Below are 55203 nucleotides of genomic sequence, written 5' to 3'. Positions count from 1 at the left end.
TGAACCCGTTCATCCTCGCGGAGGCGATCCAGATCCCGGGATACGAGTTCATCGAGGTGGTCCAGATGATCGCCATCGCGACGATCCTCGCGTCCGCGGCCGGGACGCTGGTGATGGCCGTCTACGCCAACCGGCCGTTCGGGCTCGCGCCCGGAATGGGACTCAACGCGTTCTTCGCGTTCACCGTGGTGATCGGTCTGGGCATCCCGTGGCAGACGGCGCTCGCCGCCGTCTTCGTCGAGGGGCTGTTGTTCATCGCGTTGACCGCGGTCGGCGCACGCAAGTACGTGATCCGGCTGTTCCCCGAGCCCGTCAAGCGTTCGGTCGGCGCGGGTATCGGACTGTTCCTCCTGTTCATCGGGCTTCAGGAGCTCCGGCTCGTCGTTCCCGACGACGCGACGCTCGTCACGCTCGGCGCGGTGTTCGGAAACCCGTGGTCGATCCTCGGGATCCTCGGGCTGGGGTTGACCTTCGCGCTGTGGGCCCGCGGGATCACGGGCGCGGTCATCCTCGGCATCCTGACCACCGCGCTCTCCGGCTGGCTGCTCACGCTCGGCGGGGTCTTCGAGCGCGGCGTCGTCACGCCCGAGTCGCTGCCGGCCGCCCAGTACGACATCACCCCGCTCGCGGGCGCGTTCCTCGAGGGGCTCGCCGACATCGAACCGCTCACCTTCACGCTCGTCGTCTTCACGTTCTTCTTCGTCGACTTCTTCGACACCGCCGGGACGCTCATCGGCGTCTCGCAGTTCGGCGACTTCCTCGACGAGGACGGCGACCTCCCGGAGATGGACGAGCCGCTGATGGCCGACGCGGTCGGCACCACCGTCGGCGCGATGCTCGGCACCTCCACGGTGACGACGTACATCGAGTCGTCGGCCGGGGTCGAGGAGGGCGGTCGCACCGGTCTCACCGCGCTCGTCGTCGCCGCCGGCTTCCTCCTCTCGCTTCTCGCGGTACCCGTCGTCGCGGCCATCCCCGCGTACGCCTCCTTCATCGCCGTCATCGTCGTCGGCGTGATGATGCTCCAGGGGGTCACCGAGGTCGATTGGTCCGACCCGGCGTGGGCGGTGTCCGCCGGACTCACCGTCACCGTGATGCCGTTCGCCTACTCGATCGCCGACGGCCTGGCGGCCGGGATCGTCGCGTACCCGCTGATCAAGGTCGCGACCGGCGAGTACGACGACGTCGACCTCGGCCAGTACGCCATCGCGGCGCTGCTCGTCGTCTACTACGTGCTCCAGACTCGCGACGTGATCCTGTAGCGCCTCCATCGAGCGGCGCGTAGTCCCCGACCGCCGCGGTCGACGGCGGCCACGATCCGCCCGTGCGCGTCCCTCCACCGACCGCGGAGGTTCTTTACCTGCCGAGCCCCTATCCTCGGGCGATGACGGACCTGAAACTCTACGAACTGGAGGGTTGCCCGTACTGTGCGAAGGTCAAGGAGACGCTCGCCGAGCTCGACCTCGAGTACGAGTCGATCATGGTCCCGCGCCCGCACGGAGAGCGGACCGAGGTCGAGGAGGTAAGCGGCCAGACGGGCGTGCCCGTCCTCGTCGACGAGGCGAACGGGATCGACGCGATGCCCGAGAGCGACGACATCGTCGAATACCTCGAGGAGACGTACGGCAACGCGAGCTAGACGCACCGGGACGAACGGTCGTCGTTTCCGAAGGCCAACGTTGATACGTTCCGAGACGGATCCGTCGGCATGGATCTCCCTCGCCTCCCGAAACAGCGATGGGCGAGGGCGACGCTCGGGCTCTCGCTGCTCTTTGCGGCCGCCGCGTTCGCGTACTTCGCGTCCGACGGCGCGCTGTTTCAGGGCGTCGTGTTCGCCGCTCTCATCCTCGGTGCCGGGTACTGGGAGTACAGAAAGAAGCTCCAAGAGAAACGAGTGGCGAGGCAGTACGAGGCGGAAGCGGAGGAACAACGCCGGAGAAACGAACGCTGATCCGCACGACGCCTCGAGTTCACGGATCGCCGAACAGTCCTTCCGGAAGTCACGGGTTTCATGTGTGAGAGCGGCGATCACACCGTTATGACCGACGAACGCGAGGACGTGTTGGACGCGATGGACTGGTTGCTCGACAGCTTGGAGGCGAACGACGCGGTGTCGTACGCGGAGGTCGGCGGCGTCTACCAGGAGAAGACGGACGCGGTCGTCACGGGCGATGGCCCGCGGAGCGCGACCGAGTTCACCGAGACCGGCGTCTGGCTCCGGGTCTTCGCGAACGGCGCGGCCGACTACCGGTACACCAACTCGATCGACGAGGAGAGTCTCACCGACGTCGCCGACCGCGCGATCCGCAGCGGCGAGGTGCTCGCCCAGGACCAGCCCGGCCGCTTCGACGCCTACACCACCCACCGAGCGACCCACGGCGGCTGGTCCGAGGAGGGGATCGAGTCGGTCGACGTCGACGAGAAGGTCGCGGCCGTCGAGGCGGGCTTCGCGGCCGCCGCCGACCTCGATCTCGACCGCCGGTGGGCGAACTACGTCGACGCCCATATCGAGGAGGCCGTCGGAACCACCACCGGAAGCGTCATCCAAACGACGCTCGACCGGGCGAGAGTGGAGTTCAGCCTCACGCTCGCCGACGGGGCGAAAGTGAGACGTCACGCGGGCTCGACCGAGGGAGCGGCCTTCCTCGAGGAGATTCCGGACGCCATCGAATCCGCTGCGGCGGACGCGCGCACGCTCGCCGATGCCGATCCCGTCGACGTCCCGTCCGGCGAGACGACGGTCGCGTTGAGCCCGCAGGCGGCCGGCCAGCTCTTCCACTTCGTGTCTCACTACCTCGAGGCCGACGCCGACTACATGGGAATGAGCCCCTACGAGGTCGGCGACCGGATCGGCCCGGAGACGCTTTCGATCGAGGACACGGTTCACGCCGGGTCCTTCGCGGCTCGTGCGTACGACGCCGAGGTGAAACCGACCGCGCCGACGCGACTGGTCTCCGACGGCCGGGTCCGGCGTCGCCTCCACAACACGACCACCGCCGCCGAGGAGGACACGTATCCGAGCGGAAACAGCGTTCCCAGCCTCGGGTTCACCGAACCGCCCCGGATCCACGCCCGGCACCTGGACGTTGACGCCAGCGACGCGACGGCGGCGGAGCTCGAAGCCGACGCCGACGTGTACGTCGAGCGGTTCAAGAAGCCGTGGCTCCGCGACGAGTTCGAGCGCGTCCAGCGGGCGGGCGTCTTTCCGGCGAGCGCCCTATATGCGAAGGACATCGACGACATGACCGAGGATCGGCCGGAGTGCGGGTCCGCGGAGTTCCCGATCGCCGAGGCCTACCGTCTCGACGACGGGGAACGGAACGGCCGCGTCGACGGGATGTTCCTAGAGTACACGCCGGACGTGCTCCGTAGCGTCTCGCGGATCGGCGATGCTCGCGGGACGGTGACGGGCGTCTGTGAGAAGCACAAATCACAGATCCCGTTCGCGGTGACCGCGCCGGGGCTCCTGCTGGAAGCACCTATCGAGAAGGGAACCTAGCCCTTATCGACGGAGACGAGCCGTCGACGGGACACGGAAATCAGTCGTCCGCGGGCGTGGATTCGGGCTCGTCGCCCGTCTCTGCCGCGCTCGGACTCCCGGTCATCTCCTGATAGGGGTCGTACCCCTCCGCGCTGTCGTAGAGGTGACAGGCGACGTCCTGTTCGAAGTCCGTCTTCGCCTCCAGCGGCGGGACGACCTGGTCACAGACGTCGCCGATGTACTCCGAACACCGGTTCTTGAACCGACACCCGGTCGGGATGTCGATGACGTCGCCGACCTCTCCCTGAAGCTCGACCCGCTCGCGACCCACGGCGGGGTCGGGAACGGGAACGGCGTTGATGAGCGCCTGCGTGTACGGGTGTTGCGGGTTCTCGATGATCTGGTCGGTCGGTCCCTTCTCGACGATCTTGCCCATGTACATGATCGCCAGCCGGTCACACATGTGCCGGAGCAGCGAGAGGTCGTGACTGATGTAGACCACCGAGAGGCCGAACTCGTCGGTCATCCGGTCGAGAAGCGAGAGCACCCCCGCACGGAGACTCACGTCGAGCATCGACACCGGCTCGTCCGCGACGATGAAGTCGGGGTCGAGCACGAGCGCCCGCGCGATCGCGACCCGCTGTCGCTGCCCGCCGGACAGCTCGTGGGGGTACTGATCGAAGTAGTGTTCGGCGGGAAGCAGCTCCGCGAACTCCAGCGCGCGCTGGACCCGCGCCGTCTCGTTGCGGATGTCGTGGATCCGAAGCGGCTCGGCGACGGTGTCGTACACCGTCATCCGCGGGTTCAGGCTCTCGAAGGGGTCCTGGAAGATCATCTGTGCGTTCTGGCGGAACTGCTTGATCTCCGCGTCGCTCGCCTCCGAGAGTCGCGTGTCGTCGTAGACGATGTCGCCGGCGGTCGGGTCGTGAAGCTTCACCAGCGACATCCCGGTGGTCGTCTTCCCGCAGCCGGACTCGCCGGCGAGCCCGAGGGTCTCACCCTCGCGAAGCTCGAAGCTGACGCCGTCGACCGCGTGGACGTAGTCGGGTTCCCCCCTGCCGAAGGACTCCACCAGGCTGGCGATCCAGCCCTGATTGACCTTGAAGTGTTTCTTCAGGTCGTCGACCTCGAGGAGGACCTCGTTGCCGCTCATTCCTCGACACCTCCGTCGGTCGCGGCGGCCGCTTGATCCCACGTCCCCGGATCGTCGGCGTACGGCCGGAGCTCGGTGTCGATCTCGTCGGCGTAGTGGCAGTACGAGCGGAGCCCGTTCTCGTAGTGCGCCTCCGGCTCCTCCTCGCGGCACCTGTCGGTCGCCATCGGACATCGCTCGGCGAACCGGCACCCCTGTGGCGGATCGATGAGTTCGGGCGGGTATCCCGAGATCGAGAGCAGGTCCTGGCTGCTCTTCCTGATGTTCGGGAACGCACGCTTCAATCCGATCGTGTACGGGTGATACGGCTGGTTGAAGATCTCTTCGACGGGACCTTCCTCCGCGATCTTTCCCGCGTACATCACGATGACGCGGTCGCAGGTCTCGGCCACGACGCTCACGTCGTGGGTGATCACGAGCATCGAGGAGTTGATCTCCTCCTGGATCGAGCTCATCCGCTTGAGGATCTGGTCCTGCATGATCACGTCGAGCGCCGTGGTCGGCTCGTCGGCCAGCATCAGCGACGGCTCGAGCGCGAGCGCCATCGCGATCATGGCCCGTTGACGCATCCCGCCGGAGAACTGGTGTGGGTAGTCGTCGGCGCGCTCCGGGTCGAGTCCGACGAGTTCGAACATCTGGGTCACGATCTCGCCGGACTCGACGCGACCGGTCCCAGGACGATGCGTCTCGATGGCTTCGACGATCTGCTCCCGGATGGTGTACACCGGGTCCAGCGAGTTCATCGCCGACTGGGCGATCATGGAGATCTCCTCCCACTTGAGGCGACGCCGTTGGGCGTTGGTCATCTCCGTCAGGTCGTCGCCCTTGAAGTTGATGCTCCCGTTGTTGATGTAGCCGGCGTCGGGAAGGATCCCGATGATCGCCTTCGCGAGCGTGGTCTTCCCACAGCCGGACTCGCCAACGATGCCGATGTTCTCGCCCTCTTCGACTTCGAAGGAGACGCCGTCGACCGCCTGTGCCGGCCCTTCTTCCGTTTCGTAGTAGACTTCGAGGTCTTCGACTTCCAGTTGACTCATTGTATCTTGGGGTTAGTGATCTCTTCGTAGCCACGGCCGATGAGGAAGCCGCTGATGACGAGCAGGCCGATACAGATCCCCGGCGGCACGAACCACCACCAGGCGCCGAACGAGAGCGCCGAGTAGGCCCGGGAGGCCTGCAGCATCGTTCCCCACGAGACCGTGTTGGGGTCGCCGAGTCCGATGAACGAGATGCCCGCCTCGGCGAGGATGGCCCACGCGATCCCGAACGAACCGTAGAGGAACGTCATCGGGAGCACGTTGGGCGCGAGGTGTCTGCTGATGATGTGCCAGTCGCCCGCCCCGGCGACCTCCGCGGCCTTCACGAACGGTCGCTCGCGTAACGACAGCGACTGCGAGCGGATGACGCGGGCGGTCGAGCGCCACTGGAGAATGATCAGCGCGAGGATGATGTTCCAGAGGTCGGGTCCGAGCACCGCGACCAGGACGATGACCGTCGGCAGGAGCGGCATCCCGTACAGGAAGTCGACGATCCGCATCAGCGCGTCGTCGACCTTGCCGCCGTAGTAGCCCGCGACGAGCCCGACGAGCGTCCCGATACCCGCGGTGAAGAACGCGGCGATGAGCCCGACCAACAGCGCGGCGCGCGTGCCGTACACGAGCTGGCTGAAGATGTCGAACCCCTCCGCGGTCGTTCCGAGTAGATACTCGGTGTCCCCGCCGAGCAGTGAGGGTTCCGCCCACTTGTCCTGTATGATCCCGGCGTCGCCCTGGAACTGGCGCTGGAGCGGCTGGTGGGTCGCGATGAACGGCGCGAAGATCGCGATGAGCATGAATCCCGCAACGGTGAGCATCGAGAGCTTGACCGACAGCTCGTCGGTCAGCATACCCCAGTGTTCCTTCAGCGTCTCCCGCCAGAGACGGAACGTCCGCTCCCACTTGTTGATCTCCTCGTCGGTGCTGTCGTCGAGATCGGTGTATATCGACCGAGTTGATTGTTCTTCTTGGGCCATTGGTCTAGTCGTAAGTCACCCGGGGATCGAGGTAGCCGTACGCGAGGTCGGCCACGAAGTTCAGGAAGATGATGGTGGACGCGAGCACGATGAACGTGCCTTGCGCGACCGGGAAGTCCCGCCGAAGGACTGCACGGACCATCTCTCGGCCGATACCCGGCCACGCGAACACCGTCTCGATGAGGACGCTCCCGCCCACGGCGTAACCGAGGGCGATCGCGGCCGCCGTGATGATCGGCAAGAGCGCGTTGCGGGCGGCGTGTTTGAACATGATCGTCCGCTCCTTGAGCCCCTTGGCGCGGCAGACGTCGATGAAGTCCTCGGAGAGGACCTCGAGCATGCTGGTCCGCATGATCAGCAGTGGGTATCCCATGTAGTAGAACCCCAGAACGGCCGCCGGTGCGATGAGGTGACGGAGGAAGTCAAGCGTAAAGACCATATCGAGGAATCCCGTGCTCTGTCCCCCCGTCCCCAAACTGGTCATCCCGCTCATCGGGATGACGCCCAGTTCGGCGCCGAAGATCCACAGAACGATGAGCCCGACGTAGAAGGTCGGCACGCTCCGGGCGGTCAACGCGGTGATGACCGTGCTCCGCTCGAACCGGGACCCGCGGTACCACCCCGACAACACGCCGAGCGTGATGCCGAGGGCGTACGCGACGATGAACGCCGTCAACATCAACACGAGCGTGTTCGGCATGTACGTCGCGATGATGTCGGTGACGGGTTGGTTCGAGTGGAACGACTGACCGAAGTTCAACACGACGAGGTTCTCGAGGAACCGGATGTACTGGACGTGTAACGCGTCGTTGAGGCCGTAGCTCTCGATGAGCTGTTGGCGGGCCTCCTGTGTCATCTGTGAGGAGACGACGTACGACGTCGGGTCGCCGGGCATGAGCCTGAACAGCCCGAACAACACCGTTCCGACCGCCCACAACGTCACGACGAGTTGGAGCGTGCGTCTGACAACGAAGCTAGCTTTTCCCATGTTACTTAGTCACTAATATCCTTGTGGTTGTTTTAAATATTGCGCCGCAGGGTGGCTGATACACCCGTTCGCGTTTTATTCGGGTGCCTGGAGCGCGCCGGCGTCGGTGTAGCTGTAGCCGGCCTCCTCGAGGCGGCTACGCGCCGCTTCGACGCTCTCTTCGTACTCCGTCACGTCCTCCGTGTGGAGCGGACCGAACGCGGGCGACATGATGTTGAAGCCCTTCTCCGGGAAGCCGAACAGGATCTGGTCGACGATCGGCGTCCGCGGGATGGACTCGTACAGCGCCCGCCGGAGCACGGGATCGTCGAGTCCCTCCTCTCGCTCGTTCGCGGTGAAGTGCCAGAACGTCGGGGCGAGCTCGGAGTTGACGCTGATGTTGTCCTCGTCCTGGTTCTCGTTGAGCTGGCGGTCGAGCCGACCGAACGGCTCGTAGTTGAGGTCGCCGCTGAGGAGGTTCGACCACACCGTCGACGCCTCGGGAATGACGCGCCAGAACCGGCGCTCGAAGTCGACGGGAGCGAAGTGGTCGTCGAACCGAGTCATGCCGAACTCGCTGCCCTGCTCCCAGTAGTCGAACATCATCGGACCGCTGCCGACGGGTTCCTCGATGTTCTGTTGGCTCGGGTTGTCGCGGTCGGCCCACTTGTGCTCGGGGATGATCGGGATGATGCTCGCGATACCGAGATTGAAGGGCCCGTACGTCTCGGACATGTTGATCCGGACCGTCTCCTCGTCGACGACCTCGGCTCCCTCGAGGAACCGCGTCTGGGGCGAGTAGTACGGCACCTCGTTGTCGACGATGTAGTTGTACGAGAAGGCGACGTCCTCGGCGGTGACGTCCTCGCCGTCGTGCCACGAGTGGTCCGTCCGGATGGTGTACTCCATCGTGGTCTCGTCGACGCGCTCGAAGTCCGTCGCGAGGCTGACGTCCGTAGCCACCTCGGCGTTGTTGTCGAGCTGGACCAGATAGTCGTACATCATGTTGAACTGGTAGACGTGCTTGTTCTCGCCGTTGTGACCGAGCACGTTCATCGTCGAGAGCGTCTCCGGCCAGTACCCCTTCAGGACGGTCTCGCCGCCCTGCATCTCCAGGTTGACCATCGTCCAGTAGGAGTTGAACCCGTTCGCGAGGTCCGCCTCCAGGTTGTCGACCTGGTTGTTGTTGTAGACGCCGAGCATGGGCATGTGGGTGATCGGCATCATCGGCACGTCGTCCACGACCGTCCGCTGGATGTCGTGTGCCAGGTCGATCCGGGTGTCGTCGTCCGGCTCGCCCAAGTAGTCGGCCATCATCCCGTCGAGGTCCTCGTTCTCGTAGCCGGAGTAGTTCCCCTGGCCCGGGTCCGTGTTGCCGGAGTTGAGTAGGTTGTTCAGCTCGGTGACCGGCTCCGTCACGAAGAACGTGTGCCACGTCGCGAAGCTGTAGTCGTACTCCTCGGAGACCCGACTGAAGAGCGTCCCCCACTCGAGCACGTCGACCTCGATGTCGAGACCGAGCTCCTCGTCGAACTGGCTCGCGATGAGGTTGATCGCGTCGTGTCGCGGCGGGTTGTAGCTCTGCGCGTTGTTGACGTAGGTGTACGTCGGGAGGTTGCTGCCGCCGCCGCTGGAGCCGTCGTCGTCGCCGGAGCCGCCGTCGTCGCCGGAGCCGTCGCCGCTGGACCCGTCGTCACCGGATCCGTCGTCGCCGCCACCGCCACCGCCACCGCCGCCGGAACACCCGGCGAGGGCCGTGATGCCGACCGTTCCGCCGGCGGTAGTCGCTTTCAGGAAGTCGCGCCGTTTCATGTCCGCTTCTGACCTAACCATGGATCAACCCATCGTTTCGCAAGGAAGTATATAAATATGTGGTTCATCCACTCCGTCAGTCGTCCATTACCGGATCATGAAGGAGGACGGTAATGATCTGTGCGTATATCCGTCTCGATGACCTATTACTACCGATTTTCTTTCCATCATGGTCGTTACTGATCTATGATCGCGAATCCCGCGCCCGCGTTCGATCGTCGATCGTGATTCGTTTGCGGAGGGATCCCGGCCGAAACGCGCGACCGATCCGGCCGGTCACGAACGTGTCGGATAGCTGACTCCCCCGTCCTCGTCAGTCCCAGAACGACTGCGTTCGCGCGTACTCGCGCTCCTGGCGCAACACGTCCCGGTAGAACTCGTCCTCGTCCTCGCGCAGCCTGTTGATGATCCTGGCGGCGTTGTGCGGGCCGACGCCGCGCGCGGCCATCGCGATCACCGCGCGCTTCCCGTGGGTCTGGACCAGACTCGCCGCCCGATGTGCCCGCTCGGTGCGGCGCTCCTCCTCGTCGTCCTTGTCGGTCGCGCGGACGGCCGCGACGGTCTCCTCGTCCCACGGGTTCAGCGACGCGACCCGCGTCGAGCCGCACTCGGGACACTCCGGTCGTTCCCCGACCCGCCTGACCTTCGTGGTCCGCTCCCAGTCCGTACAGTGGAGACAGAACAGCCGTACCCGGTCGTTCCGGATCCGTTCGCGGATCGTCTCGATCACGTCGGCGTCGGCGTTCTCCGGCACGAGGAACTCCGTTCCGGCCGACCGCCCGGCGGTGCCGATCGGGGTCCGCTCGCGGGCGGTCTCGAGGCCGATCCGTCCCGACCGGACTCCCTCGAGAACGTCGGCCGTCTCCGCGACCGCGAGGTCGGCGTGGAACACCTCCCGGAGCGCCTCGTCGTAGACGGGCGTTCCCTCCAGGGCCGCGAGCAGGCGGTCGCCGCCGAACTTCCCGCGACCCTCGCGATAGCGTTTGACCGACCCGAACTTCGCCGCGACCTGCGCGAGCGTGAACTTCAGCGCGTCGGAGTTCTTCACGGCGATCTCGAGGTACGCCTCCAGGCCCGCCGGGTCGGTCGTCTCGAGGACCTCCCGGAACGTCCCGGGACCGACCCCGCCCGGCACCTCGAACTCGACACGGTAGGGGTCGACGTCCATCCCGACGGACGACCCCGCGCGCTGGCCGACGAGCGCGGCGAGCAGGCGCGCGAGCGTCTCGTTGACCTCGTGGCCGAACGTCGCGTTGACCGCGACGGTCCGCGCGCTCCCCTCGATGGCGATCCGCTCGTCGGTCGGCACGGGGTGGCCCGCGTCGACGTGGTCCGCGATCGTCCCGATCGCCTCGCGAACCGTCCGCTCGTCGGTCGGGTACCGTTCGGCCAGATCGCCCGCGACCGCCGCCGGCGTCGAGCCTGCCTCGAGCGCGCTCGCGACCTCCCCGCGGATCCGTCCGACCTCCTCGGCGACCGGCTTCGGCACGGGGATCTCCCGGCCGACCCACGAGGGAACCTCCCCGGCGGGGTCGGCGATCGGCGTGACCTCGACGCGCTCCTCCTCCTCGTCGACCTCCGTTATCCGCCACATCTCGCCGCGCTGGACGAACGTCTCGCCCGGCCCGGCGAAGTTCACGACGAAGCGCTCGTCGAGCGTCCCGATCCCGCGTCTCGAGGACATGTCGTACACCTCGTAGGTGGACTCGTCGGGGATCATCGAGAGGTTCGCGTAGAAGTACTGCCAGGTGCCGCCGGACTTCTCGAGGGTGTCGGTTTCCTCGTCGAGCCACAGCAGGCGGTTCCCGTCGAGTTCGCGAACGACCTCCTGAAACGTCGGCTCCGACAGGTCGCTGAAGGGATACGCGCTCGTGATCGTCTCGTAGACCGCCCGGGCGTGGACCTCGCTCTCGTCCATCACCACGCCGACGACCTGGTTGGCGACCGTGTCGAGGCTGCCGTGGTGGATGCTCGCGGGCTCGACGAGCCCCTCGCCGGCCCGCCGGGCGATCGCCATCGCCTCCAGGGTGTCGTCGCCCCCCTGTGTCACCACGGTCCCCTCGGAGACCAGGTCCCGCCGGTGGCCCGCCCGCCCGACCCGCTGGAGCAGCCGGGCGACCTCGCGGGGACTCCCGTACTGGACCACGTGGTCGACGCGGCCCACGTCGATGCCGAGCTCCATCGAGGACGTACAGACGAGCCCGTCGACCTCGCCCGCCTTGAACCGGTCCTCGACGTCGACGCGGACCTCCTTCGAGAGCGAGCCGTGGTGGACCTCGATCGTCGCCGCCCCCTCGTCCGGGTCGCCCTCGGGGTCGCCGTCCCGGTCGTCCGCCGCGAGCGTCTTGAACCGCGACCCGAGCGCCTCCGCGGTCTGTCGCGTGTTGACGAAGATCAGCGTCGACTCGTGGTCGGCGACGATCCCGCGGATCGTCCTGACGTGGCTCGCGGTCGTCTCGTCGGTCGCGAGCTCGCCGGCCAGCCGCGAGTCGCGGTCGGTGATCTCGGGGTCGAGCACCCGCACGTCGGTCCGGGTCCCGGCCGCGACCTCGACCGTCTCGAACTCGCGGTCGCCCTCACGGTCCGGGTCCCGACGGCCGCACCCGACGAGGAACCGCCCGACCTCCTCGGGCGACCCGACGGTCGCGCTCAACCCGATACGCTGGAACGGGCCGGCCACGCGCCGGAGACGCTCGAGGCCGACGGTGAGCTGGGCGCCGCGTTTGGCCGACGCCAGCTCGTGGATCTCGTCGATCACGACGTGTTCCACGTCGTCCAGGGCGACCCGCATCCTCGACCCCGTGAGGATCGCCTGGAGGGTCTCGGGCGTCGTGATCAACACGTCCGGCGGGTCGTCGGCCTGTTTCGACCGCTCGTATCGGGTCGTGTCGCCGTGACGGACCGCGACCTCGACGTCCAGCCGGTCGCCCCACCACTCCAGCCGGTCCATCATGTCGCGGTTGAGCGCGCGGAGCGGGGTGACGTACAGCGCCGAGATCCCCTCGCGCGGCTCCTCGCCGGGGGCGTCGCGAGCGCGATGGATCGCGTCGAGCACGGGCAACATCGCGGTCTCGGTCTTTCCGGTGCCCGTGGGGGCCAACACGAGGGCGTTCCGCCCCGCGGACAGCGGCGGGATCGCCTTCCGCTGCGGCTCCGTCGGCGTCGAGAAGCCCCGCTCGGAGAGTGCCTCCCGAACGTCGCCTCCGAGACGGGCGAACGCCTCCATGCCCGACGGTTCCGACATCACCGGTCGTTGGGGGCTCGCCCGATTAAGCTCGTCGCCACGGACCCCGGTCGTGGAGCGCCGTTCGGTCGCCGAGCGACCTCGGTCGTCGCACCCCCGCCGTCTCACAGTTCGAGCGTCGCCGCGACCTCGCGGAACTCGGGGTCGTACAGGTCCAACGCGTGGACCCGCCAGCGGATCGGCTCGAACTCGACGCCGGCGTCGACGAGGCGGCTCGCGGCCGCCGTCTCCCCGCCGCGCGCAAGCGTGACGTGGGGGACGTACGCCTCGCCCTCGATCCCCTCGATCGCGCCGTACTCCGCGCACAGCCGGCGGTGAAGTCGGACGAGCCCGTCGCTCTCGACGACGAGGTAGACGACGGGCCCGGAGCCGGACGCGGGCGTCTCGAACGCGTCGACCCCGACGACCGCGACCGCGAAGGGATCGACCGACGCGACCGATCGCCGAAGCCGGTCGCGGAGCCGGTCGAGGGCGATCGGCCGCGATGGCGGGTCGCCGACCGTGCCCGAGGCCACGTCCTCGCTGGCGCTCACGTCCGCGACGCCGAACCGCTTACACACGAGCGTGTGTCGGTCGCGGACCCGATCGAACCCCGAGAGTTTCGGCTGGAGATCGGCGGCGAGCCGCCCCACAGCGGGCGGGATCGGGACGTTGAGGCTGAACACGGCTCGGACGCGCGATCAGATCCGATCGGCGAGCCGTAAGACGATCAGCACGACGATGACGAGGACGATAAGCGTCGGCAGGGCGTCGAGCAGCGCGAAGGTCAGGTCCAACACGGTCCCGAGGATCTCCAGGAGAAGCCACACGATCGCGAGCCCGAGAAGGACCTTCAGGAGGTCGTCGACGTCGATCTCGGCACGGTTCATGTCGGCGAGGACGTCCGGAGCGGGCAAAAGCCCACCGGAGCGGGCGGCATCGATCGAGTTCGGCTTCGACCGCCGATCAGGCGGTTAAAGACCCTTGCCGGACCAACGACGGGCATGAGCCTGATCGCGTTCGACTTCGACGGCACGCTCTCCGACTCCGAGATGACGGTGTTGCTCGCGGAGCGGGCGGGCGTCGCCGACGAGGTCGCCGAGATCACGGAACGCGCGATGAACGACGAGATAAGCTACGCGGAGAGCCTCTACAGCCGCGCTGAGCTGCTCGGCGGCCTCGACGAGACGGCCGCGAACCAGGCGTTCGACGCGGTTCGGCTCCGGCCGGGGGCGGCGCGACTGATGAAACGGCTCCGCGCGGACGGCCACCACGTCGCGGTGCTCACCGGGGGCTTCGAGCGCGGGGTCGAGCGCGCGCTCGAACGCGAGGGCGCCGAGGCCGACACGATCGTCGCCAACCGGCTGCCGATCGCGAACGGGAAGCTCACCGGCGAGGCGGAGGGGCCGTTGATCGAGGGCACCAAGGACGACGCGTTGGAGGAGCTCGCCGCGGAACTCGGCGTCCCGATGGCGTCGACGGTCGCGGTCGGCGACGGCGCGAACGACCTCCCGATGCTCGAGGTCGCGGGCCTCTCCGTCGGGTTCGTCCCGAAGCCGGCGGTCAGGCCGGTCTGTGACGCGGTGGTCGCCTCGATGTACCGTCTCGGGAAGGTGCTCGAGGCCCACGGCGTGCTCTCGGAAGCGGAATGAACGGCAGCCGCCCACGGCCCCTGCCGTGATACCCTGGACCGATCGTTGATGAGGGCCTCTGGACCGATCGTTAATGGGGACCGCCGCCGGCGTCACCACATGGGCGTTCCCGTTCGGGTGGTGCGGTGATCCGTTCCCCGACGTCTCTCCGGTTCCACCGCGTCTTCACCCTCCCCGTGCTCGCAGTGCCGTGGATGCTCGGTCGGAACGAGAATAGAGGGACTGCGGCGGGGGAGCGACGCGTCGACGCGGCCGATCGACCCGACGACGCGGTCCACCGAACCGTCACGCCGATCGAACCGGGCGTCGACCCCGATCCCGTCGATGACTGACGTCGGAAGCGGCGACCGCGCCGCGCGCTCGATCGTCGACCGCTGGTTCGCACGGTACCCCGCGATCGCGATGGGAGTGTTGGTTCCGTTCGGGGCCGTTACCCCCCTGTTTTCGGTCGAACTCGGCGTCGCGACGTTCGCGGTCGGCACGCTGGTCGTCGGGATGGCTCACGGCGCGGTCGATCACTTGGTTCCGCTGCGGGCGACCGGAGGGGACGGAACGTCGCTCCCGCGATCGGTGGCGATCGTCTCGGTCGCGTACGCGGTTCTCGGCGGCGCGGTCGTCGTCGCGTTCTTCGTCGCACCCGTCGTCGCGTTCGTCGGGTTCGTCGGGCTCACCTGGCTTCACTGGGGACAGGGCGACGTGGCGGCGCTCGTCCTCGCCGGCGTCGACCACCTCCCGACCCCCGGCGAACGGGCGCTGACGCTCCTCGTCCGCGGCGGGCTTCCGATGGGCGTCCCGCTCGTGAGTCACCCCGGGGAGTACCGGCTGGTGGCCGAGTGGGTGGTCGGGCTGTTCGTCGCCGACGCGGCCGCCGCCGTCGCGCCGCTCTTCGTCCCGCCGACGCGGCTGGCGGTCGGTGCGGCCATGGTGGGCGCGACGCTGCTGTCGATGGGACTCGGATACCGCCGCGTGCGGGCCGGCGCGGACCGCGGGGGATGGCTCCGGGATGCCGGCGAGACGGGCGTGCTGTGGGCGTGGTTCCTGCTCTCCGCGCCCGTCCTCGCGATCGGCGTCTACTTCGCGGCCTGGCACTCGCTCCGGCACGTCGGGCGGCTGACGCTCGTCGACGCGGCCGCGACGGAGCGGCTCGCCAAGGGAGACGTCCGCGGCGCGCTCTTCCGGTTCGCTCGCGACGCCGCGCCGCTCACGCTCGGCGGGTTCCTCGTCGTGGGCGGCGTGGGTCTGGCGGTCCCGTCGGGGGTCGCCGCTCCCGGTGACGTCCTCGCCGTCTCGCTCGTCGCCATCGCGGCCCTGACGCTCCCGCACGTCGCCGTCGTCGCGTGGCTCGACGGGAGACAGCGGGTGTGGCGGCCGGGCGAACTCGGTTGACTCGACCGACGTGGGATCACGGATCGATGCCGTTCCAGCCCGGATTACGAACCGATGTCGTCCCACCCCGGCGTCCCCGGTGCGCCGGCGTCGTCCTCCAGCTCGCGAACCAGCCGCTCGCGGGCGTCGTCGTCGAGGCCGACGGTCCGCCCGTCGGCTCCCGATCGGTCGTGCCAGCCGCGGATCGCGTCACCCGCCCACGAGTCGCCCTCACGGGTTCGAGCCCGCGCGTCGGCCATGCGGTCGCGGTCCACGGAGAGCGATCCGGGCCGGGAGCCGGCGGCGGCCCCGACGAACCGGGCGCGATCGTCGGCGGTCGCCCCGCCGTCGCGGAGCCGTGCGACCACGCCATCGAGGTCGTCCGGGTCGGGATACGCGAAGACGGTCGATCCGAGCGCCTGCGGGCCGAACGCCGGCGCGGGGAGGTCGTCGGGCGGTTCGTCGTCGAGGAGGCGCTCGCCGCCGCCGGCGGCCTCGACGCGCTCGCACTCGGTCTCCGCGTCGAGCACGAGGTTGTGACCGGGGTACGCCGAGCAGGTCCGGGGATAGACGTCGTCGCCGTGGATCCGACACTGGAGGGTAATCGGGTCGAGGAAGACGCACGCGTCGAGCCAGCGGACGGTGTCGGTCCCGATCGGCGCGACCGGCTTCGGCGGCTTTCGGAGGCCGATCACGAAGACCGGACGGTCGTCGACGGCCGCGAGGTCGGTCCCGTCGACCCGGACGCGGTCGTCCCCTTCGGCGGGCTCGAAGAGACGGGGCACCATGGCGTCGCCGAGCCCGCGGTCGAGGAAGCCGACCACCTCGTCGCGGATGAGCGGCACGAGGTCGTAGACGTCGTCGAGCGGGGGGCGGCGCCCGACACGGTCGGACCCGGCGGCCGCCGGATCGAGCGGTCGCCAGTCGACACAGCAGCCGGCACACCCCTCACAGCGGAGCTCCATGGATCGTGCTTGGGAACGACTCGCACGAATAAAAGGGATCGGTCGGGGGGCCTCGGCTCGGGATCGATCGGTCGGCGGATCTAGTGGATCCCTTCGGAGATCCGTACCGACCCGTTGATGACCTCGACGACGATCGTCTGCTCCGGTTCGTCGGAGACGCACACCGTCGCCGTCTCCGTCTCGCCGTCGTCGACGGCGGCCGTGACGGCGTACGCTCCGGGTTGGAGGAGGTTCACCGAGCTCCCTGACTGGTCGGGAAGCAGATGATACTCCGCGTGGTGGCGTCGCTCGTCGTCCCGGCGGATCGTCAGCCGGACGTCGTGTGCGGTTTCGGGGTCGTGGTTGCGGACGTGGAGGTCCTCGCTCTCGAGTCGCCAGCGGGTACTGTCGTCGGTCGTCGAGGACGTCCGGAGGAGGTCGGACGGGGACAATCGGACCATACTCCGTGGTCCCGCCGAGGGGATATGGCTGCCACGGAGGGTCAAACTCGCGTTTGAGGTTTCAGGCGGCACGTGAGGACGCGCTCGGTACAACGCGATCGACCCTGCCGGGACTGCTCCCGAAGCCCGCTCCACCCCGCCCCGCACCTCACGCCTCCCCAGCCTCGGCCGGCGGCGGCCGCCGTTCGGTTCGGCGGCCGCCGCCGACCTCCCTCGCACGGTGCTGGCTCGCGGCCGCCGTGGCGGCCGCTCGCAGGCGCGCGCCGCCGCAGGATCGACGAACGTTACAGTTCGCCCTTCGTGCTCGGCGTGTCGCTGCGTCGCTCGTCGATCCGCGTCGCGTCGTCGAGGGCGCGCGCGAGCGCCTTGAACAGCGCCTCGACCTCGTGGTGGGCGTTGTCGCCCGTCTCGACCGCGGCGTGGAGCGTGAGTCCGGCGTTGTGCGCGAGCGACAGCGCGAAGTGGTCGGCCATGACGCTCGTGAACCCGCCGACGTGCTCTTGAGAGAACTCGCCGGAGAAGTCGTAGTACGGCCGTCCCGCCACGTCGACGACGACGCTCGCGACCGCCTCGTCGAGCGGGACCTGCCGGTCGGCGTACCGCCGGATGCCGCGCTTGCCGCCGAGCGCCTCCTCGAACGCCTCCCCGAGACAGATCGCCACGTCCTCGACGGTGTGGTGGTCGTCGATGTGGGTGTCGCCGTCACAGCGGACGGTGAGGTCGAAGAGGCCGTGTTTCGCGAACGACTCGAGCATGTGGTCGTAAAAGCCGATCCCGGTGTCGACCTCGCTCTCCCCGTCGCCGTCGAGCGCGAGGGTGAGGTCGATGGCGGTCTCCGACGTCTCGCGGGAGACGGCCGCGGTCCGGTCGTGATCGCTCATACTCCTCCGTCGGCGGGGGCTCTTAAGGCGGTTGCGGGTGGGACGGCCGTTTCGGATGTGACGACCGTTTCGAGCGGAACGGCGATGGCTATTTGCCGCGCGCGGCTGTCGTTCCTCGCGGCATGGACGATCCAGACGGTTCGGGAGACCCCGACGGTTCCGGCGACTCCGTGGACTCCGACGCCTCCGGACCGGGGATCGTCGGTCCGGCCGCCGATGTCGACGTTCCGGACGCGCTCGCCGACGTCGTCGACGCCGACACCGGCGAGGGGGAGCTCGAACGGACGATCGGACTCACCGGGGGGCTCGCGATCGGGATCGGGACGATGATCGGCGCGGGTATCTTCGTGTTCCCCGGGCTCGCGGCCGAGAACGCCGGCCCGGCCGCGTCGCTGTCGTTCGCCATCGGTGCCGTCGTCGCGCTGCTCGTGGCCCTGCCGACCTCCGAGCTCGCGACGGCGATGCCTCGAAGCGGCGGCGGCTACTTCTTCATCTCGCGGGGGCTCGGCACCGCTCCCGGCGCGATCGTCGGTCTCGGGCTCTGGCTCGGGCTCGTGTTCGCGTCGGCGTTCTACCTCGTCGGCCTCGGGAGCTACGCCGGACAGGTGTTCCTGGAGGCGGGGATCGCGCTCCCGGTGGATCCGGCGGTCCCCCTCGGAGTGGCCTTCGGGGTGGGGCTCACGGCGCTCAGCCTCTTCGGGACCGAGAACACCGCGTCGCTCCAGAACGGGATCGTGACGGTCCTGCTCGTCATCCTCACGCTGTTTCTGAGCTACGGAAGCCTCGACGCGCTCGGCGTGTTCGGGACGGAGAGCACGCCGGAGCGCTTCTTCCCGCCCGGCGGACTGTTGCCGGTGCTCCAGACGGCGGCGCTCGTGTTCACCTCGTATCTCGGCTTCGCACAGGTGGCGACCGTCGCCGGCGACATCAAGGACCCGTCGCGAAACCTCCCGCTGGCCATGGTGGCGTCCGTCCTCGTCGTCGGCGTGTTCTACGTCGTCACGGTCTTCGTCGCGACGAGCGCGTTCGGTAGCGCCCGCCTCGGCGAGTTCGGCGAGACCGCCATGGTCGAGGTCGCGCGTGAGTTCATCGGGTTTCCCGGAGCGATCGCCATCGTGATCGCCGGCCTGTTGGCGACGTTCTCGAGCGCGAACGCGTCGATCCTCAGCGCGTCGCGCGCCGTGTACGCGGTGAGCCGCGACGACCTCATTCCCGCGGCCGCGAGCCGTATCAACCTCCGGTACGGGACGCCACACGTCGCCCTGGGGCTCGCCGGCGGGCCGATCGTCGTCCTCGCCGCGACCGGGCAGGTGGAGCTGCTCGCGGAGGTCGCCTCGTTCCTCCATCTCGTGATGTACGGGCTGATCTGCGTCGCGCTGATCCGGCTTCGGCGCGAGCGACCCGACTGGTACACGCCGTCGTTCCGCTGTCCGGCCGGGCTCGTGGTCGCCGGCGTCGGCGCGTTCGCGAGCTTCGCGCTCATCGCGTTCATGCAGCCGGCCTCGATCGCGATCGGATCCGTGGTGATGACGCTGAGTTACGTGTGGTACCGCTACTACGCGATCGACGTCGACCTCGAAGGTGACTTCTGATGACCGAGACACCCACCGAAGACGGCGGGGCACAGCCCGAGACTGAAGACCCGACGGAGAGCGGCCGACCGTCGGTGTTGGTCCCGCTGGCGGTACTGGAGGGAGAGTCGCTTCCGAACGGCACGCCCGAACTGCTCGCGAGCGCGCACGTCGTACTGCTCGGGTATCACGTGATACCCGAGCAGACGGCGGCCGAACAGGCGCGCGAGCAGTTCGGCGAGACGGCGATGTCGAAGCTGGGTGAGTTCGCCGACCGCCTCGCCGCGGCCGGGAGTGACGTCGAGACACGCCTCGTGTTCACCCACGACGAGGGAACGACCGTGGACCGGCTCATCTACGAGCACGACTGTCTGGCGGTGCTCGTTCCGAACAGCACCGAGCGCGTCGAGTCCGTCCTCGTCGCGCTCCGGGGAACGGTCGGCGTCGGGCGGAACACGCGGCTCGTCGCCGGTCTGTTCTCCGAGTCGGACGTCGAGGTGACGCTGTACCACGCCCTCAACGAGGGCGAGTCGATCGCGGACGGCGAGTCGTTCCTGAACGGCGTGAGAGCCGATCTCGTCGAGCGCGGGATGGCTCCCGACCGGATCGAGGTCGTCGTCGAGGACGCGGATGCGGCGGTCGACGCGATCGCCGGTCACGGCGAGTCCCACGACGCGGTGGTCATGGGCGAGACGGACCCGTCGGTCACCACCTTCGTCTTCGGGATGCCCTCCGAACAGGTGGCGGAGCGATTCCTCGGTCCGGTGTTGGTCGTCCAGCGGGAGCGTCCCGAGGAGTAGCCGGCGACGGGACCGGTTCGCGGTGACCCTCCGCCTCATAGTGATTACTGCGAGTTCGTACCGCCGTAACGATCCGGATCGATGATGAACGGTACCGAATCGGCGTTTTTCGACACCCTTCACGAAACTATTCGCAGTAATCACTATCAGACCGCGTCGGCGGCCGCCTGCGCCTCCCGCAGCGTGAACTCTCCCTCGTACAGCGCGGTTCCCACCACGACCGCCGCCGCGCCCGCCTCCTTCAGCGCGACCACGTCGTCGACGCTTGCCACGCCGCCCGAGGCGATCACGGGGATCTCGACCGCGTCGACCACGCTCGAGACCGCCTCGCGGTCGATCCCCGACAATTGGCCCTCGACGTCGACGTTCGTGAAGAGGACCGCGCCCGTGCCCAGGTCCTCGTAGCGCGCGGCGGCCTCGGCGGGATCGAGGCCGGTCCCCTCGGTCCAGCCCGAGACGACGACCTCTCCCTCCTTCGCGTCGAGTCCCACGACGACGCTCCCCGGGTGCGTCCCGCTTATCTCCTCGACGATATCCGGGTTCTCGACCGCGGCGGTACCGAGGATCACGCGATCGATGCCCGCGTCCAGCAGCCCGCGGGCGTCGTCCGCGGTCCGGATCCCCCCGCCGAGCTGGAGGCCGATCCCCTCGTCGACGGCGTCGACGACCGCCTCGATCGCGTCGGCGTTGGCGCGCTCGCCCTCGAACGCGCCGTCGAGGTCGACCAGGTGGAGCGTTCGTGCGCCCGCGTCGACCCAGTTCGACGCCGCCTCGACCGGGTCGCCGTAGCGTTTGCCCGTGCCGCGCTCGCCGCCGACGAGCTGGACGACCTCGCCGTCCTGGACGTCGACCGCGGGGATCACCTCGAACTCGGAGAAACGGGTTCGACTCATATCGAATGCCAGTCGCGGCCGCCGATTAAACGGGTCGGTTCGGCGGGCTCCGAACGCGCCTCTCGATCGGGCGGGTCACTCCACCGAGACGAGCAGCGCGTCGATCTCCTCGTCGAAGGTCTCGGGCTCGGTCGAGAGCGCCGCCGCGGTCTCCTCGTCGGTCGTCGCGTCGAGCACCGTCTCGGCGTCGATCGCGTCGGGGAGCGCCTCGTCTATCGCGTCCGAGAGCGGCTCCGTCGGGTACGCCCCGCCGGCGACGAGCACGTCGGTCCCGTCGTGCCAGACGCCGAGTCGAGCCTCGATCTCCGCGGTCTCGTCGATCGTCGTCGTCGACCCGTCCGGCAGGGGGAGCTCGCCCTCGAAGGCGAACTCGCCCGTCAGCCGCCACGCCGTCGCGGTGTGGCCGGTCTCGACCGTCGTCGTTCCCTCCTCGACGACCTCGATCCCCTCGATCCCGCTCGACCGCAACTGCCCCCGGAACGCGTCGAGCGCGGCGGTCTCGACCTCCCCCATCAGCCGATCGCGGCCGACGCCGCCCGGGAGCGTGTCGATCGCGGGTCGGAGGTCGATCCGGGTCGAGAAGAAGACGACCGGCGAGCCGCCGGCGTCGAACGTCCCCGAGAGCGCGTCGGCGACGGAGACGTACTCGTACGCGCGGGTGTGCTCGATCGCCCGCACGGTGACCGGACCGAACGCCTCCTCGAAGACCGTGCTCTCGGACTCCTCGAGCAGCCGCCACCCGTCGTCGATGCGGTCGCTCGTCACCGTCGGTGCCGGCACCGGCCCGTCGCGGGTGCCGAGACAGCCGGCGAGCCCGACCGCCGCGGCGCTCGCGCCCCCGGCGAGGAACCGTCGCCGCGTGACCCCGTCAGTTCGTTCCGCCCGTTCGTCGGTCATACGAGTCCGGAGGTCGCGTCGGGGGAAAGCGGTGTCGGCAACGGTATCAGATCCGATACCGCCGTCGACACGGATCCCTTATGTAACCACCCAGTACAACAACCAGGTAATGACACACGACGCGACCGAGACCGACCGATCGGCGGACCGACACACGCGGCGACGGTTCCTCGCGCTCGGGGGTGCGGCGGGCGTGGCGGGGTTGGCGGGCTGTAGCGCGGAGCGGACGGCGGACGACGGGGAAACCGACGGCGACGGTAGCGACGACGGGGGAAGCGACGACGGGGGAAGCGGCGGGGGCGCGGACGACGACGGCGAAAGCGAGACGCCGACGCTGACGGTCGCGACCTACGGGGCGTTCATCGACGCGCCCTCCGTGAGCCCGGGCGAGTGGCTGAAAGAGGAGTTCGAGTCGCGCGTCGACGCCGAGTTGGAGTGGGCGACGCCCGACAACGAGGTGAACTACTACGTCGAGCGTGCCGCCTCCGGCGCGTCTATCGACGCCGACCTCTACGTCGGGCTCACCGCCGAGGACCTGGTCCGGGTCGACGAGGAGGTCGACGACGACCTCTTCGCGTCCGCCGGCGAGGTCGAGGGAAGCGACGCGGTCCGGGAGGGGCTCCGGTTCGACCCCTTCGAGCGGGCGGTCCCGTTCGACACCGGCTACGTCAGCCTCGTGTACGACGGCACCGAGACGGAGGCTCCCGAGACGTTCGAGGGGCTGCTCGCGGAGGAGCACCGCGGCGACCTGATCGCCCAGAACCCCGGCGGCTCCTCGACCGGCCGGGCGTTCATGCTGCACACGGTCGCCCGGTTCGGCGACGGGGGGGTCGCCGGCGACGGGGAGGGCGAGGCCGTCGAGGGCGACGACGGCGACCCCGACTACGACTACCTCGACTACTGGGCGGAGCTCCAGGACAACGACGTCCGCGTGCTCGGTTCCTGGGACGACGCGTACACCTCGTGGTCGGAGGGGGAGGCACCGATCGTCGTCTCCTACTCCACCGACCAGGTGTTCGCGGACATGGAGGGCGCAAATCTCGAGGAACACCGGATTCAATTCCTGAACGACCAGGCGTACGCGACCCCGGAAGGGATGGCGGTCTTCGCCGACGCCGACGAGCCCGACCTCGCGCGGGAGTTCATGTCGTTCATGCTCGAACCCGACGTACAGGGGGAGATAGCCCAGCGCAACGTGGCGTTCCCCGCGACCGACACCGCGGAACTCCCCGAGGACTACGCCGAGCTGGCCCAGGAGCCCGCCGAACCGGTCACGTTCACGTACGACCAGCTCCAAGGGTCGCTCGACGGATGGATCTCCGAGTGGGAACGGCAGTTCGCGGGCAACTGAACCCGGAACCGTGAGCGACGGATCCGGCGGTCTCGAAAGCGGCCGAAAACGGGCGACGCGGCTCCGCGACCGGGTCGAACGACACGCGCTGGCCGGCCTGACGGTCGCGACGGTCGCGGTGTTGGCCGTGGTCTTCTACTACCCGGTGGGAACCGTGCTCGTCGAGTCCGTCGTCGTCGACGGCGCGGTCACGCTCGGCGTGTTCGCCGACCTCCTGCGGGACCCCTTCTACTTCGGCGAGCTCGCCCGGCTGTTCGCGGGCGAGGACCCGGTCGCGGTCGTGCGGGCGCTCGTCGCTCCCGACCGCCGGCTCGGGATCGTCGGGTTCACCGCCTACCAGGCCGCGCTCTCGACGCTCGCGAGCGTCGCGCTCGGCCTCCCGGCCGCCTACCTGCTCGCGCGCTTCGAGTTCCCCGGCCGGCGGACGCTGCGCTCGCTCACCATCGTCCCCTTCGTGCTCCCGTCGATCATGGTCGCGGTGGGGTTCGTCGCCACCTTCGGCCGGAACGGGACGCTGAACGCCCTCCTCGCCGCTGTCGGGCTCGGTCCCGTCGAGCTCATGTTCTCGCTGGAGGCGATCGTGATCGCCCACGCCTTCTACAACGCGCCGCTCGTCGCGCGAGTGACGACGGCCGCCTGGGAGTCGGTCGACGCCGGCGCGGTCGAGACCGCCCGGAGCCTCGGCGCGGGGCCGCTCCGGTCGTTCCTCGACGTCGTCGCCCCGCAGGTGTACCCCGCGGTGTTGATGGGGGCGGCGCTGACGTTCGTGTTCACCTTCGGGACGTTCCCGATCGTGTTGGCGCTCGGCGGGTTCGAGCTGGCGACCGTCGAGGTGTTCGTCTTCCGACTCGCGCGCGACCTGAACTACGCGGAGGCGGCGGCGCTCGCGGTCGTCGAGCTCGTCATCTCGCTGGCAGTGCTCGGCGCGTACCTCCGGTACGAGGCGAGACACACGGTGACCTCGCGGGGCGTGCGGCCGCTCCCGCGGCGACCGCTCGTCCCGTCCGCGCCGACCGCGGGAGCGCTCCTCTCGCGTCTCGGGCTCGGCGTCTACGGCGTCGTCGCGGCGCTGGTCTTCCTCGCGCCCATCGCCTCCATGGTCCTCGCGAGCGTCACCGGGGGCGACGGGGCGCTCACGCTCGACCACTACCGGTTCCTCGTAGAGCGCCAGCGCACGGGCGCGGCGTTCCAGGTTCGGCCGTGGCCCGCCGTCCGCAACTCGCTCGTCTTCGCGGCGGCGTCGGCGCTCGTCGCGCTCCCGATGGGAGTCGTCGTCGCGGTCGTGACCACGCGCCGGTACCGCGGCCGGAAGCTCGTCGACGCGGTCGCGATGGCCCCCTTCGCCGTCTCGGGGATCCTCGTCGGGCTCGGGCTGCTCCGCGGCCTCGTCTTCGGCGTCGAGGTCGCCGGCTGGCGGATCGCGGTCGCCGGCTCGGCGGCGATCGTCGCCGCCCACGCCGTGGCGGGCTACCCGTTCGTCGTCCGCACGGTCGCGCCCGGCCTGGATTCGCTCGACCGGTCGCTGATCGAGTCGGCGCGAGCGCTCGGCGCATCTCGGGCGCGCGTGCTCCGGGACGTCGAGCTTCCCCTGGTCTGGCCGGGCGTCGTCGCCGGCGCGGCGTTCGCGGTCGCCATCTCGATGGGCGAGTTCACGGCGACGGTGGTGCTCGCGACCGGCGCGGACGCCTACACGATGCCGGTCGCGATCGAACGGTTCATCGGGCGGCGGCTCGGACCCGCGACCGCGATGGGCTGCGTCCTCCTCGTCGTGACCGGACTGAGCTTCGTCGTGATCGAGCGGCTCGGGGGTGAGTACGATGGGATCTGAGCGAGACGAACGGAGAGGCGAAGGCGAACCTCCGATCGCCGTCGAACTCGAGGGCGTGGGAAAACGCTACGACGGGGCGGTCGCCGTCGAGGACGTCGACCTCGCGATCCGGGAGGGTGAGTTCTTCACGCTGGTCGGTCCCTCCGGCTGCGGGAAGACGACGACGCTCCGGCTGATCGCGGGCTTCGAGGAGCCCACCGCGGGAACGGTCCGCTTCGGCGGGCGCGACGTCTCCGGCGTGCCGCCGGAGGGGCGAAACGTGGGCGTGGTGTTCCAGAACTACGCGCTGTTCCCGCACATGACCGTCGGCGAGAACGTGGGGTACGGGCTGCGCTTCTCGGACCCGCCCGGCGACGTGAGCCGCGCGGAGCGCGTCCGCGAGCTGCTCGACCTCGTGGACCTCCCGGGGACCGAAGAGCGCGACCCGGAGAGCCTCTCGGGCGGGCAGAAACAGCGGGTCTCGATGGCACGGGCGCTCGCGCCCGGCCCCGACCTCCTGCTCCTCGACGAGCCGATGAGCGCGCTCGACGCGCGCCTCCGCGAGCGCCTCCGAGTCCAGGTACGGGAGATCCAGCGCGAGCTCGGGATCACCACCGTCTACGTCACCCACGACCAGGAGGAGGCGCTCTCCGTCTCCGATCGGGTCGCGGTGATGCGCGGAGGCACTCCCGAACAGGTGGCGGAGCCGCGAACCGTGTATCGGCGGCCGGCCTCGCGGTTCGTCGCGGAGTTCGTCGGCGACAACAACGTGTTCGAGGGGACCGTCGCGGGGGAACCCGGCGACGGTGAGAACGGGGACGAGGACGGAGACCAGGAGGGACCCGTTTCCGTCCCGGTGGACGTCGACGGCGCGACCCTCCGCGTCGCGGTCGGCGGCAACGACCGCGGTGCGGACGGAGACCCGGGCATCGGCGACCGGATCGCCTTCTGTGTCCGCCCGCAGCACCTGCGGGTCGGCCGGACCGAAAACGGACTCGAAGCGACCGTCGAGAGCGCCGAGTTCCTCGGGGAGACGACGCGGATCCACCTCGCGTGGGGCGACCGGGAACTCCTCGTGCGAACCGAGGACCCCCTCTCCGGGACGGTCGTCGTGGGGTTCGACCCCGCGGACGCACACGTGATCGACGTCGACGGCGGATAGCCCGACGCTAAAACTCCATTGTGGTACCTATCGCTAGGTGCGGTGGCGCGTGCCCGTGAGCGCCCGCCAGGGCGCGAGCCGGCCCGCGCGAGGGAGGTCGGCGGCGGCCGCGACGCGGTGCGGTCCCGCGGCCGCCGCCGGCCGAGGTTGGGGAGGCGTGAGGTGCGGGATCGTCCGATCCGTCGACTCCGCCCGCGGCCGACACGTCTTAACCGTCCGGCCGACAAGGCCCGGCATGGCCTCGGAGGCGTGTGATGTCTGTGAGCGGTCCGTCAGGATCGCCGGCGGGATCGGCGACCTCTGGAACTTCGCGTTCGAGTCGACGCAGGGCATGACCCTGGAACTCGCCGACGGCTCCGAGTTCTTCCTCTGTTTCGAGTGTATGGAGTCGTTACCCGAGGACACGGAACCGACCGCCGGCGACGTCGCCGACCTCCGCGAGCGGACCGAGCCGGTCGACGAGGACCGGAACTCCTTCTGGCACTGGGGCTGACCGGACGGAACCACCGCTACGGGGCGGAAGGCCGGGAAAGCCGGAAAAGCCGGAAGATCGCGTCGTTCGAACCGGTCTCTCGTCGAAACGTCGTTCTACGGGCCGTGAAACGCGGTCCTACAGCCGGTAGCGGCGGCGCGGACCGAACCGGACGGTCCGGACCGGTCGCGTCGAAGTCATCCACGTGGAAAACAGGTGGCGAACGACTACCGCGGTGCCGACGACGGTGAACGCGGCCGCGACGGCGACCGGGTGTTCGATGGCCAGGAGCGCACCGAACACGACCGCGAGGAATCCCGCGAGTACCGCGAGCGAGTCGATGAGCGGGGGTGACGTGGTGGTGAGTCTGGACGTGCGGGCCGATGATCGGTCAGTTGGTGCTACCATACCGTCCCTTCGTGTCGAGCGGGGATAAACTTTCATATTTCAAATATGTTTTGATAAGAGGTAACGTATCTCATTCATTTAGATGGTCTGAAACACACGATAACACCATGTAAGAGATACCATGGTACTGGATACGGAATAATATGTATTATGATATATACTGATCGATCATGTTCGGACGAAGGCGATCGGGAGAGTCTCATAGAACGCTTCACGACCCGTTGGTTTCACCTCGTACTATCCAAGGTCATCCGGTAGATCGAGCGTGCTTGTAGTACGGATCGTGTGATCGAGGAGACCTCGTTGGTGGCGCGGTGAAGTCGACTGCGAAGAACACGCCCAAAGCCCCAGTCGCGAGGAGCGCGCACGCTCGTTGTGCTCCTCGGTCGCTCGCGTTGCTCGCTCCCTGTGGTGCTTACGTCGCCTGCGCGCTCCTCGCGACTGCCCCTTTGAGTCCCACCCCACACCGCACCTCACGCCTCCCCAGCCTCGCGGGCTGCTCGTGCCCTCCCGGGCACTCGCAGGCGCAGGGTGAGAGCAGAGCTCTCGCTTGAAGCCGGCGCGAAGCGCCGGCGACGCCACCGCAATCCGGATCGTTCGTGGCTTCGCCTGTAGTGAGCATCCGCGAGCGCGAGCGAGCGGTTCACCGACGGAGCCGTCGGAGACGGCGGAGTCGGCTTTTTCCCTCCAGGTTTTTCGAGGAGGGGTTCTCGAAGCGAACGCAGTGAGCGAGCGAACCCCTCCTCGAAAAAGGTGGAAGTGAACTGGTGCGCTTTTGAACGCGGGGGGCTTGCGTTCGAACATGACCGAGACCCTCATCCTCGCCACTCGCGGGTCGGAGCTGGCCCTTCGACAGGCCGAGACCGTCCGCGACGCGCTCTCGACTCGACGGCGGGAGGTCGAGATCCGCCGCGTGGAGACTCGCGGCGACCAGATCCCGGACGAGCTGATCCACCGGCTCGGCCGGACGGGAGCGTTCGTCCGCGCGCTCGACGAGGAGGTGCTCTCCGGCGACGCCGACCTCGCCGTCCACTCGATGAAGGACGTCCCCACGGAGGGCGGCGACAGCGAGGCGCGACGCGCCTCCGGCAGTCGGGCTTCGCCCGACGACCTCGTCGTCGCCGGCGTTCCCGAGCGCGCCGCCTCCGGCGACGTCCTCGTTCATCCCGAGAGCAAGGCGCTCGCGGACCTCCCCTCGGGAGCCGTCGTCGGCACCGGGTCGCTCCGGCGGACCGCCCAGATCAAGGCCAGGCGGCCGGACCTCGTCGTCGAGCCGATCCGCGGCAACGTCGACACCCGGATCGAGAAGCTGCTCGCGCCCGGGCTCCAGGCGGAACACGAGCGCCGACTGATCGCTTCCGGGGAGGACGCCGCGTTGACCGCCGAGGACGACGAGGAGACCGCCGATCCGGACGACCCCGGGGAGTTCGATCGGAGCGTCGAGGAGTGGTTCGACTCGCTGTCGGACCTCGAGCGCTCGGCGATGGAGCGGAAGGTTGAGACCGAGTACGACGCGCTCGTGCTGGCGGAGGCGGGGCTCAGCCGGTCGAACCTGCTCGACGAGGTCGGGACGACCCGGCTCCCCCGCGAGGAGTTCGTCCCCGCGGCCGGGCAGGGAGCCATCGCCGTGACCGCGGCGGACGACGAGGTCGTCGAGGCGGTGCGGTCGGTGGTCGACCACCCCCGAACCCGGGTCGCGACGACCGTCGAGCGGACGGTGCTCGCCGAACTCAACGGCGGCTGTATCGCCCCGATCGGCGTCTCGGCGCTCGTTCAGGGCGAGCACGTCCACGTCCGGGCCCGCGTGCTCTCGACGGACGGCACCGAGGAGGTGAGCGGGACGCGCGACCTCCCGATCCGATCGCACGCGACGGCGGCCGCGTCGTTCGCGGCCGACCTCGACGACCGCGGCGCGGCGGAGCTGATCGCCGAGGCCCGCGAGGAGGTCGACGCGGATGCCTGAGGACGAGCCGGATCCGGCCGCGAACGACTCCAACGACGACGTCGGCACCGTGTACCTCGTCGGCTCCGGTCCGGGCGATCCGGACCTGCTGACGGTGAGGGCGGCCCGCCTGATCGACGAGGCGGACGTCGTGCTCCACGACAAGCTACCCGGCCCGGAGATCCTCGGGCGGATCCCCGAGGCGAAACGGGAGGACGTCGGCAAGCGCGCGGGCGGCGAGTGGACTCCCCAGGAGTACACGAACCGGCGGCTGGTCGAGCTGGCCCGCGAGGGGAGGTCGGTCGTCCGGCTCAAGGGCGGCGACCCGTTCGTCTTCGGCCGCGGCGGCGAGGAGGCGGAACACCTCGCGGACGCGGGGATCCCCTTCGAGGTCGTTCCCGGCGTCACCTCCGCGATCGCGGGCCCCGCGGTCGCCGGGATCCCCGTTACCCACCGCGATCACGCCTCCTCGGTCTCGTTCGTCACCGGCCACGAGGACCCGACCAAAGCGGAGTCGGCCGTCGACTGGGACGCGCTCGCGGCGACCGGCGGCACCGTCGTCGTCCTGATGGGCGTCGGCAAGCTTCCGGCGTACACCGCCGAGCTTCGCGCGGCAGGAATGCCTCCCGACACGCCGGTCGCGCTCGTCGAGCGCGCCACGTGGCCCGGCATGCGGGTCGCGACCGGGACCCTGGAGACGATCGTCGACGTCCGAGACGACGTCAGGATCGAGCCCCCCGCGATCACGGTGATCGGCGACGTGGCGGCGACCCGCGACCGTGTCGTCGAATTTCTGATGAACGCGGAGGCTTCCGCGGAGCCCGAACGGGGCGGTGACGACGCGTGAGCGACGACAGCGAGGCGCGACACGCCTCTGGCAGTCGGGCTTCGCCCGACGACGGAGTCGACGCCAGCCCGCGCGTCGCGGTCTTCCGCCCGGACGACGAGCGGATCGACGAGGCGGTCGACCTGCTCGCGTCGCTGGGAGCGACCCCCGTACCGGACCCGATGCTCGCGGTCGAGCCGACGGACGCGGTTCCGGGAGACGACGCCGCGTTCGTCGTGCTCACGAGCAAGACGGGCGTCGAGCTCGCCGCGGCGGCGGGGTGGACCCCCGGCGACGCGGCGCTCGTCGCCATCGGCCCGTCGACGGCCGCCGCGGCTCGCGGGGCGGGGTGGGAGGTCGATCTCGTCCCCGAGGAGTACACCTCCGCGGGGCTCGTAGCGGCCCTCCGTGATCGGATCGCCGACGAGCGCGTCGAGATCGCGCGCTCGGACCACGGGAGCGACGTGCTGCTCGAGGGACTCCACGACGCCGGCGCGGACGTGACCGAGACGGTCCTCTACCGACTGACGCGGCCGCCCGAGGCGGGCGAGTCGGCCGAACTGGCCGCCGCCGGAGACCTCGACGCGCTCGCGTTCACCTCCTCGCTCACCGTCGAGCACTTCCTCGCGGCCGCCGACGATCGGGGGGTCCGGGAGGCGGCGCTCGCCGGAGCGAACGACGCCGTCGTGGGCGCGATAGGCCCGCCGACCGCCGAAACCGCGAGGGATCTCGGATTCGACGTCGACGCCGTCCCCGACGCGGCCGACTTCGAGGCCCTCGCCGAACGCGTGGTGGAGGTGGTTCGCGACCGCGCTGGCGACGAGTGAGTTCGAGCACCGGATCCCGTCCGATCCCGGAACGTGATAACGGGAGATCACACGGATCTCCGCGGATTCTCCGTCCATAGGATGATCATCCCCGGATCCGCAACGCGCCCTCCATAATTACCCGATCTGATATTCGGGTGCGAGCGTTTATGCTCCACGGTCCGCGATCCGATCGCATGGAATCGGGCGAGCGATGGTCGACGCGGGTCGATGACGGAGTTCTCGTCGTGGAGTTCCCCCACGGGACGGGCATCAGCCCCGCCGCCGGCGAGGCGCTGCTCGACCGGTGGCGGACTCTCATCGCCGACCGCGACGTCGACGCCGTCGTGATCGCCGTGCGGACGAGTCGGCCGTGTTCGGACGCGGGTCGACTGACGCTCCGCGAGTCCACACAGATCGCGGTGGCCCACGGCGTCGACCGCTTCGCCGTCGTCGGGGAGCGGTCGAAACGGCAGTACATCCAGCGGACGATCGCCATCGAGGACATCACCGTCGAGGCGTTCAACGACCCCGCGACCGCCGTCCGGTGGGCGCGATCGGTACCCGAGTCGCCGTCCTCGCTCAGGTCGTCTCCTTAGCGGCCGATCGCGTCCGACGCCGTCTTCGATCCGCTCAGTCGGCCGTCGACGGCTCCGCCCCCGCGGCGGCGTCGGCGGGCGGGTTCGCCGAGAAGTAGCTCGCCAGCGCCGGTCCCGAGACGTTGTGCCAGACCGAGAACAGCGCCGGGATCAGCGCCGCCTCCGGGCTGAAAAAGGACGTCGCGAGCGCGACCGCGAGCCCGCTGTTCTGGAGGCCGACCTCGAACGCGCAGGCGCGGGCCCGGTCCTCGGACATCCCGGTCGCCTGCCCGACGCCGTAGCCCGCGCCGAGCCCGACGCCGTTGTGGATCACGACGGCCGCGAACGCCAGCGCCGCCGCGGTCAGGATGTTCTCGACGTTGAGGCCGACGACGGCGGCGACGATGGCGACGATGGCCGCGACGCTCACCGCCGGGAACACGTCGAGGCCGACCTCGGCGGCGCGCGGCGCTTTCCGGTCGAGGACGTACCGGATAGCGAACCCGAGCACCACCGGGATCACCACGATCTGGACGATGGTGACGAACATCTCCGTGAACGTCACCTGGAGGCTCTCCCCGAGAATGAACACGACCCACGCCGGCATGACGACCGGCGCGGCCAGCGTCGTGACCGTCGTGATCGCCACCGAGAGCGCCACGTCCCCCTTCCCGAGGTACGTCATCACGTTCGAGGCGGTCCCTCCGGGGGCTGCCCCGACGAGGATCAGCCCGACCGCAAGCGCGTCCGGCAGGTCGAACGCGACCACCAGCGCCCACGCCGCCAGCGGCATCACGAGCCACTGGGCGACCGCGCCGATCGCCACGTCGCGAGGGCGCTCGACGAGTCGCTTGAAGTCGACCGGCTCGAGCGTGAGCCCCATCCCGAGCATGATGATCCCGAGAAGCGGCGTGATGTACGGCGCGATCGGGGTGAACGTCCCGGGCGAGTACAGCGCCAGCGCCGAGGCGACGAGCACCCAGACGACGAAGTACTTGCTCGCGATCCGGCTCGCTCGCCGGACCCCGTCGGTTCCGATACTCACGAAACGGCCCTCCGTTTCCGAACCATACTGGACGTTCGTGGGATCCGCCGTTTTACTCCGTCGCTTCCGGGAAGGTCGGCCGGATCTCCGCGGGGACGCGGCAGGACCCGGCTCCTCGAGTCAGCCCCCGATCCCCGCCTCGGCGACGACCCGCTCGGCGTGCCGGGTCGCGCGAGCGCGGACCGCCGCGGCGTCGACCCCGACGTGTTCGCCGCCGTCGTATCGGACCTCGCCATCGACCATCGTGAAGACCACGTCGTCGCCGTGGGCGGCGTACACGAGATGCGAGACCGGGTCGTGGACCGGAGTCGCCCGCGTCCGCTCGGTCGTGATCCCGATCAGGTCGGCTGCGTATCCCGGCGCGAGCCGTCCGATCCGGTCGAAGCCCGCGGCGCGCGCGCCGTTCTCCGTCGCCATCCCCAGGACCGTCCCGGCCGGCAGGCGGGTCGGGTCGCGGGCGTCCACCTTCCCGAGGAGGCTCGCCTGCCGCATCTCCGTGAAGGGATCGAGCGTGTTGTTACACGGCGGCCCGTCGTTGCCGAGCGCGACGGTGATCCCGCGGTCGAGGTAGTCGTGTATCGGCGCGATCCCCGAGGCGAGTTTCATGTTCGAGGAGGGGCAGTGAGTGACCACCGTGTCCGTCTCGGCGAGGACCTCGCGCTCGCTCTCGTCGGTGTGGACGCAGTGCGCGAGCGTCACGTCCGGCCCGGTGAGGCCGACCTCGTCGAGCCAGTGGACGTTTCGCCTCCCGGTCGCGGCCTCGACCGTCTCGATCTCGTCCTCGTTCTCGCTGGCGTGGGTGTGGATCGTCACGCCGTCGTGGCGGTCGGCGAGGTCGCGACAGCCTCGGAGACACGCCTCGCTGCAGGTGACTGCGAACCGCGGGGTGACCGCGTACCGCACCCGGCCGCCGGCCGCGCCGTGGTACGCCTCGATCAGCGCCTCGCTCTCCGCGAGGGCCTCGTCGGTGTCCTCCAGCAGTCCCGCCGGCGACTCCTTGTCCATCAACACCTTGCCGAGTCGCCCGCGGATCCCCGTCTCGATCGCCGCCTCGAACGCCTCGGCCGCGTGGTTCACGGAGAGGTGGTCGACGACGGTCGTCGTTCCGGACTCGAGACACTCGAGGTAGCCGAGTTCGGCGGCCGCCCGCGTCGCCTCGGCGTCCATCGCCGCCTCCATCGGCAACACGGCCTCGAAGAGCCAGTCGAGGAGGGCGTCGTCGTCGGCGATCCCCCGCCCGAGCGACTGGACGGAGTGGACGTGGCCGCCGACCAGCCCGGGCGCGACGAGGTCGAACGCCCGTCGCTCGTGGTCGGGGTACGTCTCACGGAGGGTTTCCGCGTCGCCCACCGCGGCGATCGTGTCGCCCTCGACGACGACCGCCCCGTCGTCGATGACGGTCCCGGCGTCGGCGATGACGGTCCCGGTTACCAACATGTCCGTCCGTTCCTGGCGGGTGTGACTCAAGAGTCTTGTCGATCGGATCGCGGCGTTCCCGCTCGTTCACGAGAACCGGTCCGTGTCCGCTATCGAACGGTTCGGAACGCGATCGGTTCGCGGTCCCGTCGTATCTCGTCTCCGACGACGTCGTTAGCCGAATCGAGGCGCTACATGATCCGCTGTTTCGACGAAAACGGCCTGAAGAGTGGATCTCGACCGTGCTGAACCGATCGGGGAAGCATCGTACGCCCGTACTGTCCCGTGATCGCATTGGTTAAGTAACGTATTTATTTTGAAAAGTCCTGAAGTCCGTGTGACACGCTGTACGCATTGCGGCAAGCCTTCTTCGGACCGATTCAGTCTCGTTTTCGAGCGGGAAGCGGAGCAGCGTGAGATGGATCTGTATCTCTGCGATCAGTGTCTCGAGCGGTTCGAGGCCGCCCCGGACGTACGACTGTCCGATTGAGTCCTCCCCGCGCAAGCGCGAGGCGTTCTCCGTGGATCTCCGTGAACGCCACCGGAGACGATCCTCCGGTCTCCTCAGGGCGACGTGGAGTCCGACTCCAACTCCGCCTCGAGGTCCGAAGTCCCGCCTTCCCGCTCCCGGGATCCGCCCCGGTCGACCGTCTCCTCGAGTCCCTCGGTCTCGAGGAGTCGATCCAGCCGCCGTTCGAACTCCGCCTCGTCGATCTCGCCGGTCGCGTACCGGTTCCGAAGGGCGGCGACCGGGTCCTCGTGGGTCGATCCGCTCCTCGCGGCCGTCGTCCCCGCCGCGTCCGCGGGCTCGACGAGCGGGAAGTCCTCGCCGAGTATCGCGACGACCGGGAGCAGGACCAGGAAGCCGAACACGAACGTCGCCGGGATGAGAACGCCGAGTTCGAGCACCGCGAACAACGACGTCAGTCCGAACGAGAGGACCGTGATGAGGCCCATGAGCCGTTTCTTCTCGAAGCGTGGGAGGGCAGCCATGGCGGCCGTTTCCGGTCGCCGGCGCAAAAGCGTGTCGCCGCGTGGAGGCCGCATCGACGGGTATTCCCGTCGCGCTCGCGCAGTCGTCGCCGAATGCTGCGATACGTGACGACGAACCCGGGCAAGGTCCGCGAGGCGGAGCGCTACCTGGCGGACGGCTCGGTCAGCCAGTTGAACTTCGACTACACGGAGATACAGGCCGCGGAGCTCGCGCCGATCGCGGCACGCGGTGCCCGCGAGGCGTATCGGGAGGCGGGCGAACCCGTCCTCGTCGACGACGCGGGACTGTTCGTCGAGGGGATCGACGGCTTTCCCGGACCCTACTCCTCGTACGTCGAGGACACGCTCGGGATCGACCGGGTCTGGGAGGTCGCCCGCTCGCTCGAGGATCGTCGGGCCGCGTTCCGGTGTACCCTCGCGTACTGCGACGGCGAGGGGTTCGCCGCCAGTCCCGACCCGGTCGACCGGGGCGACCGAGTCGCCGCCGCGGCCGCGGGACCGGGAGACGCGAACGCGGACGGAGTCGACGGCGACCCCGAACGCGCCGATCCCCTCCCGGTCAAGCTCTTCGAGGGCTACGTCCCCGGCCGGATCGTCGCCCCGCGCGGCGACGGCGGGTTCGGCTACGACCCGATCTTCGAACACGACGGCGAGACGTTCGCGGAGATGGACACCGACCGGAAGAACGCGGTCTCCCACCGCGGGCGGGCGTTGGAGAAGTTCGCGGAGTGGTACGCGGACCGATAGGGGCGGTATGCGGGCCGCCGATCGGGACTCACCACTCCCGCGTGTCCCGGTCCGGTCCGGGGTACTCGCCGCCGACGACCTCGGGGTAGAGCCGATCAGGCGAGAACACGGTCGCGAACGCCCGCGGCTCGCGCACGCTCACGGGGAACCGGTCGCGGAGCCCCGCGGCCGCTCCCGGGCTCGTCAGCGCCGAATCGAGGCTGACCACCTGCATCGCGCCGCCGTGATACGCCGACGCCAGCGCCGGATGGTCGCCGGCGGGATGGGTCACGGGCTCGCGCCACGCGGCCAGCCGTGCCCGCCAGTCGCGCGCGAGTTCCGGGTCGGCAAGCGTCGCCACCACCGCCTCCACGTCGTCGAGGAGGGCGTCGCTGGCGACGAGCGTCGTCCAGGAGTGTCCCCGGAGGTGATCGAGCGCGTCGCGGGCGGCCCCGCCGACGAGGAGGTCCGCCGCCAACACGTCCGCGTCGGCGACGACCCGCGCGGGGCTGGGCTCCGGTCGATCGTCGTCCGGCACGCTCATTCGTCGCCGTCCCGCTCCGTCCCGTCGCTCCGTCCCGTCCCGTCGTCCCGTTCCGCACGTCGCGCCGCGAGCGCGCGCGAGATGTCCTCCTCGTCGACGCCGGATCCGTCGGCCCGATCGAACAGGTCGCCGAAGGTCATGTTCACTCCCTCCGTCGCCGCCCATATCGGCCTTCCGGCCCGCGTCCGGGAGGGCCCTCGAATCTCCGTTCGCGTGTCCGCGTCGTCTCCGGCGGCACGCGATCCCGCCACGGCGTGGGACGCCCGTCGGACGTGGAGCACACGTCTGACGCGGGTATAAGTCGGTCCGGTCGGTCGATCCCTTCGGGCGCATCGCCCCGATCGGTTCGGGGTGAAGTGCCGATTCCCCCGGTTTCTCGGACGACGACGTGCGTCGCCGTCCCCGATATCGCTCGAAGTTCGAGTCATGCGTACTCATACCAAACAACGATGTGGGAGGGGCCCGTACTCGAGGTATGGTAGACGACACGTCCGCAACCGCCACCGCGGGTCGAATCGGGTCGCTCACCGCTACGCACTGGGTCGGCGTCGCCGCCGCGGTCGTGAGCGCGCTCGTCCACCTCGTGTTGGGGGTCGGGTTCCTCTCCGACTTCCTCGAGGCCGGACTTCCGGTTTCGCTCGCGATGGGCGTCGCGTTCCTCGTCGCGAGCGGCGGCTTCCTCCTCGGGATCTGGCTCGTCGTCACCGGGCAGTTCCTCCCGACGACCTATCTCCTCGGGATCCCCTTTACGGCCGGCCAGATCGTCCTCTGGTACGTCCTCAACAGCCCCGGGCTCCCCACACCGCCGGCGATGAACCCGCTGTCGGCGGCCGACAAGGTCGCCCAGATCGCGTTGATCGCGGTGCTCGTGGTCCTGTACCGTCGGGAGTCGTAAGCGGGGAGGGGGCAATCCACGTCAGAGCCGACCGCTCGCGACGAGCCAGTCTCGCACGAAGGAGGCGACGACCGGAACCGTGACGGCGGCCGTGAACAGCCGCGAGGCTCCCGCCCCCGGAACCGGCGACAGCGCCAGCCACGTCGCGAGCATCGTCGCCGCGCCGATCGGTCGACGGAGCCGGCTCGGCCGCAGCTCGTGGGTCGGGAGTCCCCGTCGTCGACGACGGCGGAGCCCGTAGGCGAAGACCGGCCGGGCGAGTCCCACCGCGAGGAACGCGACCGGGGCCGCGCCGGCGACGACGGCGACCGCCGCGCCGACGAGGACGGTCGCCCCGTCGACCTCGACGTCGAGCTCCGCGCCGAGTTCGGTCACGGCGTCGGTCGCGCGCGCCACCGCCCCGTCGATCGCGTCGCCGCCGGCGGCGACCGCGAACAGCCCCCCGGCGAGCCAGCCGTTCCCGCCCGCGGTCGCGGTCGGGTCGACGACGAGGTACGCGCCGAGCAGCGCGAGCGCCGACGCACGAAGGATCGTCACCGCGGTCGCCGCCGTCACCGGCTCTCCGCCGTCGGACTCCCGAGCTCGACCGGCCGCGACCCGGATCGCCGCGAGCGCGACCGCTCCGCCGAGCGCGACGCCCCCGAGCCCGACCGTCGGGAGGCCGACGGCGAGCAGTCCCGCGGCGCCGAGTCCGGTCGGGACCGCCCACAGCGCGACGAGCGGGAGCCAGCCGCCGGCGATCGGGAACCGACAAGCGACGCGGTCCGTCGGAGCCATCGATCCCACGAGGGGACCGTCGGGAAAACCACTTTCGACGGCGGATGGCACGTCCGTGCGGAGGGCTCTCGCCGCCGCGGAGGGCGCTCGACGGCCGATCAGACGAACCGGCTCGGGTCCAGGTACGACGCCGTCTCCGGGTCGACCGCCTCGCCGGCGATCCGCCTCGCGAGGAACTCGCCGATCGCCGGCGCGATCGTGACCCCGAGGCCGTTCATGCCGGCGGCGACGTGGAAGCCGTCGACCGCGGTCTCGCCGACGGCCGGGACGCCGTCGGGCGTGAGCGTCCGGACGCCGACCCAGTCGGCGACGACCTCGGCCCCTCCGAGCCGCGGGATCGCCTCCTCGATCCGTTCGCCGACCTCGAGGTAGAACTCGTGATCGACCGACCGGGCGTCGGCCGGATCAAACTCCCCGGCCTCATCGTAGCTCGCTCCGAAGTTCCCGGCGAACGCCTGGCTCCGCCCCTCGCCACGGACGTAGAGCCCGTCGCCGAACTGGACGAACGGGAGCGAGAAGGGCTCGTCCCTCCCGAGCACGACGACCGGCCCGCGGTTGTGCCGGAACGGAAGCGGGACGCCCGCCATGTCGTTCACGGTCGGCGCCCACGGCCCCGCCGCGTTCACCACGGCGGCGGCGGGCCGCGTCCCGTCCGTGGTCTCGACGCCGACGACCGACCCGTCCTCGACATGGACGTCCGTCACCGCGGTTCCAGTCTCGACGTCGACGCCGGCGTCGGCCGCCTCGTGGGCGTAGTACCGGACGATCTCCGCGGGATCGAGGTAGCCGTCGTTCGGCGTCCACATCGCCCCGGCGACCGCGTCGGGATCGATCCCGTGGTCGGCGAGCGCTTCCGGCTCGAGCATCGACGCCTCGACGCCGAACTCCGAGAGGGTCTCCGTGACCTCACGGCGGTCGGCCAGCTCGGCGTCGGTTCGCGCGACGTCCAGCGTCCCGATCCGCTGGAACGAGAGGGTTCCGTCCTCGATCAGCGGCTCGTAGTGTTCCCACGCGCGCTCGCGGAGCGCGTGGCTTCGTCGGTCCGGAGTCGACTGGTGTCCGACGAAGATCGCGACGGAGTCGCCGGTGGTCCCGGAGCCCAGCGCGTCGCGCTCGTAGAGCACGACGGGTCGGGAGCGATCGCGCAGCCGATACGCGAGGTTCGTGCCGACGATGCCGCCGCCGACGATCACGACGGGATCCATTACCCTTCCCGTCCCCGGGATCCGATAAAAACCCCGCGTCGAGCGCGGGAGACGCTCGGAGTCGTCCGCCGTCCGCCGCGGGGATACGCTTTTGATCGCTCGACCCGTGGTGATCCCGTGTACACGGTTCGCGTCTCGCGGCGGTTCATCGCCCAGCACTTCCTGACCGTCCCCGACGCCGGCCCGGAGAACGAGCTCCACTCGCACCGCTTCGAGGTCGAAGTCGAGGTGGCCGGACCCGAGTTGAACGAACACGACTACCTCGTCGACATCGACGACCTCGCCGGCCGGATCGACGAACTCGTCGACGAGTACGCCGACGCGACGCTCAACGACCGCCCCCGGTTCGAGGGGTACAACCCCAGCGTCGAGCGGTTCGCTCGCGTGTTCTGCGACCGATTGCTCGACGAGGACGGGATCGACACGGACGGCATCGAGTCGGCGACCGTCAGGATGTGGGAGGACGAGACCGCCTCGGCGAGCTACGAGACGACCGTCGAGGGGTGAGCGTTCTCCGTCCGCGTTTCCGTCGATCCGCGTTCTATCAGTACGTCAATAGGACTCCCACCGCCTCGTCGGGTCGCTCCTCGAGCAGCTCGTAGGCGTCCCCGGCCTCCGCGAGCGGGATCCGGTGGGTGAGTATCGGATCGAGATCGATCCGGGCGAGCCGCTCCCAGGCGACCTCCCGGCGGCGCTCGAGCGACCACCGACCCCGAAGCGCCGGCTCGATCGTCGACACCTGGCTGCTCTCGACGGTGATCCGGCCCCGGTGGAAGGTTCCCCCGAGGTCGAGTTCGGCGGGTTTCGTCCCGTACCACGACCCGACGACGACCCGCCCGTCGTACCCGGTGGCCGCGATCGCGTCGTCGAGGGCGGCCGGCGCGCCGCTCAACTCGTAGGTGAGGTCCCGTCCCGGCGGGTCGCCCTCGCGGAGCCGGTCGACCGCGTCCGCCCCCGGCGGGAGGCTCCGGTCCGCCCCGAGACGCTCGGAGCGCTCCCGGCGTGCGGCACACGCGTCGACGGTCACGAGCTCGGAGAGCGACGAGTCGGCGAGCAGCGCCGTCGTCGCGAGCCCGACCATTCCCTGACCGAACGCGCCGACGCGCTCGCCGATCCGGGGGTTCCCGTCCATGAGGAAGTTGACCGCGGTCTCCACGGTCGGGAACAGCGCGGCCTGTGCGTCGGTGATCCCCTCGGGGACGGGCTGGAGCCGTTCCGGCGGGGTCGTGAACGCGCTCGCGTGCGGCTCGAACGCGAAGGTCCGCCGTCCGAGCCAGTCGGGGTCGACCTCGTCGCCGACCGCGTCGACCTCGCCCACGGCGGCGTAGCCGTAGGAAAGCGGGAACGAGAGGTCGCCGTCGAGCGACTCCAGCGCCGGGTCCGCCGGGAGGTCCGTCGGCGCTTCGCCGCGGTAGACGAGCCGCTCCGTGCCGGAACTGATCGCCGAGACCGTCGTCCGCACGCGGACCTCGTCGGGCGCGGGAGTCGGATCCGGGACCGACTCGATCTCGACCGTCCGCGGTCCGGTGAACCGGAGTCGTCGCGCGGTCATCGCCCGTCCCGTCCCCGGCGGTCCGGTTCGGTTGGATCGACCGATCGACTTCGAGACCGATCCGTCCGTCCGAGCGGACGGCGTGGTGGGTACATAGATCAAGTGAGGCGGTGACACACGTAAACGTTGGCCGCGACGATCGGGTGACAGCGGCTCCGCAGGTGGCGGCGACTTCGCGGGCGACGGCGGCTCCGTGGTCGGCGTCTCGATCGTTTTCACCCCTCGAGCGTCCCACGACGCGTTCGCGATCCGATTCCACGATCCGGACCGTCGTCTCCGCACGCAGACCCTCCGATTCACCGTTCGCGACGTTCACCGCCGCCCCGATGGTGTGTTCGCCGGGATCGGCCGGTACCCACTCCGAGTCGCTCACCCGGAACAGCCCGTCCCATCGCCTGCGGAAGCGCTTGCGCTCGCCGCGGTCGAACGCGAACCGCCCCGGTTCGTCGGGCGGATCGCGGAGGCGAACGGACGCGGCCGTGGCCTCCTCGTCGCCGTCGACGGTCCACGTCCACAGGAGGGGTGACGCGGTCGGGATCGACACCGGAAACGGGGCGCGGTTGCGGAAGACCACGACGAACGGGACCGACTCGCCGCGCGCGTACTCCCGACGTGGCGTCTCCACGTCGACGGAGACCAGTCGGTGGCGTAGCGTACGCGGGACGAGCCGGTCGCTGAGCGCCGCGGCGGGGATCGAACGCAGCGCCTGGACCTTCCCTCCGTCGTTCCGCTCCGACGGTGCGTGCGGGTCGTCGTCGCGGCGGAGCGCGCCCGACTCGTATATCCGTCGCATCGGACGGGATCGAACGCGACGGGACTAAACCGATCCGGCCGTCGAATCGATCATCCGGCCGTCGAACCGATCATCCGGCCGTCGAACCGATCATCCGGCCGTCGAATCCGACGACCCGGCCGGTTCCGATCCGTCCTCGAACGTCCCGGCTTCCTCGTCGAACCCGTCGTCGTACCGGAGACAGGCGATCCCGTGGTCCGAACCGACCCCGTACTCCGGCGGGTGGTGTCGCTCGCACGGCGAGGTGAACGCCGACTCGAGCAGCGCCGCGGCCGTCCCGATACGGTCGTCGTACAGCGCGTCGATCGCCTCGCCGAGCGTCTCCTCAGCGCCGGCGTCCGGAAGCGTCTCGGGAAGGTCGAACTCCTCGCGAACCAGCCCGCCGAACGTCTCCCGTGACGCCTCGGTCGGGTCACGTCCGATCACGGCGTCGGGTCGCGGGGTCGGGTCACGGGGTCGAGTCGCCGGATCGGTTCGTGGGGTCGAGTCGCCGGCCCGGATCGTCCGGTCATCCGCTCCTCTCGTCGCCGTCAACGACGTCACGTCGTCGGCGTTCGCCGCCCGGCGCGCCAGAGCCGCCACGGACCGCCAGACGTTCGCCGGGAGGTCGGAATCAGCGCCGGGGACGAGCCGCGGACACCGGGTGTGGAACCGGCAGCCGTCGGGCGGATCGATCGGGGACGGAACCGTCCCCGTGAGCCGGATCCCGTCGCCGTCCCACAGCGGATCGGGTTCGGGGATCGCCGAGAGCAGCGCCTCGGTGTACGGGTGATGCGGCGGCTCGAACACGGCGTCGGTCGGTCCCCGCTCGACGAACTCGCCGAGATACATCACGGCGACGCGGTCCGAGACGTGCTCGACCACGCGGAGGTCGTGGGCGATGAACACGTACGAGAGGCCGAAATCCTCCTGGAGGTCCGCGAGCAGGTTGAGGATCTGTGCCTGGACGCTGGCGTCGAGCGCGCTCACCGGCTCGTCACAGACGATCACCTCCGGATCGACCGCGAGCGCGCGGGCGATCCCGAGCCGCTGACGCTGTCCGCCGGAGAACTCGTGGGGATAGCGCCCGGCGTGGTTCGGGTTCAACCCGACCGTCTCCAACAGCTCGCGGACCCGCTCGTCGCGTTCCGACCCCGTCGCGAGCCCGTGGACGTCGAGCGGCTCGGCGACGACGTCGCCGGCGGTGAGGCGGGGGTTCAGACTCGAGAGGGGGTCCTGAAAGACGTACTGGAGGTCCGTCCGGCGGTCGCGAAGCTCGGCGCTCGAGAGCGTCGTCAGGTCCTCGCCACGGTGGTACACCGAGCCCGCCGTCGGCTCGATCAGCCGGAGGACGCTTCGGGCGAGCGTCGTCTTTCCGCAGCCGGACTCGCCGACGACGCCGAGCGTCTCGCCCTCCCGAAGCTCGAAGTCCACGCCGTCGACCGCCCGAACCCGCCGCGACCGCCCGAGCAGCCGGTCGAGGAACCCGTCGGTCGAGTCGTAGTGCGTCTTCAGCCCCTCGACGCGGAGGACCGGCTCGACGGAGTCACTCATCGGGTCCACCCTCGTCGCGCTCGTCGATCGTTTTCTCGACGTGCTCGCCGGTCCCTCCCGCGACCTCGACCGAGTAGTCCAGCCCGCCGGAGAGCCCCTCCGTGTACTCGAGGCAGGCGGCCGCCCGGTCGTCGTCGAGCGTCGCCGCCTCGCCGGTCTCCGGGTCGACGAGCGCGGGATCGGTCCGGGTACACGCCTCCTCGGCGAAGGGGCATCGAGGGTGGAACCGACAGCCGGGAGGCGGATCGATCGGATCCGGCATCGTCCCCGGGATCGTCGGAAGCCGGTCGTCGTCGTCACCGACGCGCGGGATCGCGCTCATCAGCCCCGCCGTGTACGGGTGTTTGGGGTCGTAGTACAGCTCCTCGATCGGCGCCGTCTCGACGGCCTCGCCCGCGTACATCACCATCGCCCGGTCGCACGTCCCGGCGATCACTCCGAGGTCGTGGGTGACCAGCTGGACCGCGACGTCGAACTCGTCGGCCAGTTCGGCGAGCAGGTCGAGGATCCGCGCCTCGACGGTGACGTCGAGGGCGGTCGTCGGCTCGTCGGCGACGATCAGCTCCGGGTCACACGACAGCGCCATCGCGATGGCCGCCCGCTGGCACATCCCGCCGGAGAACTCGTGCGGGTAGTCCGAGTATCGCGTCTCGGCGTCGGCGATCCCGACGCGGTCGAGCAGGCGGATCGCCCGGTCGCGGGCCGCGGACGGGGGATACCCCAGGTGGTGTTCGATCGTCTCGGCGATCTGCTCGCCGACGGTGTAGACGGGGTTCAACGCGGCGCGGGCGTCCTGAAACACCGTCCCGACCTCGTCCCCCCGGACCGACCGGAGTTCGGACTCGTCCATCGAGAGGAGGTCCTCGCCCTCGAACCGGACCTCGCCGCCTTCGATCCGTCCGGGAGAGTCGATCAGCCCGAGCACCGACAGCGCGGCCACGCTCTTTCCCGCGCCGCTCTCCCCGACGACGCCGAACGTCTCGCCGGCCTCGATCCGATAGGAGAGCCCGTCGACGGCGGTCACGACTCCCTCCTCGGTGTAGAACCGAACCGTCAGGTCCTCGACCTCGAGTACGGCCGTCACGACTCGTCACCTCCCCGGTCCCCTCGGTCTCCGCCGTCTCGTTCCTTGCGGCCTCCACGGCCGTCACGGCCCACGCCGGTCGTACGCGCGTCCAGCGCGTCGTTGATCCCGTCGCCGATCACGTTCATCGCCAGCACGAAGACGAAGATGGCCCCGCCGGGATACACCGTGGCCCACCACGGGATCCGTCCGCCCGGTCCCTGGATCAGCGTCTCGCGCGTCGCGTCGAGCATCGTTCCCCACTCGGCGGTGCTCGGGTCCATTCCGAGCCCGAGAAAGCCGAGGGCGGCGACGCCGATCACGACGCTGCCGACGTTGAGCGACGCCAACACGACGAGCGGCGACAGCGCGTTCGGCGCGACGTGTCGCCGGATCACGGCGCGGTCGCGCGCGCCGATCGCCTTCGCCGCCACCACGTACTCGCGCTCCGCGATCGACAACACCTCCCCGCGGACGAGCCGGGCGTACCCGGCCCAGCCGAAGAGACTGAACGCGACCACCAGCTGCCAGTATCCGCCGCCGAGGGTGGCGACGACGACGAGCGCCAACACGAGCCCGGGGAACGCGAAGACGACGTCGACGATCCGCATCATGACCTCGTCGACGACGCCGCCGTAATAGCCCGATATCGCTCCGTACGCCAGCCCGAACGACGCGGTCAGCCCGACGACCACGAAGCCGATCGAGATGCTGTATCGTCCCCCGACGAGGACCCGGGAGAACAGGTCGCGTCCCGAGCCGTCGACGCCCATCGGGAACCGCCACGAGGGGGGGTCGTACGGGCTCACGCTCGGATCGACGGAGAGGTAGAGGATCGTCGTCGGGTCGTAGGGCGCGAGCGCGAACGGCTGGACGACCACGCCGAGGACCTCCACGGGGCGCGCGAGAAGCGAGACGGTCGCCATCGAGACGACGATCGCGAGCGCGGTCATCGCCGAGCGGTTCCGCCCGAATCGACGGAGGCCGCGTCGCCACCGGCCGTCCATCTCGGCCGCCGTCCCGCCGTTCGTCCCGCCGGCCGCCTCGTCGCCCCGCTCCGAGAGCGGGTCGCGGTCGCGGACGCGGTCCGCGTCGAACCCGGTGATCCGGATCCGACCCCGCTCGTCGGTTCGGCTGCGCGCTCGGCTCCCCGCCGAGTCCGTCCCCGGATCGTCGTCGTCGGTCACGTCCGTCCCCGGGTCGTCGCCGTCAGTCATACCTGATCCTCGGATCGAGTACCGCGTACAGGACGTCCGCGAGGAGGTTCGCGAGGACGACGGCGACGGCGGTCACGAGCGTGATCGCCATCACGACGTTGACCTCCCGCCGATCGATCGCCCGGACGAACTCGGACCCGAGCCCGGGCCAGTTGAACACGCTCTCGACGACGACGGAGCCGGCGACGATCCCGGCGGTCAGCGTGGCCGCGAGCGTGACCACGGAGACGAGCGAGTTCCGCAGGACGTGTTTGAACACGACGGTGCGCTCGGGCAGTCCCCTCGCTCGCGCGGCGGTGACGTACTCCTCGTTCAGCTCCTCGGCCATCGACGTCCGCATCACTCGGGTGACGCTCGCGGCCGCCGCGGTCCCGATCGTCACACCCGGCAGAAGGAGGTATCGGAGCGTCTCCGGGTGATACAACGGCAGCCGTGACGGAGGTAACACCGGGAACAGCCCGAGGTACAGCGACAAGACCAATATCAGCAGCAGGCCGAGCCAGAAGTTCGGGATCGAGACCCCCGACAGCGCCAGCACCCGCGCTGCGACGTCGCCGAGCCGCCCCTTGTTCACCGCCGCGTAGATCCCCGCCGGGATCGCGATCGCGATCGCGAAGGCCCATCCGAAGACTCCTAAGACGATCGTCTCGGGAAGCCGCCGCCAGAGGATGCCCGAGACCGCCCGCCCCGTCCGGAGCTCCCGACCGAAGTCGCCGACGAGCACGTTCGAGAGCCACGCGAGGTACTGCCTCCACACCGGTCCCGAGAGCCCCCAGCGCTCGCGGAGCCGCGCCTCCTCGGCGGCGCTCACGTCCGGGTTCAACGCCACCAGCTGTGAGACGGGATCGCCCGGCGTCAGGTGGAACAGCCCGAAGGTGATCACCGACACGCCGAACAGGACCGGAACCACGGAGAGCGCGCGCCGTACCACGAACCGTCTGAGACTCATCAGGGGGACTCCGTGCTCACGACGACTCGTCGTACTCGGCGGCCATCTCGTCGAGCAACGCCTCCGCGCGCTCGACGTCGTACTCGTTCAGCGGCCTAACTGCGTCCTCGAGCGCCCCGTAGTCGGTCGTTCCCGCCCCGCGAGCGATCCGCGGGATGGGCGTCCAGGCGGGCTCCGCCCAGCCGTTCAACACGTTGTCGACGATCCGCCGGCGGGGGATCAGGTGGTTGACCGCCTCCCGGAGTCGCGGGTCGTCCCACGGCTCGACGTTCAGCGGGTACTGGAGGTAGTCGTAGCCGCCGGCCTCGACCGCGTGGACGAGGTAGCCGTCGTCGTCGTCGAAGTCCTCGAGCGTCGCGCTCGAGACGTCGTAGGTGAGGTCGATCTCGCCGCTCCGGAGCGCGCCCGTCCGAGTCGCGTCGTCGGGGACGACTTCCACCTCGATCGCGTCGATCACGGGGCCGTCCGGGAACGAGTCGGGCCCGTCGAACCACTCGAACGCCGCGTCGACGCCCCGCGTCTCGACCCAGTAGCCGTCGAACTTCGAGACCTCGAGGTACTCCTCGTCGACGAACTCGCCGAACTCGTACGGCCCGGTCCCGACCGGCGTGACCCCCTCGCGCGGGTCGATGCTCCCCTTCTCGACCTCGGCGATCTGGTCCGCGCTAAGGACGGAGACCCCCGGCAGTTCGCGCTCCGCCTCCGCGTCGGGAACCTGCGCGTACACGTCGACGACGTACTCGTCGACCGCGACGGCGGCGAGCACGGAGTCGAACGTCTGCGGGGCGGTCGCCGAGTTCTCGTAGTACTCGTAGCTCGCGACGACGTCCTCGGCGGTCAGCTCGTTCCCGTCGTGGAACTCGACGCCCTCGCGTAGCTCGTAGCGGAACCACATCCCGTACGTTCCGTCCGCGGCCGCCTCGCGGGCGTCCTCGGGCAGCAGCACGCGGACCTCGTCGCCGGCCGCGGGGTCGTCCTCGGGATGGCGGACGATCACCTGCTCGTCGACGTCGACGGCGCCCTCCGCCGTGGTTCCCGCGGAACGCATGTACTCCTCGTAGACCGTCCGGTCGACGTCTCGAACGTCGCGAAGCTCGTAGCGCTCCGCGAGCCACGGGTAGACGTTTCCCTCGGCGTCGTTGGCGACGAGCGCCTCGAAGAGGAGGTTCTGGACGATCGTCGACGTCGTGTCGCTGCTGTGGGGCGGATCGAAGGAGTCGGGGTTCGTCGAGACCGCGGCCGTCAACGTTCCGCCCGTCGTGAGGTCCGAGAGGTCAGTGTCGCCCGCGGGGCGTTCCCCGTCGATCCAGGCGACCTGCTCGTCCTGCGGGGAGAACAGGCCGTAACTGAACACGCCCTCCGGGAAGGGCCACATCGCGAACCCGTGGACGTCCGCGTTGCTCACGGCGGTCTCCACGCCGAAGTGGACGAAGGAGGTGTACCGCTCCTCGGCGAGCGTCCGCCAGATCTCGTCGTACGTCTCCGCGCGGAGCCGCGAGTCCTCGGCGACCTCGATCCCGTATCGGGCGGAGTCGAGCAGTTCGTCGAGTTCGGGGTCGGCGATCCCGGTCAGGTTACAACACGCGCCGACGTTCGCCGAGTTGTGGATCGGGTTACAGAAGCTGTGGGGGTTGAACGTCCCGGAGAGCCCGATCGCCGGGAGGTAGCCGTCGTCCTGATACGCCGGGTTGATGACCCGGTCGAGGTACGCGTTCCACTCGTAGGTCTCGACCTCCGTCTCGAAGTACCCGGTCTGCTGGAGCGACTCGGCGATGACCTCGACCATCCGGATGCGCTCGTCCGTCCCGCCGGTCTCGAGACGGACCGAGAGGGGAAACGGCCCGCCGTCGTCCGAGTCGGCGGACCCCGAGGGCTCGGTGGCCCCCTGGCCACCGCACCCGGCGAACCCGGCGGTCCCCGCGGCCCCGATCGTCGCGAGGAGGTTCCGCCGGTCGAGACGCCGACTCTCGTCGGCGGCTTCGTGTCGATTTGCCATGCCGTGAAAAGTTCTCCCGCCGGTATAATATGTTACGGAGGGACACCCGACGATCGGCCGTTCGATTCAACGGGTCGAGGGTTTCGCGGCGCGGACCCTCCCCCTCAGACGTGTTCGGCGATGTAGCGGTCGATCCGGGCCACGAGTTCGGGTCGAAACGTCCAGAACCCGTCCCAGACGTTGGGCTCGTCCTTGAGCGCGACCAGCGCGGCGTGGTCTCCGGTCCCGGAGGGTCGTCCGTTTCCGTCGTCCCTCCGGCCCGGCGGCGTGAAGACGACGAACCACGACCGACGGTAGGGATACGAGGATCCCGTGTGGACCGTCACCGGCAGCTCTCCCGCCGGGTCGGCGTCGTCCACGCCGTAGACGTGGACGTCGACGCCGCTTCGCGCGACCGACTCGTACACCTCGTAGGTCCCCCGCTCGTCCCTGAGCCTCGAGAGCCGCTGGAACGACGACCGGAGCGTCCCGCCGCCCGTCTCGTTCGCGATCCGCTCTATCACCCGCGAGATGACGATCAGAAGCAGCTTCTCCTTGTTGGACTGGGGGTACCCTCGGAGTCTGAAGGGCACCTCGTCGAGCCCGCGAAGCACGTCGGGAAGCTCGACCTCACCGAGGTCGATCGCGCCCGTCTTGTACAGGTCCGAGTTGATGAGAAGCACCGACTCCAGCAGGTCGTCGAGCGTCGACTGCGCGAGCACCTCGCCGTCCTCGACTAACGCCACCACGTCGTCGTCGCCGTCCGGAACCTCCTCGTCGCGTATCGACACGGGCTGTCCCTCGAGCAGCGAATCGAGCAGGTTCCGGACCGGGTCCGGCGACGATCGATTGAGCACGACGAGGGACCGATCCGGGGCCTCGATCTCCCCGAAGAACGCGCGCAACGAGTCTGCCATGTCCGTCTGGTCGTGGATCCGGGAACGACTTGAGTGTGGCTCCTCTCCGTAGTCGGCGACCATCGGCGCTCGGTCCCGGTGAAACGCGCGCCCGATCAGAACCGTTGCGCGACCGAATCGATGGTCGCGAACTCGACGCCCGGTTTCTCCCGCATCCATCGGATGAGCGATTCGAGATAGCGAAGGCGCGGGGCCTGACCGACCACTTGCGGGTGGAACGTCAGCGGAAAGACGCCGTTCTCGACGTGGTCGTACATCCAATCGAACTGTTCTCTCCACATGTCGAACACCTGCTTCTCGTCGGGCGCTCCCCCTTGGGAATCCGCTCCCGAGACGTACTGGAACGGCGGCCAGTCGTCGCGCTTCCAGGAGACGGGAACCTCGACGACCTCCGTCGGTTCTCCCCGGTCATACGGCTCGTCGGGGTCGGCGGACCCGCCCTCGCGGACGTAGTACGGGCGGAAGTCGTGGCCCATCTGACTGGAGTCCCACTCGAAGTCGAGCTCCCGGAGGACCTCCAGGGTGTTCGTCGAGAAGTCCCAGGCGGGCGAGCGATAGCCGGACGGCTTCTCGCCCGTCAAATCGCGAATGCTCTCGATGCCGCGCTCGACGTCGGCTCTCTCGGCTTCCTTGGATTCGAAGCTCCCGGGGTGTCTGTGGCTCCACCCGTGGTGTTGCACGTCATGACCTCGGTCGTGGACGTCGCCCGCTCGCTCCGGGAAACTGTCGATGGTGTGACCGGGCGTGAAGAACGTCGCCTCGACGTCGAGCTCGTCGAGCAGATCGAGGATGCGGGGGACCGCGACGGTCGCGCCGTACTCGCCCCTGGACAGTTTGGTCGGACTGTTCTCCGCGCCGTATCCGTGGATCCACACCGACACCGCGTCGAAATCGAACCCGAGACAGACCGTCACGTCTCCCATCGATGGACCGTATGATCGCCGAGACGTCACATAACGTTGGGGGTTCGGGGATGGGGTAACGCTAAACCGCAGGTACGCGAAAAGCGGCGTCATGGACGTACTGGTTACCGGTGCGGGTGGGCGGGTCGGGACGGCGATCACGGACCATCTCTCGGACGACGGATACGACTTCACGCTCCTCGACGTCACCGAGGTCGACGGCCCTGGAGAGTCGGTCGTCGCGGACGTTCGCGATTACGAGGCCATCCGGCCGAGTTTCGAGGGACAGGACGCGGTCGTTCACCTCGCGTTGATCCGGGAGGGTGACGAGTTCGGCGCCGACTCCAGGGGTGTGGGTTGGTCGGCCGATCTCCGGTCCAATCTCGAGGGAATCAACAACGTCTACGAGGCCGCGATCGACGCGGGCGTCGAGTCGGTCCTCTTCGCGTCCTCGAACCACGCCGTCGGCATGGTCGAGGTACGGAACAGCCCGGCGGTCTACCACGACGAAGGGATCGTCGCCGGGCACGACGAACCGCATCGGCCGGACTCCCGCTACGGGCTCTCGAAGAGCTACGGTGAGGACCTCGGGCGGCTCGCCGCGGAGGCACACGGGATCCGGTTTTACGGGCTCCGGATCGGTGCCGTTCGTGCCCCTCGATACGACCACCCGTACGGCGACGCCGAACGCGGCGTGGACGCGGGGCGCTGGGAACGCGGCAGTGACGCCTACGAGGAACAGGTCGCACGCATGAAGGGTCTCTGGCAGTCCCGACGCGACCTGGCCCACCTCGTCGAGTGCTGTCTCCAGGACGACACCGTCGAGTGGGACCACTTCTACGGGGTGAGCGCCAACGATCGGCGCTGGCTCGACGACCTGCAGTACGCCCGCGAAACGATCGGGTACGATCCCCGGGACGACGGCGAGGAGTGGAGCGAACCGCCGGAACCCTCGGAGAGCGAGTGACCGTCGCGTGCGGGTAACAGTCGTGAACAGGCCCAACTCAACGCTAATCCTTCGTCCGCGAGTAGTGCTTCTCGTCGTACCCGCGTGGTTCGTCAGTCATGGTCGGTCACCGTCGGTCACTGGAGTCGGTAGCGGAGGATCGCGGCGATCCCGCCGAGGTTCGAGAGCTGTTCGCCGGGGGCGAAGTCGGCCGAGAAGACGACCACGTCGCCGCCCTGCCGCTCGACCGACTCGATCACTTCGTTGACGTCGATCGCCCAGTCGCCGTCGCCCTGTCGCTCCGTACGGAGACGCTCGTCGACGACGAGCAGCGTCTCGACCGCGCCGTACTCGGCCGCCTCGGCGACGTCCTCGGGCCCGTACGTCGCCTTCGCGCCCTGCGCGATGTTCTCGGTGAGGTCGTCGATGAGGCTCGCCTCCTTGGAGATCCGCGTCTCCTTCTGCACCTCGTCGACCGCGCCGCGTTTGAGCACCTCGTGGACGCCGCGGTCGCCCGCAGCGGAGGTGTCGACCGTGGTGATCCGGTCGTCGAGGTCGCGGTACTCCTCGGCGATGTAGTCGCGGGCGTCCCCCTTCGTGAACCCCGGCCCCGCGAGGATCACCGCGTCGGCGTCGAGGTGGGCGAGCGCCTCGCCGAGCTCGGCGAACAGCTCCTCGCGCGGCCGGGAGTACTCCCCCTTGCCGGTCGGCTTGGTGAAGGAGGCGTACTCCTCGGTGCCGTACTGCTGGACGGTGTGGACGTACGCGGCCCCCTCCTCGACGGTCGCGATGGCGACGTCGGGGTTCTCCGCGGCCTCCGTCGCCTCCTCCAAACGCTCGGTCTGGTCGGGCTTGAAGTGCTTCTCGACCGTGATCTCGTCGTGCTCCTCGACGTTGATCGTGTGGTGGGCGTTGAGCTGGTCCTCCCGGGAGCACGCGACGATGACGCCCGAGACGCGGAGCCGGTTGGCGAAGCGCGCGAACTCGACCTCGTCGACCTCCAGAGTGACGAAGATGTGCTCGCGCTGTCCGCCCGTGTCCCGCATCCGGTCGTCGTTCCGCTGGATCCGGCGGGTGGTGTCGCCCTCGACGCGGTCGCCGGGCTCGAGGACGTGTGCCAAGTGCCAGAGGTCGTCGACGTTCTCGGGGACGAGCGTGAGCCGCTCGCGGCCCTCCTCGCCGTAGCCCCGCTCGGAGATTCGCATATCGGGCGTTCGATCGGGACGGTATCAACTCTTGGCTTCCGCCTCGACGGTCGCGGGCGGGAGCGACGACGCTGGTCGCCCACGGCTCCACGACGCCGGCCGCTCACGGTCCCCAGTCGAACTCGTCGGCCGTGCCCGCCCCCGGACGATCGTCGCCGTCGTCGTCACTGAGTTCGTCGCGGTCGTCGCGGTCGTCGGCGCGATCGCCGCCGTCGTCGGAATCCCCGCCGGACCCCTCGACCAGGGAGTCGAGATCGACGGTTCCGACCTCCTCCGGAACCGGATCCACGGTTCCGCCGGGCACGGATCGACCGGTCTGGACCGCCGGATCGGCCTCCGGTCGGACGGCGTTCGATCCCGGAGACGGGTCGACGGCGGGCTCTTTCGGCTCGCGCGGAGGTTCCGACTCGGCGTCGGAGACGCTCCCGTCATCGGCCGTAACGACCGACTCGGCGTGCTCGACCGCGTGGCTCGCGCCGAGACCGTACAGCGTGTGAACGACGACGCGGACCACGAAGACGCCGGCGACCCCGACGAGGAGCGGGACGAACGGCCCCGCGAGGACGTATCCCGTGAGCAACGCGATCATGGCCAGCGACCACGCGACCGCGTACTCGCCCGAGAGCGCGGTGCGGCCGACCGTTGCCGGACGGAGCCCGTCGCGGAGCCGGCCTCCCGCGGCGAGGGCGGCGAGCGCCGCCGGCCTGACGTACGCGAACGCGACGAGGTACGCGAGCGAGACGACGGCGAGGAACGCGCCGACGATCCCGTATGCGGGCGTGGCGGGCGGCACGGCCGCGTCGACGCCCGGAAGGCCCTCCGGATCGGTCCCCGCGATCGATTCCGCGAGCGGCGCCGGATCCACCCGGCCGAGCTCGACGAACGCGCCGGCGGCTCCGACTGCGGCCAGTCCGACGACGAGCGGGAGGAGGTACGCCGCAGTGAGCAGCGCGGACGCGAGGCCGTCGCGGTAGAGCCGCCCCCAGCGAACGAAGGGCGGCGCTTCCGGTGAGGCGTCCGTCACGTACGCGGAGCCGTCGCCCGCGTCGATCCCGACGGCGATCACCCGCAGGAGGTAGCCGCGGGCGACGAGCGCCGGCGCGAGCGCGAGCGGCGCGGCCACGACGAGGAGGGGCACGGAGAGCGTTCCGATCAGCCAGAACGGCGTGACGATCCACGAGAGGAGCGTCAGGACCGTCCCGATGATCAGCGTACCGGCCGCGTCCTCGGAGCGAAGCGGCGTCGCCAGCGCGGCCCGGAGCATACCGCATGCTCCGTCGGAAGGAGTATAAATTCTGGCGGGGTCGAACCGACGGTCGTCGGGTATCTCGAAGGGGGATGCGCGTCTGTAAGCCAGATAACTGAAAGATCGTTCACCGAGCGTTTATGACTCGGGACGGAGTACCCGTTTCCGGCCGCACGGGACAATCGTGTGCCTCTGACAGACTCGATATCGGTCGTCGTAGCCGACGGCCCCCGTCAGCGGCTTTCCGCTCGGACTCCCGGGATACCGATCCCGAAGCGACGCGCCGGTACCGATTTATCCCGTCCCGCCGACCGTCCGGTATGAGCGACGACGAACCGACGAGCGGGGTCGAACCGACGCTCCGGAGCTACGGCGTAAGCGTCGAGTCCATCGACGCCGGCGACCCGCTCGAGGTGACGTACATGACCGCGTTCCCCGGTCGAGAAGTCCACCGCCGCGAGATCGGACGGGCGCTCAACGCCCTCATCGACCGCGCGGAATCGGACGCGTGGGAGCCGGTGCGCGTCGAGGCGACCGTGATACGAGCGCCGGGCGACCCGCTCGGGACGTGGGCCGCCGAGCCCGCGTGGTTCGAGGGGCTCCTCGCGGACGAACTGACCGAGACCGAGTTCTCGACGCGCGTTCTGGAGACGCTCACGCACGTCGACGGCGACGAATCGAGTGTCGACGACGGCGACGAATCCGACGGCGAGGAGACCCCGGAGGATCGGGCGCCGTGACTCGACGCAACCCGGTGAACCGCGCCCAGCGACGGCTCGTCCGCCCGCCGCGCGAGCGCTTCTCGACCCGTGACCTCGCGTTCGACGTCGACGGGGAGACCTGTCGAGGGACGCTCTACCTCCCGGGCGGTGACGACGACGATCCGCCGGTCGTCGTCATGGCCCCCGGCCTCGGGGCCGAACGGAGCTTCGGCTATCCCGCGATCGCGGAACGGTTCGCCGACGCCGGCTACGCCGCGTTCTCTTTCGATCATCGCGGCTTCGGCGAGTCCGAGGGCGACTCCCAACTGGTCCACCCGGGTCCCCAGCGCGACGACTGCGCGGGCGCGATCGATCGTCTCTCCCGCGTCGACGCCGTCGGACGTGGCCGGATCCTCTGGGGCGCGTCGCTGTCGGCGGGACACGTCCTGACGCTGGCCGCCGACCGTCGGGACGTCGACGCCGTCGTCGCGGTGACGCCCGTCCTCGACGCGCGGTCGATCGTCACCGATCGCGGCGGTCGGTACGTCGCCCGTGCGGGCCTCGCGGGCGTCAGCGATCTGCTCGGCCACCGGTTCGGTCGCGGCCGAACGGTCCCGATCGTCGGCGAGAAAGCGGAGCTCGCCGCGATCACCGAGCCGGGAACGAAGCGGGGCTATCTGGACCTCGTCGACCGGGAGTCGTCCTGGCGGAACGAGACCCCCGCTCGGTCGCTCCTGCGGCTCGTCAACTACCGGCCGATCGAGCGGCTCGCGGAGGTCCGCGCGCCGACCCTGCTTCTGGCCGGCACCGACGACCCGATCGTTTCGGCCGAGGCGGTCGTCGACGCGGCCGCGGACCTCCGACGCGGGACCGTCGTCTCCATGCCCGCCGACCACTTCTCCCCGTTCGGGACGGACTTCGAGCCGGCCGTCGGCCACCAGCTCTCGTTCCTGCGGGACGCGCTCGACGGATAGGAGAGACGAACGGGTGGAGACGAACGGGCGGAGGCGTCGGCCGCCGCACCGGGACGGGTCCGATGGGAGCCCGACCGCAGCGCCGGCCGGGTACGGCATTTATCCCGTAGACTCGCGTATCCCCGAACATGACCGTCGTCGCCCTGTTGAGCGTTGCACCGGTGAT

55 protein-coding genes and 1 pseudogene (2 of these 56 only partly in view) are annotated in these 55203 nt (G+C 69.5%); 24 read left to right on the top strand and 32 right to left on the bottom strand.

Going from position 1 to position 55203, the window contains the following annotated elements:
* From EAO78_RS01445 to EAO78_RS01430, 4 genes are all read left to right on the top strand, one after another.
* Positions 1 to 1262, top strand: partial view of an NCS2 family permease gene (locus EAO78_RS01445; RefSeq protein WP_122104073.1) — the 3' portion only. It extends 118 nt beyond the left edge of the window; only the last 1262 of its 1380 coding nucleotides appear in the window; its start codon lies off the left edge, out of view; it ends in the stop codon at positions 1260 to 1262.
* 122 nt (positions 1263 to 1384) lie between these two features.
* The gene (locus tag EAO78_RS01440; RefSeq protein ID WP_122104072.1) at positions 1385 to 1639 is read left to right on the top strand and encodes a glutathione S-transferase N-terminal domain-containing protein; all 255 of its coding nucleotides are present in this window, start codon (positions 1385 to 1387) and stop codon (positions 1637 to 1639) included.
* A 69-nt stretch (positions 1640 to 1708) separates the two neighbouring features.
* Positions 1709 to 1951 (top strand): hypothetical protein, encoded by a 243-nt coding sequence (locus EAO78_RS01435; RefSeq protein WP_122104071.1) that lies wholly within the window; start codon positions 1709 to 1711, stop codon positions 1949 to 1951.
* 87 nt (positions 1952 to 2038) lie between these two features.
* Positions 2039 to 3499: a TldD/PmbA family protein gene (locus tag EAO78_RS01430; RefSeq protein ID WP_122104208.1), complete on the top strand. Its 1461-nt coding sequence runs from the start codon at positions 2039 to 2041 to the stop codon at positions 3497 to 3499.
* Positions 3500 to 3539: 40 nt separating this feature from the next.
* On the opposite strand, the gene EAO78_RS01425 is transcribed toward EAO78_RS01430, so the two are convergent.
* The 8 genes from EAO78_RS01425 to EAO78_RS01390 form a co-directional block, all read right to left on the bottom strand.
* Entirely contained in the window at positions 3540 to 4634 is a 1095-nt protein-coding gene (locus EAO78_RS01425; RefSeq protein WP_122104070.1) for an ABC transporter ATP-binding protein, read from the bottom strand.
* Entirely contained in the window at positions 4631 to 5671 is a 1041-nt protein-coding gene (locus EAO78_RS01420; protein WP_122104069.1) for an ABC transporter ATP-binding protein, read from the bottom strand. The genes EAO78_RS01425 and EAO78_RS01420 overlap by 4 nt, the downstream gene beginning before the upstream one ends.
* Positions 5668 to 6645: an ABC transporter permease gene (locus EAO78_RS01415; protein ID WP_122104068.1), complete on the bottom strand. Its 978-nt coding sequence runs from the start codon at positions 6643 to 6645 to the stop codon at positions 5668 to 5670. Before EAO78_RS01415 ends, EAO78_RS01420 begins: the two co-directional genes overlap by 4 nt.
* A 4-nt stretch (positions 6646 to 6649) precedes the next feature.
* Positions 6650 to 7633, bottom strand: coding sequence for an ABC transporter permease (locus EAO78_RS01410; RefSeq protein WP_122104067.1), 984 nt, complete (start codon positions 7631 to 7633; stop codon positions 6650 to 6652).
* Between the two features lie 75 nt (positions 7634 to 7708).
* A complete protein-coding gene (locus EAO78_RS01405; RefSeq protein ID WP_238987595.1) occupies positions 7709 to 9445 on the bottom strand; it encodes an ABC transporter substrate-binding protein in 1737 nt (578 codons plus the stop codon).
* A gap of 292 nt (positions 9446 to 9737) precedes the next feature.
* Complete coding sequence (locus tag EAO78_RS01400; protein ID WP_203227804.1) at positions 9738 to 12668, bottom strand: DEAD/DEAH box helicase; 2931 nt, start codon at positions 12666 to 12668, stop codon at positions 9738 to 9740.
* A 104-nt stretch (positions 12669 to 12772) separates the two neighbouring features.
* Positions 12773 to 13333, bottom strand: a complete 561-nt coding sequence (locus tag EAO78_RS01395) for a 2'-5' RNA ligase family protein (protein WP_122104066.1) — start codon at positions 13331 to 13333, stop codon at positions 12773 to 12775.
* A gap of 15 nt (positions 13334 to 13348) precedes the next feature.
* The gene (locus EAO78_RS01390; protein ID WP_122104065.1) at positions 13349 to 13537 is read right to left on the bottom strand and encodes a DUF7554 family protein; all 189 of its coding nucleotides are present in this window, start codon (positions 13535 to 13537) and stop codon (positions 13349 to 13351) included.
* Positions 13538 to 13651: 114 nt separating this feature from the next.
* Between EAO78_RS01390 and serB the strand changes: the two genes are divergently transcribed.
* From serB to EAO78_RS01380, 3 genes are all read left to right on the top strand, one after another.
* A complete protein-coding gene (serB, locus tag EAO78_RS01385) occupies positions 13652 to 14299 on the top strand; it encodes a phosphoserine phosphatase SerB (protein WP_122104064.1) in 648 nt (215 codons plus the stop codon).
* A gap of 125 nt (positions 14300 to 14424) precedes the next feature.
* On the top strand, positions 14425 to 14631 hold the full coding sequence (locus tag EAO78_RS17625) for a hypothetical protein (protein WP_136516473.1): 207 nt from the start codon (positions 14425 to 14427) through the stop codon (positions 14629 to 14631).
* A complete protein-coding gene (locus EAO78_RS01380; RefSeq protein WP_122104063.1) occupies positions 14624 to 15685 on the top strand; it encodes a Brp/Blh family beta-carotene 15,15'-dioxygenase in 1062 nt (353 codons plus the stop codon). The genes EAO78_RS17625 and EAO78_RS01380 overlap by 8 nt, the downstream gene beginning before the upstream one ends.
* A 44-nt stretch (positions 15686 to 15729) precedes the next feature.
* On the opposite strand, the gene EAO78_RS01375 is transcribed toward EAO78_RS01380, so the two are convergent.
* The 3 genes from EAO78_RS01375 to hisB all read right to left on the bottom strand — a co-directional run bounded on the left by EAO78_RS01375 (position 15730) and on the right by hisB (position 17950).
* Complete coding sequence (locus EAO78_RS01375) at positions 15730 to 16629, bottom strand: YkgJ family cysteine cluster protein (RefSeq protein ID WP_122104062.1); 900 nt, start codon at positions 16627 to 16629, stop codon at positions 15730 to 15732.
* A gap of 80 nt (positions 16630 to 16709) precedes the next feature.
* The gene (locus EAO78_RS01370) at positions 16710 to 17069 is read right to left on the bottom strand and encodes a hypothetical protein (protein WP_122104061.1); all 360 of its coding nucleotides are present in this window, start codon (positions 17067 to 17069) and stop codon (positions 16710 to 16712) included.
* Positions 17070 to 17353: 284 nt separating this feature from the next.
* Complete coding sequence (gene hisB, locus EAO78_RS01365) at positions 17354 to 17950, bottom strand: imidazoleglycerol-phosphate dehydratase HisB (protein ID WP_122104060.1); 597 nt, start codon at positions 17948 to 17950, stop codon at positions 17354 to 17356.
* Positions 17951 to 18072: 122 nt separating this feature from the next.
* Between hisB and EAO78_RS01360 the strand changes: the two genes are divergently transcribed.
* Positions 18073 to 19542: an APC family permease gene (locus tag EAO78_RS01360; protein ID WP_122104059.1), complete on the top strand. Its 1470-nt coding sequence runs from the start codon at positions 18073 to 18075 to the stop codon at positions 19540 to 19542.
* Entirely contained in the window at positions 19542 to 20321 is a 780-nt protein-coding gene (locus EAO78_RS01355; protein WP_122104058.1) for a universal stress protein, read from the top strand. The genes EAO78_RS01360 and EAO78_RS01355 overlap by 1 nt, the downstream gene beginning before the upstream one ends.
* A 146-nt stretch (positions 20322 to 20467) precedes the next feature.
* On the opposite strand, the gene hisA is transcribed toward EAO78_RS01355, so the two are convergent.
* Together hisA and EAO78_RS01345 are read right to left on the bottom strand one after the other, a co-directional pair.
* Positions 20468 to 21214, bottom strand: coding sequence for a 1-(5-phosphoribosyl)-5-[(5-phosphoribosylamino)methylideneamino]imidazole-4-carboxamide isomerase (gene hisA, locus EAO78_RS01350; protein ID WP_122104057.1), 747 nt, complete (start codon positions 21212 to 21214; stop codon positions 20468 to 20470).
* A 75-nt stretch (positions 21215 to 21289) separates the two neighbouring features.
* Positions 21290 to 22111: a hypothetical protein gene (locus EAO78_RS01345; protein WP_122104056.1), complete on the bottom strand. Its 822-nt coding sequence runs from the start codon at positions 22109 to 22111 to the stop codon at positions 21290 to 21292.
* Positions 22112 to 22220: 109 nt separating this feature from the next.
* Between EAO78_RS01345 and EAO78_RS01340 the strand changes: the two genes are divergently transcribed.
* From EAO78_RS01340 to EAO78_RS01330, 3 genes are read left to right on the top strand one after another with little or no spacing between them, the layout of a single operon-like run.
* A complete protein-coding gene (locus EAO78_RS01340) occupies positions 22221 to 23462 on the top strand; it encodes a thiamine ABC transporter substrate-binding protein (RefSeq protein WP_122104055.1) in 1242 nt (413 codons plus the stop codon).
* 10 nt (positions 23463 to 23472) lie between these two features.
* A complete protein-coding gene (locus tag EAO78_RS01335; RefSeq protein WP_122104054.1) occupies positions 23473 to 25290 on the top strand; it encodes an ABC transporter permease in 1818 nt (605 codons plus the stop codon).
* A complete protein-coding gene (locus tag EAO78_RS01330) occupies positions 25280 to 26431 on the top strand; it encodes an ABC transporter ATP-binding protein (protein ID WP_122104053.1) in 1152 nt (383 codons plus the stop codon). The genes EAO78_RS01335 and EAO78_RS01330 overlap by 11 nt, the downstream gene beginning before the upstream one ends.
* 33 nt (positions 26432 to 26464) lie before the next feature.
* On the opposite strand, the gene EAO78_RS17620 is transcribed toward EAO78_RS01330, so the two are convergent.
* The gene (locus tag EAO78_RS17620) at positions 26465 to 26668 is read right to left on the bottom strand and encodes a hypothetical protein (RefSeq protein ID WP_136516472.1); all 204 of its coding nucleotides are present in this window, start codon (positions 26666 to 26668) and stop codon (positions 26465 to 26467) included.
* On the opposite strand from EAO78_RS17620, the gene EAO78_RS01325 reads away from it, so the two are divergent.
* A complete protein-coding gene (locus EAO78_RS01325; protein WP_122104052.1) occupies positions 26667 to 26924 on the top strand; it encodes a DUF7561 family protein in 258 nt (85 codons plus the stop codon). The two genes, EAO78_RS17620 and EAO78_RS01325, sit on opposite strands and share 2 nt — an antisense overlap.
* 117 nt (positions 26925 to 27041) lie before the next feature.
* Here the strand turns inward: EAO78_RS01325 and EAO78_RS01320 are convergent, their stop codons facing one another.
* Positions 27042 to 27311 (bottom strand): hypothetical protein, encoded by a 270-nt coding sequence (locus EAO78_RS01320; protein WP_122104051.1) that lies wholly within the window; start codon positions 27309 to 27311, stop codon positions 27042 to 27044.
* A gap of 802 nt (positions 27312 to 28113) precedes the next feature.
* On the opposite strand from EAO78_RS01320, the gene hemC reads away from it, so the two are divergent.
* From hemC to EAO78_RS01300, 4 genes are all read left to right on the top strand, one after another.
* Positions 28114 to 29274, top strand: a complete 1161-nt coding sequence (gene hemC / locus EAO78_RS01315; protein WP_122104050.1) for a hydroxymethylbilane synthase — start codon at positions 28114 to 28116, stop codon at positions 29272 to 29274.
* On the top strand, positions 29267 to 30100 hold the full coding sequence (gene cobA, locus EAO78_RS01310; protein WP_122104049.1) for a uroporphyrinogen-III C-methyltransferase: 834 nt from the start codon (positions 29267 to 29269) through the stop codon (positions 30098 to 30100). The genes hemC and cobA overlap by 8 nt, the downstream gene beginning before the upstream one ends.
* Positions 30097 to 30906, top strand: a complete 810-nt coding sequence (locus tag EAO78_RS01305; protein ID WP_122104048.1) for a uroporphyrinogen-III synthase — start codon at positions 30097 to 30099, stop codon at positions 30904 to 30906. Before cobA ends, EAO78_RS01305 begins: the two co-directional genes overlap by 4 nt.
* Positions 30907 to 31082: 176 nt before the next feature.
* Positions 31083 to 31484: a hypothetical protein gene (locus tag EAO78_RS01300; protein WP_122104047.1), complete on the top strand. Its 402-nt coding sequence runs from the start codon at positions 31083 to 31085 to the stop codon at positions 31482 to 31484.
* A 34-nt stretch (positions 31485 to 31518) separates the two neighbouring features.
* Here EAO78_RS01300 and EAO78_RS01295 read toward each other — a convergent pair whose 3' ends face one another.
* The 3 genes from EAO78_RS01295 to EAO78_RS01285 form a co-directional block, all read right to left on the bottom strand.
* Entirely contained in the window at positions 31519 to 32502 is a 984-nt protein-coding gene (locus EAO78_RS01295) for a bile acid:sodium symporter family protein (RefSeq protein WP_379747581.1), read from the bottom strand.
* A gap of 126 nt (positions 32503 to 32628) precedes the next feature.
* Positions 32629 to 33945, bottom strand: a complete 1317-nt coding sequence (locus EAO78_RS01290) for a 5'-deoxyadenosine deaminase (RefSeq protein WP_122104045.1) — start codon at positions 33943 to 33945, stop codon at positions 32629 to 32631.
* A gap of 543 nt (positions 33946 to 34488) precedes the next feature.
* Entirely contained in the window at positions 34489 to 34917 is a 429-nt protein-coding gene (locus EAO78_RS01285; RefSeq protein WP_122104044.1) for an SHOCT domain-containing protein, read from the bottom strand.
* A gap of 93 nt (positions 34918 to 35010) precedes the next feature.
* Here EAO78_RS01285 and EAO78_RS01280 point away from each other — a divergent pair, with 93 nt between their 5' ends.
* Positions 35011 to 35664 carry a non-canonical purine NTP pyrophosphatase gene (locus tag EAO78_RS01280; protein ID WP_122104043.1) on the top strand — a complete coding sequence of 218 codons (654 nt, stop codon included), beginning with the start codon at positions 35011 to 35013 and terminating at the stop codon, positions 35662 to 35664.
* A gap of 28 nt (positions 35665 to 35692) precedes the next feature.
* Here the strand turns inward: EAO78_RS01280 and EAO78_RS01275 are convergent.
* Together EAO78_RS01275 and EAO78_RS18340 are read right to left on the bottom strand one after the other, a co-directional pair.
* A pseudogene (locus EAO78_RS01275) lies at positions 35693 to 36163 on the bottom strand (DUF7384 family protein); the annotation flags it as partial.
* A 20-nt stretch (positions 36164 to 36183) separates the two neighbouring features.
* A complete protein-coding gene (locus EAO78_RS18340) occupies positions 36184 to 36327 on the bottom strand; it encodes a hypothetical protein (RefSeq protein WP_238987593.1) in 144 nt (47 codons plus the stop codon).
* 335 nt (positions 36328 to 36662) lie between these two features.
* On the opposite strand from EAO78_RS18340, the gene EAO78_RS01270 reads away from it, so the two are divergent.
* Complete coding sequence (locus EAO78_RS01270) at positions 36663 to 37082, top strand: hypothetical protein (protein WP_122104042.1); 420 nt, start codon at positions 36663 to 36665, stop codon at positions 37080 to 37082.
* Between the two features lie 21 nt (positions 37083 to 37103).
* Here the strand turns inward: EAO78_RS01270 and EAO78_RS01265 are convergent, their stop codons facing one another.
* Positions 37104 to 37859: a CDP-alcohol phosphatidyltransferase family protein gene (locus EAO78_RS01265; protein ID WP_122104041.1), complete on the bottom strand. Its 756-nt coding sequence runs from the start codon at positions 37857 to 37859 to the stop codon at positions 37104 to 37106.
* A 98-nt stretch (positions 37860 to 37957) separates the two neighbouring features.
* The gene (locus EAO78_RS01260; protein ID WP_122104040.1) at positions 37958 to 39064 is read right to left on the bottom strand and encodes an NAD(P)/FAD-dependent oxidoreductase; all 1107 of its coding nucleotides are present in this window, start codon (positions 39062 to 39064) and stop codon (positions 37958 to 37960) included.
* Positions 39065 to 39181: 117 nt separating this feature from the next.
* Between EAO78_RS01260 and EAO78_RS01255 the strand changes: the two genes are divergently transcribed.
* On the top strand, positions 39182 to 39571 hold the full coding sequence (locus EAO78_RS01255) for a 6-pyruvoyl trahydropterin synthase family protein (protein ID WP_122104039.1): 390 nt from the start codon (positions 39182 to 39184) through the stop codon (positions 39569 to 39571).
* A 37-nt stretch (positions 39572 to 39608) separates the two neighbouring features.
* On the opposite strand, the gene EAO78_RS01250 is transcribed toward EAO78_RS01255, so the two are convergent.
* From EAO78_RS01250 to EAO78_RS01210, 8 genes are all read right to left on the bottom strand, one after another.
* Positions 39609 to 40616: a zinc-dependent alcohol dehydrogenase gene (locus EAO78_RS01250; protein WP_122104038.1), complete on the bottom strand. Its 1008-nt coding sequence runs from the start codon at positions 40614 to 40616 to the stop codon at positions 39609 to 39611.
* Positions 40617 to 41499: 883 nt separating this feature from the next.
* On the bottom strand, positions 41500 to 42942 hold the full coding sequence (locus EAO78_RS01240; protein ID WP_122104037.1) for an ABC transporter ATP-binding protein: 1443 nt from the start codon (positions 42940 to 42942) through the stop codon (positions 41500 to 41502).
* A complete protein-coding gene (locus EAO78_RS01235; protein WP_122104036.1) occupies positions 42935 to 44026 on the bottom strand; it encodes an ABC transporter ATP-binding protein in 1092 nt (363 codons plus the stop codon). The genes EAO78_RS01240 and EAO78_RS01235 overlap by 8 nt, the downstream gene beginning before the upstream one ends.
* The gene (locus EAO78_RS01230) at positions 44023 to 45222 is read right to left on the bottom strand and encodes an ABC transporter permease (RefSeq protein ID WP_122104035.1); all 1200 of its coding nucleotides are present in this window, start codon (positions 45220 to 45222) and stop codon (positions 44023 to 44025) included. Before EAO78_RS01230 ends, EAO78_RS01235 begins: the two co-directional genes overlap by 4 nt.
* Complete coding sequence (locus EAO78_RS01225) at positions 45215 to 46171, bottom strand: ABC transporter permease (RefSeq protein WP_122104034.1); 957 nt, start codon at positions 46169 to 46171, stop codon at positions 45215 to 45217. The genes EAO78_RS01230 and EAO78_RS01225 overlap by 8 nt, the downstream gene beginning before the upstream one ends.
* Positions 46172 to 46187: 16 nt before the next feature.
* Entirely contained in the window at positions 46188 to 47957 is a 1770-nt protein-coding gene (locus EAO78_RS01220; protein ID WP_122104205.1) for an ABC transporter substrate-binding protein, read from the bottom strand.
* A 314-nt stretch (positions 47958 to 48271) separates the two neighbouring features.
* Positions 48272 to 49063, bottom strand: a complete 792-nt coding sequence (locus tag EAO78_RS01215) for a DICT sensory domain-containing protein (RefSeq protein WP_122104204.1) — start codon at positions 49061 to 49063, stop codon at positions 48272 to 48274.
* 95 nt (positions 49064 to 49158) lie between these two features.
* Entirely contained in the window at positions 49159 to 49986 is an 828-nt protein-coding gene (locus EAO78_RS01210; RefSeq protein ID WP_122104033.1) for a polysaccharide deacetylase family protein, read from the bottom strand.
* A 91-nt stretch (positions 49987 to 50077) separates the two neighbouring features.
* On the opposite strand from EAO78_RS01210, the gene EAO78_RS01205 reads away from it, so the two are divergent.
* The gene (locus EAO78_RS01205; RefSeq protein ID WP_122104032.1) at positions 50078 to 50932 is read left to right on the top strand and encodes an NAD-dependent epimerase/dehydratase family protein; all 855 of its coding nucleotides are present in this window, start codon (positions 50078 to 50080) and stop codon (positions 50930 to 50932) included.
* A 116-nt stretch (positions 50933 to 51048) separates the two neighbouring features.
* Here the strand turns inward: EAO78_RS01205 and EAO78_RS01200 are convergent, their stop codons facing one another.
* Together EAO78_RS01200 and EAO78_RS01195 are read right to left on the bottom strand one after the other, a co-directional pair.
* Positions 51049 to 52116 (bottom strand): mRNA surveillance protein pelota, encoded by a 1068-nt coding sequence (locus EAO78_RS01200; protein ID WP_122104031.1) that lies wholly within the window; start codon positions 52114 to 52116, stop codon positions 51049 to 51051.
* A 103-nt stretch (positions 52117 to 52219) separates the two neighbouring features.
* On the bottom strand, positions 52220 to 53380 hold the full coding sequence (locus tag EAO78_RS01195) for a DUF4013 domain-containing protein (protein ID WP_122104030.1): 1161 nt from the start codon (positions 53378 to 53380) through the stop codon (positions 52220 to 52222).
* Between the two features lie 302 nt (positions 53381 to 53682).
* Between EAO78_RS01195 and EAO78_RS01190 the strand changes: the two genes are divergently transcribed.
* The 3 genes from EAO78_RS01190 to EAO78_RS01180 form a co-directional block, all read left to right on the top strand.
* Positions 53683 to 54102 (top strand): hypothetical protein, encoded by a 420-nt coding sequence (locus EAO78_RS01190; protein ID WP_122104029.1) that lies wholly within the window; start codon positions 53683 to 53685, stop codon positions 54100 to 54102.
* Positions 54099 to 55037, top strand: a complete 939-nt coding sequence (locus tag EAO78_RS01185) for an alpha/beta hydrolase (protein ID WP_122104028.1) — start codon at positions 54099 to 54101, stop codon at positions 55035 to 55037. Before EAO78_RS01190 ends, EAO78_RS01185 begins: the two co-directional genes overlap by 4 nt.
* Positions 55038 to 55165: 128 nt before the next feature.
* Positions 55166 to 55203, top strand: the 5' end (the start) of a protein-coding gene (locus EAO78_RS01180) for an MTH1187 family thiamine-binding protein (protein WP_122104027.1). Its footprint extends 274 nt past the window's final position; 38 of the gene's 312 nt are visible here — the first part of the coding sequence; the start codon lies at positions 55166 to 55168; the stop codon falls past the right edge of the window.

It is taken from the genome of Halobellus captivus, from assembly GCF_003697845.1.
GTDB lineage: Archaea > Halobacteriota > Halobacteria > Halobacteriales > Haloferacaceae > Halorubrum > Halorubrum glutamatedens.
This window is presented reverse-complemented; position numbering and strand designations above follow the sequence as displayed.

Coding starts and splice junctions, on each gene's coding strand:
- EAO78_RS01440 (WP_122104072.1), top strand. CDS start 1,385: ATGACGGACCTGAAACTCTACGAACTGGAGGGTTGCCCGTACTGTGCG.
- EAO78_RS01435 (WP_122104071.1), top strand. CDS start 1,709: ATGGATCTCCCTCGCCTCCCGAAACAGCGATGGGCGAGGGCGACGCTC.
- EAO78_RS01430 (WP_122104208.1), top strand. CDS start 2,039: ATGACCGACGAACGCGAGGACGTGTTGGACGCGATGGACTGGTTGCTC.
- EAO78_RS01425 (WP_122104070.1), bottom strand. CDS start 4,634: ATGAGCGGCAACGAGGTCCTCCTCGAGGTCGACGACCTGAAGAAACAC.
- EAO78_RS01420 (WP_122104069.1), bottom strand. CDS start 5,671: ATGAGTCAACTGGAAGTCGAAGACCTCGAAGTCTACTACGAAACGGAA.
- EAO78_RS01415 (WP_122104068.1), bottom strand. CDS start 6,645: ATGGCCCAAGAAGAACAATCAACTCGGTCGATATACACCGATCTCGAC.
- EAO78_RS01410 (WP_122104067.1), bottom strand. CDS start 7,633: ATGGGAAAAGCTAGCTTCGTTGTCAGACGCACGCTCCAACTCGTCGTG.
- EAO78_RS01405 (WP_238987595.1), bottom strand. CDS start 9,445: ATGGTTAGGTCAGAAGCGGACATGAAACGGCGCGACTTCCTGAAAGCG.
- EAO78_RS01400 (WP_203227804.1), bottom strand. CDS start 12,668: ATGTCGGAACCGTCGGGCATGGAGGCGTTCGCCCGTCTCGGAGGCGAC.
- EAO78_RS01390 (WP_122104065.1), bottom strand. CDS start 13,537: ATGAACCGTGCCGAGATCGACGTCGACGACCTCCTGAAGGTCCTTCTC.
- serB (WP_122104064.1), top strand. CDS start 13,652: ATGAGCCTGATCGCGTTCGACTTCGACGGCACGCTCTCCGACTCCGAG.
- EAO78_RS01380 (WP_122104063.1), top strand. CDS start 14,624: ATGACTGACGTCGGAAGCGGCGACCGCGCCGCGCGCTCGATCGTCGAC.
- EAO78_RS01375 (WP_122104062.1), bottom strand. CDS start 16,629: ATGGAGCTCCGCTGTGAGGGGTGTGCCGGCTGCTGTGTCGACTGGCGA.
- EAO78_RS01370 (WP_122104061.1), bottom strand. CDS start 17,069: ATGGTCCGATTGTCCCCGTCCGACCTCCTCCGGACGTCCTCGACGACC.
- hisB (WP_122104060.1), bottom strand. CDS start 17,950: ATGAGCGATCACGACCGGACCGCGGCCGTCTCCCGCGAGACGTCGGAG.
- EAO78_RS01360 (WP_122104059.1), top strand. CDS start 18,073: ATGGACGATCCAGACGGTTCGGGAGACCCCGACGGTTCCGGCGACTCC.
- EAO78_RS01355 (WP_122104058.1), top strand. CDS start 19,542: ATGACCGAGACACCCACCGAAGACGGCGGGGCACAGCCCGAGACTGAA.
- hisA (WP_122104057.1), bottom strand. CDS start 21,214: ATGAGTCGAACCCGTTTCTCCGAGTTCGAGGTGATCCCCGCGGTCGAC.
- EAO78_RS01345 (WP_122104056.1), bottom strand. CDS start 22,111: ATGACCGACGAACGGGCGGAACGAACTGACGGGGTCACGCGGCGACGG.
- EAO78_RS01340 (WP_122104055.1), top strand. CDS start 22,221: ATGACACACGACGCGACCGAGACCGACCGATCGGCGGACCGACACACG.
- EAO78_RS01330 (WP_122104053.1), top strand. CDS start 25,280: ATGGGATCTGAGCGAGACGAACGGAGAGGCGAAGGCGAACCTCCGATC.
- EAO78_RS01325 (WP_122104052.1), top strand. CDS start 26,667: ATGGCCTCGGAGGCGTGTGATGTCTGTGAGCGGTCCGTCAGGATCGCC.
- EAO78_RS17620 (WP_136516472.1), bottom strand. CDS start 26,668: ATGCCGGGCCTTGTCGGCCGGACGGTTAAGACGTGTCGGCCGCGGGCG.
- EAO78_RS01320 (WP_122104051.1), bottom strand. CDS start 27,311: ATGGTAGCACCAACTGACCGATCATCGGCCCGCACGTCCAGACTCACC.
- hemC (WP_122104050.1), top strand. CDS start 28,114: ATGACCGAGACCCTCATCCTCGCCACTCGCGGGTCGGAGCTGGCCCTT.
- cobA (WP_122104049.1), top strand. CDS start 29,267: ATGCCTGAGGACGAGCCGGATCCGGCCGCGAACGACTCCAACGACGAC.
- EAO78_RS01300 (WP_122104047.1), top strand. CDS start 31,083: ATGGAATCGGGCGAGCGATGGTCGACGCGGGTCGATGACGGAGTTCTC.
- EAO78_RS01290 (WP_122104045.1), bottom strand. CDS start 33,945: ATGTTGGTAACCGGGACCGTCATCGCCGACGCCGGGACCGTCATCGAC.
- EAO78_RS01285 (WP_122104044.1), bottom strand. CDS start 34,917: ATGGCTGCCCTCCCACGCTTCGAGAAGAAACGGCTCATGGGCCTCATC.
- EAO78_RS01280 (WP_122104043.1), top strand. CDS start 35,011: ATGCTGCGATACGTGACGACGAACCCGGGCAAGGTCCGCGAGGCGGAG.
- EAO78_RS18340 (WP_238987593.1), bottom strand. CDS start 36,327: ATGACCTTCGGCGACCTGTTCGATCGGGCCGACGGATCCGGCGTCGAC.
- EAO78_RS01270 (WP_122104042.1), top strand. CDS start 36,663: ATGGTAGACGACACGTCCGCAACCGCCACCGCGGGTCGAATCGGGTCG.
- EAO78_RS01265 (WP_122104041.1), bottom strand. CDS start 37,859: ATGGCTCCGACGGACCGCGTCGCTTGTCGGTTCCCGATCGCCGGCGGC.
- EAO78_RS01260 (WP_122104040.1), bottom strand. CDS start 39,064: ATGGATCCCGTCGTGATCGTCGGCGGCGGCATCGTCGGCACGAACCTC.
- EAO78_RS01250 (WP_122104038.1), bottom strand. CDS start 40,616: ATGACCGCGCGACGACTCCGGTTCACCGGACCGCGGACGGTCGAGATC.
- EAO78_RS01240 (WP_122104037.1), bottom strand. CDS start 42,942: ATGAGTGACTCCGTCGAGCCGGTCCTCCGCGTCGAGGGGCTGAAGACG.
- EAO78_RS01230 (WP_122104035.1), bottom strand. CDS start 45,222: ATGACTGACGGCGACGACCCGGGGACGGACGTGACCGACGACGACGAT.
- EAO78_RS01225 (WP_122104034.1), bottom strand. CDS start 46,171: ATGAGTCTCAGACGGTTCGTGGTACGGCGCGCGCTCTCCGTGGTTCCG.
- EAO78_RS01220 (WP_122104205.1), bottom strand. CDS start 47,957: ATGGTCGAGGTCATCGCCGAGTCGCTCCAGCAGACCGGGTACTTCGAG.
- EAO78_RS01215 (WP_122104204.1), bottom strand. CDS start 49,063: ATGGCAGACTCGTTGCGCGCGTTCTTCGGGGAGATCGAGGCCCCGGAT.
- EAO78_RS01210 (WP_122104033.1), bottom strand. CDS start 49,986: ATGGGAGACGTGACGGTCTGTCTCGGGTTCGATTTCGACGCGGTGTCG.
- EAO78_RS01205 (WP_122104032.1), top strand. CDS start 50,078: ATGGACGTACTGGTTACCGGTGCGGGTGGGCGGGTCGGGACGGCGATC.
- EAO78_RS01200 (WP_122104031.1), bottom strand. CDS start 52,116: ATGCGAATCTCCGAGCGGGGCTACGGCGAGGAGGGCCGCGAGCGGCTC.
- EAO78_RS01195 (WP_122104030.1), bottom strand. CDS start 53,380: ATGCTCCGGGCCGCGCTGGCGACGCCGCTTCGCTCCGAGGACGCGGCC.
- EAO78_RS01190 (WP_122104029.1), top strand. CDS start 53,683: ATGAGCGACGACGAACCGACGAGCGGGGTCGAACCGACGCTCCGGAGC.